The 55,936-nt window shown below is 68.3% G+C and carries 53 protein-coding genes and 1 pseudogene (1 of these 54 cut by a window edge); 27 read left to right on the top strand and 27 right to left on the bottom strand.

Annotated elements, in window-relative coordinates:
• From Q664_RS06330 to sppA, 9 genes are all read right to left on the bottom strand, one after another.
• A protein-coding gene (locus Q664_RS06330; protein ID WP_326938672.1) for an AgmX/PglI C-terminal domain-containing protein crosses the window boundary here: on the bottom strand, positions 1 to 190 show its start. The gene continues 296 nt to the left of window position 1, outside the view; the window shows 190 of its 486 coding nt (coding positions 1-190); its start codon is at positions 188 to 190; its stop codon lies beyond the left edge, outside the window.
• 14 nt (positions 191 to 204) lie between these two features.
• Positions 205 to 1,347 (bottom strand): acyl-CoA dehydrogenase, encoded by a 1,143-nt coding sequence (locus Q664_RS06325; protein WP_043390914.1) that lies wholly within the window; start codon positions 1,345 to 1,347, stop codon positions 205 to 207.
• 118 nt (positions 1,348 to 1,465) lie between these two features.
• Positions 1,466 to 2,242, bottom strand: coding sequence for an enoyl-CoA hydratase/isomerase family protein (locus Q664_RS06320; RefSeq protein ID WP_043390912.1), 777 nt, complete (start codon positions 2,240 to 2,242; stop codon positions 1,466 to 1,468).
• A gap of 172 nt (positions 2,243 to 2,414) precedes the next feature.
• Positions 2,415 to 3,263 (bottom strand): 3-hydroxyacyl-CoA dehydrogenase family protein, encoded by an 849-nt coding sequence (locus Q664_RS06315; protein ID WP_043390910.1) that lies wholly within the window; start codon positions 3,261 to 3,263, stop codon positions 2,415 to 2,417.
• Between the two features lie 63 nt (positions 3,264 to 3,326).
• Positions 3,327 to 3,731: a hypothetical protein gene (locus Q664_RS06310; RefSeq protein ID WP_043390909.1), complete on the bottom strand. Its 405-nt coding sequence runs from the start codon at positions 3,729 to 3,731 to the stop codon at positions 3,327 to 3,329.
• Positions 3,732 to 3,735: 4 nt separating this feature from the next.
• Entirely contained in the window at positions 3,736 to 4,215 is a 480-nt protein-coding gene (locus Q664_RS06305; protein ID WP_043390907.1) for a hypothetical protein, read from the bottom strand.
• A 28-nt stretch (positions 4,216 to 4,243) separates the two neighbouring features.
• Positions 4,244 to 5,326, bottom strand: coding sequence for an Mrp/NBP35 family ATP-binding protein (locus tag Q664_RS06300; protein ID WP_043390905.1), 1,083 nt, complete (start codon positions 5,324 to 5,326; stop codon positions 4,244 to 4,246).
• A gap of 127 nt (positions 5,327 to 5,453) precedes the next feature.
• Positions 5,454 to 6,626 (bottom strand): TFIIB-type zinc ribbon-containing protein, encoded by a 1,173-nt coding sequence (locus Q664_RS62600; protein WP_160174350.1) that lies wholly within the window; start codon positions 6,624 to 6,626, stop codon positions 5,454 to 5,456.
• 13 nt (positions 6,627 to 6,639) lie between these two features.
• Positions 6,640 to 8,355: a signal peptide peptidase SppA gene (gene sppA, locus Q664_RS06290; RefSeq protein ID WP_043390903.1), complete on the bottom strand. Its 1,716-nt coding sequence runs from the start codon at positions 8,353 to 8,355 to the stop codon at positions 6,640 to 6,642.
• Positions 8,356 to 8,436: 81 nt separating this feature from the next.
• Here sppA and Q664_RS06285 point away from each other — a divergent pair, with 81 nt between their 5' ends.
• The 4 genes from Q664_RS06285 to Q664_RS06270 all read left to right on the top strand — a co-directional run bounded on the left by Q664_RS06285 (position 8,437) and on the right by Q664_RS06270 (position 11,439).
• On the top strand, positions 8,437 to 8,793 hold the full coding sequence (locus Q664_RS06285; RefSeq protein ID WP_200883665.1) for a hypothetical protein: 357 nt from the start codon (positions 8,437 to 8,439) through the stop codon (positions 8,791 to 8,793).
• Positions 8,794 to 8,997: 204 nt separating this feature from the next.
• Positions 8,998 to 9,843 (top strand): hypothetical protein, encoded by an 846-nt coding sequence (locus Q664_RS06280; RefSeq protein WP_052517741.1) that lies wholly within the window; start codon positions 8,998 to 9,000, stop codon positions 9,841 to 9,843.
• Positions 9,844 to 9,959: 116 nt separating this feature from the next.
• The gene (locus tag Q664_RS06275) at positions 9,960 to 11,129 is read left to right on the top strand and encodes a fatty acid desaturase family protein (protein ID WP_084609559.1); all 1,170 of its coding nucleotides are present in this window, start codon (positions 9,960 to 9,962) and stop codon (positions 11,127 to 11,129) included.
• Positions 11,130 to 11,139: 10 nt separating this feature from the next.
• Positions 11,140 to 11,439 carry a hypothetical protein gene (locus Q664_RS06270; protein ID WP_043390900.1) on the top strand — a complete coding sequence of 100 codons (300 nt, stop codon included), beginning with the start codon at positions 11,140 to 11,142 and terminating at the stop codon, positions 11,437 to 11,439.
• Positions 11,440 to 11,461: 22 nt separating this feature from the next.
• On the opposite strand, the gene Q664_RS06265 is transcribed toward Q664_RS06270, so the two are convergent.
• Together Q664_RS06265 and Q664_RS06260 are read right to left on the bottom strand one after the other, a co-directional pair.
• On the bottom strand, positions 11,462 to 13,192 hold the full coding sequence (locus tag Q664_RS06265) for a putative ABC exporter domain-containing protein (protein ID WP_043390898.1): 1,731 nt from the start codon (positions 13,190 to 13,192) through the stop codon (positions 11,462 to 11,464).
• Positions 13,189 to 13,974, bottom strand: coding sequence for an ABC transporter ATP-binding protein (locus Q664_RS06260; RefSeq protein ID WP_043390894.1), 786 nt, complete (start codon positions 13,972 to 13,974; stop codon positions 13,189 to 13,191). Before Q664_RS06260 ends, Q664_RS06265 begins: the two co-directional genes overlap by 4 nt.
• Before the next feature lie 92 nt (positions 13,975 to 14,066).
• On the opposite strand from Q664_RS06260, the gene Q664_RS06255 reads away from it, so the two are divergent.
• From Q664_RS06255 to Q664_RS06200, 12 genes are all read left to right on the top strand, one after another.
• The gene (locus tag Q664_RS06255; RefSeq protein ID WP_043390892.1) at positions 14,067 to 15,503 is read left to right on the top strand and encodes a GuaB1 family IMP dehydrogenase-related protein; all 1,437 of its coding nucleotides are present in this window, start codon (positions 14,067 to 14,069) and stop codon (positions 15,501 to 15,503) included.
• 180 nt (positions 15,504 to 15,683) lie between these two features.
• The gene (locus tag Q664_RS06250) at positions 15,684 to 16,481 is read left to right on the top strand and encodes a TadE/TadG family type IV pilus assembly protein (protein ID WP_043390890.1); all 798 of its coding nucleotides are present in this window, start codon (positions 15,684 to 15,686) and stop codon (positions 16,479 to 16,481) included.
• The gene (locus Q664_RS06245; protein WP_043390888.1) at positions 16,463 to 17,986 is read left to right on the top strand and encodes a TadE/TadG family type IV pilus assembly protein; all 1,524 of its coding nucleotides are present in this window, start codon (positions 16,463 to 16,465) and stop codon (positions 17,984 to 17,986) included. The genes Q664_RS06250 and Q664_RS06245 overlap by 19 nt, the downstream gene beginning before the upstream one ends.
• A gap of 5 nt (positions 17,987 to 17,991) precedes the next feature.
• Entirely contained in the window at positions 17,992 to 19,098 is a 1,107-nt protein-coding gene (locus Q664_RS06240) for a hypothetical protein (protein ID WP_043390886.1), read from the top strand.
• Position 19,099: 1 nt separating this feature from the next.
• The gene (locus Q664_RS06235) at positions 19,100 to 19,981 is read left to right on the top strand and encodes a hypothetical protein (RefSeq protein WP_043390883.1); all 882 of its coding nucleotides are present in this window, start codon (positions 19,100 to 19,102) and stop codon (positions 19,979 to 19,981) included.
• The gene (locus Q664_RS06230; protein ID WP_043390881.1) at positions 19,978 to 20,196 is read left to right on the top strand and encodes a hypothetical protein; all 219 of its coding nucleotides are present in this window, start codon (positions 19,978 to 19,980) and stop codon (positions 20,194 to 20,196) included. The genes Q664_RS06235 and Q664_RS06230 overlap by 4 nt, the downstream gene beginning before the upstream one ends.
• A 5-nt stretch (positions 20,197 to 20,201) precedes the next feature.
• Positions 20,202 to 20,381: a hypothetical protein gene (locus tag Q664_RS06225; RefSeq protein ID WP_043390958.1), complete on the top strand. Its 180-nt coding sequence runs from the start codon at positions 20,202 to 20,204 to the stop codon at positions 20,379 to 20,381.
• Positions 20,382 to 20,388: 7 nt separating this feature from the next.
• Positions 20,389 to 21,315, top strand: a complete 927-nt coding sequence (locus tag Q664_RS06220) for a hypothetical protein (protein WP_043390880.1) — start codon at positions 20,389 to 20,391, stop codon at positions 21,313 to 21,315.
• A 182-nt stretch (positions 21,316 to 21,497) separates the two neighbouring features.
• Positions 21,498 to 21,848 carry an HU family DNA-binding protein gene (locus Q664_RS06215; RefSeq protein WP_043390878.1) on the top strand — a complete coding sequence of 117 codons (351 nt, stop codon included), beginning with the start codon at positions 21,498 to 21,500 and terminating at the stop codon, positions 21,846 to 21,848.
• Between the two features lie 215 nt (positions 21,849 to 22,063).
• Positions 22,064 to 22,663, top strand: a complete 600-nt coding sequence (locus Q664_RS06210; protein WP_200883667.1) for an Isoquinoline 1-oxidoreductase subunit — start codon at positions 22,064 to 22,066, stop codon at positions 22,661 to 22,663.
• On the top strand, positions 22,660 to 23,121 hold the full coding sequence (locus tag Q664_RS06205) for a (2Fe-2S)-binding protein (RefSeq protein ID WP_043390954.1): 462 nt from the start codon (positions 22,660 to 22,662) through the stop codon (positions 23,119 to 23,121). The genes Q664_RS06210 and Q664_RS06205 overlap by 4 nt, the downstream gene beginning before the upstream one ends.
• Before the next feature lie 10 nt (positions 23,122 to 23,131).
• Positions 23,132 to 25,432: a xanthine dehydrogenase family protein molybdopterin-binding subunit gene (locus Q664_RS06200; RefSeq protein WP_043390873.1), complete on the top strand. Its 2,301-nt coding sequence runs from the start codon at positions 23,132 to 23,134 to the stop codon at positions 25,430 to 25,432.
• 88 nt (positions 25,433 to 25,520) lie between these two features.
• Here the strand turns inward: Q664_RS06200 and Q664_RS06195 are convergent, their stop codons facing one another.
• From Q664_RS06195 to Q664_RS06170, 6 genes are all read right to left on the bottom strand, one after another.
• Positions 25,521 to 28,661, bottom strand: a complete 3,141-nt coding sequence (locus tag Q664_RS06195) for an efflux RND transporter permease subunit (protein ID WP_052517740.1) — start codon at positions 28,659 to 28,661, stop codon at positions 25,521 to 25,523.
• Positions 28,658 to 29,773, bottom strand: a complete 1,116-nt coding sequence (locus Q664_RS06190; RefSeq protein WP_084609558.1) for an efflux RND transporter periplasmic adaptor subunit — start codon at positions 29,771 to 29,773, stop codon at positions 28,658 to 28,660. The genes Q664_RS06195 and Q664_RS06190 overlap by 4 nt, the downstream gene beginning before the upstream one ends.
• A gap of 15 nt (positions 29,774 to 29,788) precedes the next feature.
• Positions 29,789 to 30,259: a MarR family winged helix-turn-helix transcriptional regulator gene (locus Q664_RS06185; RefSeq protein ID WP_043390869.1), complete on the bottom strand. Its 471-nt coding sequence runs from the start codon at positions 30,257 to 30,259 to the stop codon at positions 29,789 to 29,791.
• 98 nt (positions 30,260 to 30,357) lie between these two features.
• Entirely contained in the window at positions 30,358 to 31,014 is a 657-nt protein-coding gene (locus tag Q664_RS06180; protein ID WP_043390868.1) for a potassium channel family protein, read from the bottom strand.
• 12 nt (positions 31,015 to 31,026) lie between these two features.
• The gene (locus Q664_RS06175) at positions 31,027 to 32,442 is read right to left on the bottom strand and encodes a TrkH family potassium uptake protein (protein WP_063934666.1); all 1,416 of its coding nucleotides are present in this window, start codon (positions 32,440 to 32,442) and stop codon (positions 31,027 to 31,029) included.
• A 218-nt stretch (positions 32,443 to 32,660) separates the two neighbouring features.
• Positions 32,661 to 33,323 (bottom strand): hypothetical protein, encoded by a 663-nt coding sequence (locus Q664_RS06170; RefSeq protein ID WP_043390866.1) that lies wholly within the window; start codon positions 33,321 to 33,323, stop codon positions 32,661 to 32,663.
• A gap of 387 nt (positions 33,324 to 33,710) precedes the next feature.
• Between Q664_RS06170 and Q664_RS06165 the strand changes: the two genes are divergently transcribed.
• The gene (locus tag Q664_RS06165; RefSeq protein ID WP_043390863.1) at positions 33,711 to 34,166 is read left to right on the top strand and encodes a hypothetical protein; all 456 of its coding nucleotides are present in this window, start codon (positions 33,711 to 33,713) and stop codon (positions 34,164 to 34,166) included.
• 199 nt (positions 34,167 to 34,365) lie between these two features.
• Here the strand turns inward: Q664_RS06165 and Q664_RS62070 are convergent, their stop codons facing one another.
• Positions 34,366 to 34,494, bottom strand: coding sequence for a hypothetical protein (locus tag Q664_RS62070; protein ID WP_268811377.1), 129 nt, complete (start codon positions 34,492 to 34,494; stop codon positions 34,366 to 34,368).
• Between the two features lie 91 nt (positions 34,495 to 34,585).
• Between Q664_RS62070 and Q664_RS06155 the strand changes: the two genes are divergently transcribed.
• Positions 34,586 to 35,800: a methyltransferase gene (locus Q664_RS06155; RefSeq protein WP_043390861.1), complete on the top strand. Its 1,215-nt coding sequence runs from the start codon at positions 34,586 to 34,588 to the stop codon at positions 35,798 to 35,800.
• A gap of 34 nt (positions 35,801 to 35,834) precedes the next feature.
• On the opposite strand, the gene Q664_RS06150 is transcribed toward Q664_RS06155, so the two are convergent.
• Entirely contained in the window at positions 35,835 to 36,410 is a 576-nt protein-coding gene (locus Q664_RS06150) for a DUF4256 domain-containing protein (protein ID WP_043390859.1), read from the bottom strand.
• A 157-nt stretch (positions 36,411 to 36,567) separates the two neighbouring features.
• Complete coding sequence (locus Q664_RS62065) at positions 36,568 to 36,696, bottom strand: hypothetical protein (protein ID WP_268811376.1); 129 nt, start codon at positions 36,694 to 36,696, stop codon at positions 36,568 to 36,570.
• A gap of 90 nt (positions 36,697 to 36,786) precedes the next feature.
• Here Q664_RS62065 and Q664_RS51660 point away from each other — a divergent pair, with 90 nt between their 5' ends.
• Positions 36,787 to 38,664 (top strand): two-component system sensor histidine kinase NtrB, encoded by a 1,878-nt coding sequence (locus Q664_RS51660; protein ID WP_052517739.1) that lies wholly within the window; start codon positions 36,787 to 36,789, stop codon positions 38,662 to 38,664.
• Between the two features lie 21 nt (positions 38,665 to 38,685).
• On the opposite strand, the gene Q664_RS06140 is transcribed toward Q664_RS51660, so the two are convergent.
• Positions 38,686 to 39,954 carry a PQQ-dependent sugar dehydrogenase gene (locus Q664_RS06140; RefSeq protein ID WP_043390857.1) on the bottom strand — a complete coding sequence of 423 codons (1,269 nt, stop codon included), beginning with the start codon at positions 39,952 to 39,954 and terminating at the stop codon, positions 38,686 to 38,688.
• A gap of 189 nt (positions 39,955 to 40,143) precedes the next feature.
• On the bottom strand, positions 40,144 to 40,722 hold the full coding sequence (locus Q664_RS06135; protein ID WP_043390856.1) for a hypothetical protein: 579 nt from the start codon (positions 40,720 to 40,722) through the stop codon (positions 40,144 to 40,146).
• Between the two features lie 382 nt (positions 40,723 to 41,104).
• Here Q664_RS06135 and Q664_RS06130 point away from each other — a divergent pair, with 382 nt between their 5' ends.
• Positions 41,105 to 42,058 (top strand): lysozyme family protein, encoded by a 954-nt coding sequence (locus Q664_RS06130; protein ID WP_043390854.1) that lies wholly within the window; start codon positions 41,105 to 41,107, stop codon positions 42,056 to 42,058.
• A gap of 16 nt (positions 42,059 to 42,074) precedes the next feature.
• A complete protein-coding gene (locus Q664_RS06125; protein WP_043390852.1) occupies positions 42,075 to 43,085 on the top strand; it encodes a hypothetical protein in 1,011 nt (336 codons plus the stop codon).
• Positions 43,086 to 43,095: 10 nt separating this feature from the next.
• Here Q664_RS06125 and Q664_RS06120 read toward each other — a convergent pair whose 3' ends face one another.
• Positions 43,096 to 43,854, bottom strand: coding sequence for a hypothetical protein (locus Q664_RS06120; RefSeq protein WP_043390850.1), 759 nt, complete (start codon positions 43,852 to 43,854; stop codon positions 43,096 to 43,098).
• Between the two features lie 188 nt (positions 43,855 to 44,042).
• Between Q664_RS06120 and Q664_RS06115 the strand changes: the two genes are divergently transcribed.
• The 5 genes and pseudogenes from Q664_RS06115 to Q664_RS54575 all read left to right on the top strand — a co-directional run bounded on the left by Q664_RS06115 (position 44,043) and on the right by Q664_RS54575 (position 50,056).
• Entirely contained in the window at positions 44,043 to 45,335 is a 1,293-nt protein-coding gene (locus Q664_RS06115; RefSeq protein WP_043390848.1) for a hypothetical protein, read from the top strand.
• A 27-nt stretch (positions 45,336 to 45,362) separates the two neighbouring features.
• Entirely contained in the window at positions 45,363 to 46,022 is a 660-nt protein-coding gene (locus Q664_RS51655) for a class I SAM-dependent methyltransferase (RefSeq protein ID WP_052517738.1), read from the top strand.
• A 69-nt stretch (positions 46,023 to 46,091) separates the two neighbouring features.
• Positions 46,092 to 48,611 (top strand): fused MFS/spermidine synthase, encoded by a 2,520-nt coding sequence (locus Q664_RS06105; RefSeq protein WP_052517737.1) that lies wholly within the window; start codon positions 46,092 to 46,094, stop codon positions 48,609 to 48,611.
• 660 nt (positions 48,612 to 49,271) lie between these two features.
• Positions 49,272 to 49,583, top strand: a pseudogene (locus Q664_RS54580) (hypothetical protein); the annotation flags it as partial.
• Positions 49,577 to 50,056, top strand: a complete 480-nt coding sequence (locus Q664_RS54575; RefSeq protein ID WP_084609556.1) for a DUF2019 domain-containing protein — start codon at positions 49,577 to 49,579, stop codon at positions 50,054 to 50,056. The pseudogene Q664_RS54580 and the gene Q664_RS54575, both read left to right, overlap by 7 nt.
• 95 nt (positions 50,057 to 50,151) lie before the next feature.
• On the opposite strand, the gene Q664_RS06100 is transcribed toward Q664_RS54575, so the two are convergent.
• Genes Q664_RS06100 through Q664_RS06085 form a run of 4 tightly spaced genes read right to left on the bottom strand, consistent with a single transcriptional unit; the run spans position 50,152 to position 55,051 of the window.
• Positions 50,152 to 51,642: a DUF4340 domain-containing protein gene (locus tag Q664_RS06100; RefSeq protein ID WP_043390846.1), complete on the bottom strand. Its 1,491-nt coding sequence runs from the start codon at positions 51,640 to 51,642 to the stop codon at positions 50,152 to 50,154.
• 20 nt (positions 51,643 to 51,662) lie between these two features.
• Positions 51,663 to 53,297, bottom strand: coding sequence for a GldG family protein (locus Q664_RS06095; protein ID WP_043390844.1), 1,635 nt, complete (start codon positions 53,295 to 53,297; stop codon positions 51,663 to 51,665).
• A gap of 8 nt (positions 53,298 to 53,305) precedes the next feature.
• Positions 53,306 to 54,025 (bottom strand): ABC transporter permease subunit, encoded by a 720-nt coding sequence (locus Q664_RS06090; RefSeq protein ID WP_043390842.1) that lies wholly within the window; start codon positions 54,023 to 54,025, stop codon positions 53,306 to 53,308.
• A gap of 36 nt (positions 54,026 to 54,061) precedes the next feature.
• Positions 54,062 to 55,051, bottom strand: coding sequence for an ATP-binding cassette domain-containing protein (locus tag Q664_RS06085; protein ID WP_052517736.1), 990 nt, complete (start codon positions 55,049 to 55,051; stop codon positions 54,062 to 54,064).
• Positions 55,052 to 55,282: 231 nt separating this feature from the next.
• Here Q664_RS06085 and Q664_RS06080 point away from each other — a divergent pair.
• Positions 55,283 to 55,936 (top strand): DUF5995 family protein (locus tag Q664_RS06080; protein WP_052517735.1); only part of this gene is annotated, 654 nt, incomplete at its 3' end.

Here is a 55,936-nt window from a genome sequence, read left to right as displayed (position 1 = left end):
GGGTGAAGGGCATCCGGCTGATGTCCGGAGGCGGAGGCCGTACCGGCTCCGCCTTCTTCTTCTCCTGTGCGGGGGCAGCCGCCTCGGGAGCAAGGTCCTTGGCGGACGCGCCCTTCTTCGCGGGCGAGCCCTGCGCGAACGCCAGGCCCGACCCGAGCACCACCACCATCAACAGGGAACGGTTCATCATGGACGGCTCGACTCCTAGTCCTTCAACAGGTTGGCCGAGATGACGATGCGCTGGATCTCGCTCGTCCCCTCGTAGATTTCCGTGATGCGCGCGTCACGCACGTGGCGCTCGACATCCATCTCCTTGGAGTAACCCATGCCGCCATGGACCTGCAGGGCCTTGTTGGCTACGCGACTGGCCATCTCGCTGGCGTACAGCTTGGCCATGGCGCTCTCGGTCGAGTGGCGAACACCCTTGTCCTTGAGCAGCGCCGCGCGCAGCACGAGCATCCGGGCCGCGTCGATCTCCGTGGCCATGTCGGCGATCATGAACTGGATGGCCTGGTGCTCGCGGATGGACTTGCCGAACGTCTTGCGCTCACCCGAGTAGCGCACCGCCTCCTCGAAGGCCGCGCGGGCGATGCCGAGCGCCTGCGACGCGATGCCGATACGGCCGCCATCCAGCGTGCTCATGGCGACCTTGAAGCCGTCGCCCTCCTTGCCGAGCATGTTCTTCGCCGGCACGCGCATGTCCTCGAAGAACATGCTGCAGGAGTGCGCCGCGCTGATGCCCATCTTCTTGTCCGGCTCGGCGCGGATGAAGCCCGGGGTGTTGGTGGGCACGAGGAAGGCGGTGATGCCCTTGTTGCCCGCCTCCTTGTTCGTCATCGTGAAGAGCACGATGGCGTCGGCCCTGGGGCCGTTGGTGATCCAGTTCTTCGAGCCGTTGATGACGTACTCGTCACCCTTGCGCACCGCCGTGGTCTTCTGCGAGGCCGCGTCGCTGCCCGCCTCGGGCTCGGTGAGGCCGAAGCAGCCCAGCTTCTCGCCCCGGGCGAACGGCGTGAGGAACTCGGCCTTCTGCGCCTCGGTGCCGAACTTCATCACCGGATCGCAGTAGAGCGAGTTGTTCACGCTCATGATGACGCCGGTGGAGGCACAGCCGCGGCTGATCTCCTCCATGGCCACCGCGTAGCAGACGTTGTCCAGGCCCGCGCCGCCATACTGCTCCGGCACCGCCACGCCCAGCAGCGACAGCTCGGCCAGCTTCTTCACCGCGTCGGTGGGCCACTGGTGCGTCTCGTCCCACTTGCGGGCGTTGGGGATCAGCTCGCGCGCGGCGAACTCACGGCACATCCGCTGGATCTCGCGCTGGACGTCGGTCAGCTCGAAGTTCATGGCACTCCTGATGGGGAAAGAAGGGCGCGGAGGTACATATACGGGGCCACGCGCCCGGGAACAGCGATTGCATGAGGGGCGGGCAAGCGTCTGTTGCCGCGCCCATTAGTCTGCCCGATTACTTGCCGGTGAAGCCGGCCGGACGCTTCTCCAGGAAGGCCTTCATGCCCTCCTTCTGGTCCTCCGAGCCGAAGAGCACCGCGAAGCCCTGGCGCTCCAGCTCGTTGGCCGCCCGGAGATCCTGATCCGCGCCGAACTCGATGACGCGCTTGGCCTGCGAGATGGCCAGCGGGCCGTTCTTGAGCATCTTCCCCGCCACCGCCTTGCAGTGGGCCAGGAGCTGATCCGCCGGGAGGACGTCGAGCACCAGGCCGATCTCCTTGGCCTTGGCCGCGTCCAGGCGCTCACCCGTGAAGACGAGCTCCTTCGCGCGCATCTTGCCCACCACGCGGGTGAGCCGCTGCGTGCCGCCAAAGCCCGGGATGACGCCGAGGCTCACCTCGGGCAGGCCCAGCTTCGCCTTCTCCGAGGCGTAGATGAGATCGCACGCCAGGGCCAGCTCGCACCCGCCACCGAGCGCGAAACCGTTCACCGCGGCGATGGTGGGGATGGGGAGCTGCTCGAGCGTCTGGAAGGCCCGGTGGCCCAGGGCGGCGAACTCGCGCGCCTGCGCCGCGCTGATGGACGCCATCTCCGCGATGTCCGCGCCGGCCACGAAGGCCTTGTCGCCGCCGCCCGTGATGATGAGCGCGCGGACCGTGGCGGGCAGGGAGTTGAGCGCGGACTCGAGCTCCTGGAGCGTCTTGCTGTTGAGGGCGTTGAGCGCCTTGGGACGATCGATGGTGAGGATCGCGATCGCGTCCTCGGTCTCCAGCCGGATGTTCTCGTAGGCCATGTGGGGATCCTCAGGGTGGGAAGACAGTGACAGGCACCCTCACCCCGACCCTCTCCCGGAGGGAGAGGGGTGTTTTGGCGAGGGTGTCCGAGGCACCTTTGTCTCGGGTATCGCGCGCCCTTCCCCTCTCCCCTCGGGAGAGGGTCGGGGTGAGGGTGCCTGGGTCTGGGGTTCAGTACTTGTAGAAGCCGCGGCCACTCTTCTTGCCATACCAACCCGCGTCCACGTACTGCCGCAGCAGCGGGCTCGGGCGGTACTTGTCGTCACCCAGGCCCTTGTGGAGCACCTCGGCGATGTAGAGCACCGTGTCCAGGCCGATGAAGTCCGCCAGCTGCAGCGGGCCCATGGGCTGGTTGGTGCCCAGCTTCATCGCCGTGTCGATGTCCTCCGCCGTCCCCAGCCCCTCCTGCAGCGCGAAGCAGGCCTCGTTCAGCATCGGGATGAGGATGCGGTTCACGATGAAGCCCGGGAAGTCCTTGGAGACCACCGTGGTCTTCCCCATCTTCTCCGCCAGCGCCTTGGTCGTCTGGTACGTCGCGTCCGACGTCGCCGCGCCCCGGATCAGCTCCACCAGCTGCATCACCGGCACCGGGTTCATGAAGTGCATGCCGATCACGTTCTCGGGGCGCTTCGTCGCCGCGGCGATGCGCGTGATGGGGATGGACGAGGTGTTCGTGGCCAGGATGCCGCCCGGCTTCACCACGCCGTCCAGCTCCACGAAGATGCGGCGCTTGAGGTCCTCGTTCTCCGTCACCGCCTCGACGGCGAAGTCCACGTCCTTCACCTCGGTGGCGCTCGTGGCGGTGGCCAGGTTCGCGGTCGCCGCCTCGAGCCGGGCCGCGTCCAGCTTGCCCTTCTCCACCAGCTTCTTCAGGCCCGCCTTGATGCGCTCGGCACCCTTGGCCAGGCCCTCCTTCGAGACGTCCACCAGGGTGACCCTCAGGCCAGCCTGCAGCGCCACCTGGGCGATGCCCGACCCCATCTGCCCTGCCCCGACGACGATGATGTGCTCCGATGCCATTGGGAGACCCCTTGCTCGGTAAACGAGGAACCGGGCGCGCTATAGCCCCCGCTCCCCCACCGGTCAACGGATCCCGGGGAGCCGCAGTCCCCTCTCGGCACGCGTGTCCTCGTCCTGAAGTGTCAGGCGCTCCACGAGAGGGGGCCGGGATGGTCCACTTTCACCCCGAGCGAACACCCACACCTCGTACGTCCCCGAGGGGAGCTCCACCACCAGGGTGACCATGCCCGGCGGGCCGGATTGGAAGGAGCGCGTCTCACGCTTCACCAGCTCGCCGTCCGCGTTCTTCACCTGGAGGTCGAGCGCCCGGATCTCACTCCAGCCCGGGCCCTCCAGCCGCCACGCCAGCTCGCGCTCGGGGGCGTCCACGCCCTTCCACAGCCACAGGCCCAGCACCACCAGCAACAGGAAGGGCAACCGCCTCAGCAGCGGGTGTTGCTTCCAGTTCCGCCGCTCGCCGCCCTCCACGCCCTCACTCCTTCTTCGTCGCGGTCTTCTTGCCGCCGCGGCGCGTGTTCAGCTCGGTCACCGTCACCTTGGCTCGGCCCGGCGTGCCCGGCTCGCCCTGCTCCTGCTCCTCGTGAGGCACCAGGCGGATCTGCGCCTTCACCTCGATGGTCATCCCCGACACCACCTTGAGCAGCTCGTCGCGCAGCTTCTCCGACTGGAGGAAGCGACGCAGCTCCTCGGAGACGACCCGGCCCACCTCGTCCTTCGTCTTCTCCGCCTGCCCGAGGATGTAGCCGAGCACCTCCTTGGGAAGCTTCAGCTGGCCGGCCAGCGAGCGGATGCCCTCCTCCGTCATGAAGAGGGCACCCAGTCCCGCCACCGCCACCTTGCGCACGAACTCGGGCACGAAGCCCGCTCGAGAACCCTCTTCCCGCTCCGGCTCGTCTCCGAGCAACGGGTCGAAGTCGTCGGTCTCGTCTTCGGGGGCCTTGCCGGGCGCCATAGGGGTCCTCGGGGTTTACGGGGGGTGACTAGCGTATCACCGGCAGCTTCACCGCCACCCGCATGTTCTCGGTGGACACGCGGCCCGCGATGTTGCGCGCCATCGCCATGAAGGCCTGGGCCTCGGCGCTCTCCGGCGCGCCGATCACCACCGGCACGCCCGCGTCACCCGCCTCGCGGATCTTCAGCTCCAGGGGAATCTCCCCCAAGAAAGGGATGCCGAACATCTCCGCCGCCTTGTGCCCGCCACCCCGGTTGAAGATGGGCGTGGCCTTCGAGCAGTGCGGACACACGAACTGGCTCATGTTCTCCACGATGCCCAGCACCGGGATGTGCACCTTGTCGAACATGAACTTGGCGCGCACCACGTCCGCCAGCGCCACGTCCTGCGGCGTCGTCACCAGCACCGCGCCCGACGCCTTCACTGACTGCGACAGCGACAGCGCCACGTCACCCGTGCCCGGCGGCAGATCCAGCACCAGGTAGTCCAACTCGCCCCAGCTCACGTCGCGCACCAGCTGCATCAGCGCCCCGTGCAGCATGGGCCCGCGCCAGATGACCGCTTGCTCAGCCTCCACCAGGAAGCCGATCGACATCACCTTCAGCCCGTGTTTCTCCAGCGGCGGCAGTGTCTTGCCATCCGGGCTCACCGGCTTCTCGGTGATGCCCGTCATCAGGGGCACCGAGGGGCCATAGAAGTCCGCATCCAGCAGGCCCACCTTCGCGCCCTCGCGCGCCAGCGCCGCCGCCAGGTTCACCGCCACCGTGCTCTTGCCCACGCCGCCCTTGCCGGCGCCCACGAGGATCACGTTCTTCACCTGCGGGAGGATCGCCTGGCCCTGCGCCATGCCCTGCGGCGCCGAGCGCACCTGCGCGCCCCACTCGATGTCGAACGTCTTCAGCCCCGGCACCTGCTTGAGCGCCGCCTCGGCGTCCGCCTGGATCTTCCCCTTCATGGGGCAGGCCGGCGTGGTCAGCTCGATCTTGAGCTTCGCCTTGTCCCCGTCCACGCGGACGTCCTTCACCATCCCGGCCTTCACGAGGTCGATGTGCAGCTCGGGATCCATCACCTTCGACATCGCCGCGAGGATGTCGCGCTCGGAAACGCTCATCTGGAGTACCTGAATCCTTTGGAATCCGGGGGGTTGGGGGACCCTCCACGGAAGGGCGCGGAAATAGCCAGCGGACCCCCCGGTGTCAACCTCCTCTAATCTGTCGTTCCCCTGGTTGCACCGCTTCTCATTCGATCGCGGCCACCCGGTACTCGCCTGCCTCCCGGACCAGCCGCACCGCCCGCTCCGTCCCCACCGGGAACTCCGCCCCCGACGCCGTCACCCGCACGTCCCCCTCCAAGGCGAGCCGCGCCCGGCGCACCCGCTCGGCCGACAGGGGCTCGCGCTTGAAGTCCTCGCGCAGACGCTCGGGGGTGTAGCGGGCACGCAGGGGATCGCTCAGCAGCGACCAGGCCTTGTTCCAGTTGCCCGCCTCCACCGCGTCCAGGAATCCCTTCAAGGCCGCCCGCGGTGCGTCCTCGGGCTTCTCCTCGACGACCCGCCAGCCCTCCTTCTCCTGGATCAACGTGAGGGCCGGGGCTCGCGCCTGGAGCCGGGGGAGGGCCTCGCGCACCTCCTTCGCGCGGGCCTGACGGACCGCGGCGTCCCCATAGTGCTCCAGGAACGCGGGCCGGGCCTCCGGGGGGACGCTCGTCAGCGCGGAGGCGTCCGCCAGCCGGTTCTCCTCCAATGCCTGGGCGTAGGACGCCGCCACCTCCGAGGGTCCCGGCGTGTGGGCACAGCCCGTGACCACCCCGGAGACGGCCAGGGACCACATGGACAGCGTTCCCAGGACCCTGCGCAACGGGCCTCCCGGTGTGCCCTTCTTCATCGCCGCCCCCGAGACGGAGCCCGGCGGCCGGCATGCTCCGCAATACACATCCCCATCGTACGCATAGGCCTCCGAGACCTGGAGCCCGACCCCGCAGCGCGAGCACTCCATGGCCGCCGCAGCCGTAGCAGAAGCTCGCGCCTGAGGCACCATCACGTCTCCCAGGGCCTCGAAGGCGCCCGCGTCCAACCAGACTCCTTCGCACGAGGGACACACGTCCACGGGGCTGGCGCTCGTCACCACCCGCCGCAGGCGCCCGGTGCAGACCGGACACCGCACGGGCTCGCTCCGGCACGTGGGGCAGACCGCCTCCGCCCGGCCCACCGGGTGCCCCGACTTCCGGCACCTCGAGAAGGTCTGCCCCTTCATGGCCAGGAAACTCCTCGCCGAGGGTCGAGCCGGGAAGCGCTCCAGCTCGCCCCGATCGAACCACAGGCCGTGACAGCCCGGGCAGGTGTCGATTTCCACATGGGAGACGCGCAAGGGCCGCAGCGGCTGGTTCTCACAGAGGGGACAGGGGCGCGCCATGCGGGCCGGGAGGTTACTCGAAACGCTCCCCTCCCTTGAACCCCAGCAGGCTCCACGCCGTTGGACAGAAGGCATAAACCCCCGCCCACGCGTTCCCCAGCAACAGCTTCAACAGCGAGAAGCCCCGTTCCCCTCCCCCATACAACTGGAGCTCGAAGCGCCCCGCCGGCACCTTCGCCAGGTCCATCGCGTGGCGGCACGCCTCCTCGAAGCCTCCCAGCTTGTCCACCAGCCCCAACCCCAGCGCCCGCGTGCCGCTGTACACCCGCCCCTCGCCCAGCGCGTGGATCTCCTCCTTCGTCCGGCCCCGCGCCTTCGCCACGTGCTCGAGGAAGGCCTGGTACGTCTCCTCCATCTCGAGCTCCATCAAGCCCCGCTCGTGCTCGGTGAAGCCCCGCGCGCTCGAGTACATGCCCGCCGTCTCTCCCCGGGTGATGAGCGTGCGGTGCACCCCCAGCTTCTCCATCAGCTCCGAGGTGTCGAACTTCCCCGCGAACACGCCGATGGAACCCACCACCGCGTGCGGCGTGGCCCAGAGCTCCCGGGCGCCCAGCGCGGCCATGTAGCCGCCGCTCGCCGCCACCTGATCCATGAAGGCGATGACCGGCTTCTTCTTCGCCACCCGCTGCACCGCCTCCAGGATGAGCTCCGAGGCCACCGCCGAGCCTCCCGGGCTCGCCACGTACAGCACCACCGCCTTCACCCTCCGGTTCCGCCCCGCCGCGCGCAGCGCCTTCACCACCGTGTCCGAGCCCGCCGCCCGCCCCGGCGTCCCCTTGCCTGGGACGATCATCCCCGACACGGGCACCACCCCCAGCCGCGGCTTCGGACGCAGCGGACGCCACCGCACCGGAGGCCACGGCAGCCGCGCCCGGTACATCGGCATCGGCTCCACGCCCTCGTCGTCCTCGTCCTCGTCGTCCTTCTTGCCCTCGGGCTTGCCCAAGAGCCGCGCGGGCAGATCCGCCTCGTCACACATCCCGTCGATGAGGCCCGCCGCCGCCGCGCGCTTCGGGCTGTAGGGGCCCGCGTCGATCCACGCCCTCACCTCCTCCGGCGTGCGCCGCCGCCCCCGGGCCACGCTGTCCACCAGGTCCACGTACCGCTCGTCCAGGAATGACTCGAGCGTCTGCCGCTGGATGTCCGAGACGTGCGCGTGCGTGTAGAGCTCCGGCGCCGTCTTGTAGGCGCCCCGCCGGAAGAAGTGCGCCTTGATGCCGAGCCGGCCCAGGCCCTCGCCCAGCGCGGTGGCCTCCGCGGCGAAGCCCATCAGATCCAACCGGCCCGCCGGGGACAGCAGCACCTCGTCCGCCGCGCACATCACCTGGTAGCCCACGTTGCCCACCCCCACCGCCCACGCCACCACCCGCTTGCCCGCCGCCCGGAAGTCCCCGAGCAGCTTCACCAACGCCTCCTGCTTGGCCGGCGGCACCTCCAGGTCCTCCAGTATCAGGAGGATGCCCTTCACCTTCGGGTCCTTCGCCAGCAGCGCCAGGGCCTCTCGGAAGGACTCCAACGAGGTCACCGTGGCCGGCTCGGGACGGCCCTGCCCTCCCAGGCTCGGGGGCAGGCGGGAACGCCGGGTCCGCTCCCGGTAGGAGGGCTCCCCCGCCAGCCGGAAGCGCACATAGGCCGGCCGGCTCCGAGCCCCCAGCAGGCGGAACGGGAGGCCCAGGAGGACCCTCAACAGCACCAGCAGGTTGATCAGGGGGATGACGAGGAAGCGCACGGGTCTGGCGCCTAACGGACCGCCTGGGGGGAAGCAAGCCCTGTTCTATGCACATGTAAGGTCGTGGTAGGCTGCGCCGCCATGCGCCTCCCCCTCTTCTCGCGTCTGCTGGTCGTCCTCGTGCTCGTCACTGGCGGCGCCGCCCTCGCCCAGCGGCGGCAGCTCCAGAGCTTCCAAGGCGATGAAATGACCCAGGAGGAGCGCGATGCCGCCCGCGCCCGTCCCAAGTACAACATCAACTCCTACAACCGGGACATCCAGATCAAGGAAGAGCCCATTCCCTGGAAGGCCATCGGCCTGGGTGTCATCGCGATGCTGGTGACCGCGCCCTTCGCCTATCGCGCGTACAAGGGCACCACCAAGGAGATCGCCGACGCCAACACGTTCGGCGTCGCCAGCTCCCGGGTGGGCGAGGCCTCCGAGGAAGAGCAGTCGTAACACCGGGCAAGGGCCGCGCATGGGCCGAGGCGCACCGCCCTCCACCTGTCACCCTGAAGGCGGAACTCGCTGTCAGGTGTTCGACTCGGCCGGGCCGGAGTGTGCTCTGGAGCGCACGCACCGGCCCTTGGGGGTGGGTGTCCTCCCTGGCAGGAGCTGCTGATCGTGCCGAGCCTTGGTTGGTTGCTCTCTCATGGAGGCACCATGGGCACCCGGTCCGCGATTCTCGCTTCACCCACTCCTGGAGCTCCCGGAGCCCTGGCTCCGAGCACGACGCCCGAGATCATCACCGGGAGGTGGACACCGCCCTTCCTGCTCGCGGGTCTCGTGAGCGCGGGCCTCGGGGTGCTGCGGAACCTGTGGTTGGCCGTGAAGTGCTTCGCGCGGGGGCTGGGTGGGCTCCTCACGGGCAGATTCTCCACGGGCGGTCACGAGCTGCTCCGAGGGGTGTTGAAGCTCGTCCAGATTCCCCTGGACGTCCTGCTGAGCCTGGGGGGCCGGGTGCTGAGCGGCATCCAGACGCTCCTCTTCCTCGAGCCCGCGGGCAGCCGGCTCACGCCGAGACAGATCGCCGAGCTGCGCAAGGTGTTCGGGGACGGCATCGACTACGAGCGGGTCCGCCTCAAGGTGGGCCGTCTCGGGCTGCTCTCGTTGGCCGGCCGCCCCTTCGTGCTCGGCCATACCCTCTACGTGCCCCGGGACATCCCCCGGAAGGACGCCGCCGCGCTCCAGCTCCCCATGCACCTGCTCATCCAGGAGATGGGCCACGTCTGGCAGTACCAGGCGGGGGGGACCGACTACGTCTGCGAGACGCTCTGGGGCCGGTGGTTCGGCGAGGGCTCGGACTGGCGCGCGGCACTGGACGCGGGCCGGAGCTGGGGTGAGCTGGACCCGGAGCAGCAGGTGCGGCTCCTCAAGGTGGCCTACGCCCGCTCCGGCTACTTCGAGGCCCCCCACCAGCGGTTCGTCGACGAGGACACGGGCGTGGACTACACCGGGCAGCTCGCGAGAGCCCTCGAGCAGCTCCGGACGAGGAAGGGAGCGCCCTGACGGCTCGTCTCCCCGCCCGGATTCCGGGCGAACCCATGAGGTTGTTGCTTCAGCTCCGTACCCTGCGATGCTAGGCGTCCCCACCGGGCACGTCGCACCAGGAGCCAGCAGACCTCATGAATACGGCAGTCGCCATGCGCGTGGAGGAACCTCCGCGCTCCGCCTTCCCAGGCCTCGACATCGATGAAGAGGCCTTCGCGCGTGACCTGCAGACCCTTCGCACGGAGATGGAATCCTCCCTCGGGCCCGAGGACCTCGCGCACTTCCGGAAGATCGAGCGCTGGGGCCGGGTGTGCTCGGCGCTCGGCTATGCGACTGCCTGGCTGGCGCCCAATCCCCTCTCGGCGCTGCTCATCGCGCAGGGCAACACGGCGCGCTGGACGATGATGGCGCACCACGTGACGCACCGGGGTTACGACCGGGTGCCCGGCATGCCCGAGCACCGCACCGGTCGCGCGTTCGCCTCGGGGTGGCGCCGCTTCCTGGACTGGCCGGATTGGATCCACCCCGACGCGTGGCGGCACGAGCACAACGCGCTGCACCACGGGCGCACGGGCGAGACGGCGGATCCGGACCTGGTGGAGGAGAACACCGGGTTCCTTCGGGACTCCAGCATGCCGATGCTGGCGAAGTACGCGGTCGTGGCCTTCTTCGCCTGCACGTGGAAGCTGACGTACTACGCGCCCAACACCTTCCTGGAGTGGCGGCGGGCCGAGCGGCGGCGCGCGGGCGAGAAGGACGATGGAAGCAATCTGCGCCTGATCACGGCCTTCAACCCGCTCACCGCGGACGGCCGGGCGTTCTGGTGGACGTGCATCCTGCCTTACGTGGGCCTGCGCTTCGTGCTGCTGCCCGCCCTGTTCGCGCCGCTCGGGATGTGGGCGGTGCTCAGCGTGCTGGCCAACAGCGTGCTCGCCGAGCTGCTCACGAACCTCCAGAGCTTCGTGCTGATCGCGCCCAACCACGCGGGGGATGACCTCTACCGGTTCCACGATCGCGCGAAGAACAACGCGGAGTTCTCCGTGCGGCAGGTGATCGGCTCGGTGAACTACGCCACCGGGAGCGACGTGGTCGACTTCCTCCACGGCTGGCTGAACTACCAGATCGAGCACCACCTCTGGCCCAGCCTGCCCATGAGCAAGTACCAGCAGGTACAGCCCCGGGTGAAGGCGCTCTGCGAGAAGCACGGCGTGCCCTACGTGCAGGAGGGCGTCTTCCGCCGGGTGAAGAAGCTCGTGGACATCATGGTGGGACGCAACTCGATGCGCACGGTGCCGACGCGATAGTGTCTCCGGCATGTCCGGCCCCCGACCGAAGACGTGTGCCGCATGCGGCCGTGGTATCGCCGCCAACGAGGTGTACTACCGCTTCTCGCTCGTGCTGCAGGGTGAGCAGGATGTGCTCGGCCCGTCCGGCGGGGGCAGCTCGGAGGACGAGCTCGCCGCGCTCGTGAAGCAGCTCGAGGAGAGTCAGGAGTCCGCCCAGGAGCTGGAGGAACAGGTGCACTGGGAGCGCAGCGGCGTCGTGTGCTCGGCGTGCCGCTCGGTGGTGGTGCGCACGCTGTCCGCGCCCCCGGAGGCGGCCGGGCCGCATTGAGGCATCGGCTCCGAAAGCCCCCTCACGCCGCCGTCCCGGTCCCCTCCGTCGACACATCGAGCCGATCGAAGGCGTGGCCCAGGCCCACCACACCGAGCGCCACCTCGGCCACGAGTACCGCCGCCGCGGCGGCTCCCGCGAAGGGCAGTGCCCACACGCCCAGGTCCAGGAGCAGGTTCAGGCCGAAGCCCACCAGGGCCGCCAGCAACACCGCGGGCAGCATCCCCACCAGCAGCGCCACCAGGGTGCCCACCAGCGTCAGCAACCGCTGCCCGAGCGCCTCCAGGCCTCGCACCCGCTCGCCCTCGGGCTGCAGCCACGCCGGGAACAGCACCACCGCCGCGTTCTGAACGAACAGCCCCCCGAGCGACACCGCCGGCAGCACGCAGAGCGCCCCCAGTCCCGCCGTGACCCACAGTTCTGTGTACGTGCCTCCCTGCCACACCGCCATCACCATCGCCAACAGGACGAGCCCCACCTGCGTCACCCCGAGCAGCAGCGCTGGCGCGGCGAGCTCCGCCGCCACCACCTGCCTCCCCGTGAGCGGCAACGCCCGGAGCTGCTCCAGCCTCGGCAGGTCCATCCGCAGATCGTACCGCAGGGCGGACGGCCCGAAGACGCACAGCACCCCCGCGAGCCCCGCGCACAGCGGCGCCATGAACAGGCGCACGTTGTCGAGCGCCTCGGACATGCCCCGTCCCGAGGCCACCGCCGCCACCACTCCACCCACCAGCCCCGCGGCGAGCAGCCGCCCCGCCCCGCCCAGCCGCCGCCCGGCGACGAGGTTCTTCCAGAGGATCGCCACCTCCGGCCGGCCCGTGGGCGCGAGCTGGAAGTACGCGGGACGCACACGCAGGAACGTGGCCTGCCCTCCCTCCCGGGAGAGCCGCTCCTGGAGCCGGGCGCGCTCCTCGGCCCGTACCACCGCCGCCTCCTCGAAGGGCACCGCCGCCCTCATCACCCACACGTAGTGCACGGCGAACAGGCCCAGTCCGAGTGGCAGCGTCCTCAGGAAGCTCGCCACGTCCGGCGCGAGCGGCAGGGCCACCAGCAACCGTCCCGGCCACAGGGCTGGCGAGTCCATCAACGAGGCCAGCAACGTCTGGAGCTGCCGGGGGTGGTTCAGCTCCGTGGGCAAGGGGTGCTCGCGCAGCACGGAGAGCGCCGCGATGATCATCAACGTGCTCACGGCGGTGAGCGCACCCCAGCGCAGCGCCGTCCCCGTGCCCCCGTACCGGGCGAGCCGGGTTCGCACGAAGGAGGCCGCCGTCACGTGCAGGTGCACCGTGGACAGCGTCAGCGTGGCGCCCAGGAAGAAGAGGATGGGCTGGCCGGACAGCATGCGGCTTCCGAAGACGGTGGCGACGAAGGCGCCCATGGCCGCGCCCACCAGGCCTCGCGCGAGCTTGTAGTGCAGCAGCCCCCGTCTCGACACGGGCGCGGGGAAGAACTGCTGCACCTCCGTCTCGTTGAAGGACAGCGAGGGCCGGTCCGGACCCAGTGCCCACGCGGAGAGCATGGTGAACAGCATCCCACCCACGAGGAACAACTGGCTCACGAGCTGCGCCCCGGGCGGAGCCACGCCCCCCTGCCCCCGGTAGATCAACGGCCGCACGAACGCGGAGTACAGGTACAGCCCGCCCACCACCGCGCCCACCAGGTACTTCGGCTGGCGCAGGCGCTGCAACTGACGCAGCACCCGGTTGCGCGCCGAGGCCAGCCAGAGGAACGTCACCGCACGCGGAAAGCTCACGGGGCCTCCCGCTCCGGCCGCGGCTCGGGCGGCGCGCTCGTGATCCGGATGAAGAGATCCTCCAGGGACGCCGCCGAGCCGTCCGGCCCGCTGAGCTGCGCGCGGATGTCCGCCAGCGTCCCGAGCGCCACCGCGCGCCCCCCGGCGATGACGAGGATGCGGTGGCACAGCTCCTCCACCAGCGGCAGCAGGTGCGAGGAGAGCACCAGCGCCGTCCCCGCCTCCGCGCGCTGGCGCAGCGAGGCCTTCATGCGGCGGATGGCCAGCGGATCCAGCCCCGTGAGCGGCTCGTCGAGGATGATGAGCCGTGGCGAGTGCAGGAAGCCGCAGGCGATGGACAGCTTCTGCTTCATCCCGCGCGACAGCTCCCCGGGCAGGGCCTTCTCCTTGCCGGCCAGCTCCATCTCGTCCAGCAGCGCCCGCGCCCGCTCCTCCCAGTCCGCCACCCCGTACAGCCGGGCCACGAAGTTCAGGTGCTCCCACACGGTGAGGTACTCGAAGAGGCGCGGCTCGTCCGGGAGGAACGCCAGGGCGTGCTTGGCCCGCACCTGCTCGCTCGCCAGGTCATGCCCGGCCACCCTCACCCGTCCGCGGGTGGGCGGCAGGATGCCCGCCAGGCAGCGCAGCGTGGTCGTCTTCCCCGCCCCGTTGGGTCCCACCAGCCCGAGCACCTCGCCGGGAGCGACCTGGAAGGTCAGCCCCTGCACGGCCCTCACATCGCCGTACGTCTTCTCCAACCCCTCCACATCCAGCACCGGCGCCCACATCCCGGCATCGCTCATGTACGACAAAATACGTGGCTCCCCGGGTGGATTCCAATCCATGGGGCATCCCCTGCCCACGAGCGCTAGGGTAGCCCCTCCTGGAGGATGTGATGCGCTTCCTCGATGACCAGAAGCCCCCCTACGATCTCACCTACAACGACTGCTTCATGGTGCCGGGCCGCTCGGAGGTGGGCTCGCGGCTGGACGTGGACCTGACGCCGGCCGATGGCCTGGGCACCACCCTCCCCCTCGTCGTGTCCAACATGACGGCCGTCTCCGGCAAGCGCATGGCCGAGACGGTGGCGCGCCGCGGGGCCATCGCCGTGCTGCCCCAGGACATCCCGCTCGACATCGTCGAGAGCAACATCGCCTATGTGAAGTCGCGCCACACCGTCTACGAGACGCCCATCACCCTGCGGCCCGGCGACACCATCCAGCAGGCGCTCAACCTCATCCACAAGCGCGCCCACGGCGCCGTCGTCGTCGTCAACGAGCAGGAGGAGCCCGTCGGCATCTTCACCGAGAACGATGCCGCCGGCTTCGACCGCTTCACCCAGTTGCAGCGGGTGATGTCCACCGAGCTCCTCACCATCGACGAGGGCACGCCGCTCGACACCCTCTTCGACCGGCTCTCCAGCCGGCGGCTCACCTCCGCGCCGGTGGTCCGCGGGCGCCGGCTCATCGGCGTGGTGACGCGCAAGGGCGCGCTGCGCTCCACGCTCTACAAGCCGGCGCTGGACGCGAAGGGCAAGCTGCTGATCGCCACGGCCATCGGCATCAACGGCGACGTGAAGGGCAAGGCCGAGGCCCTGCTGCGCGCCGGGACGGATCTGCTCGTCATCGACGTGGCGCACGGCCACCAGCGCCGGATGCTCGAGGCGGTGGAGCTCGTCCGCTCCCTGGCTCCCTCGGTGCCCATCATGGCGGGCAACGTCGTCACCCGCGAGGGGACGCGCGATCTCATCTCGGCCGGCGCGGACCTGGTGAAGGTGGGCGTGGGGCCCGGGGCCATGTGCACCACGCGGATGATGACCGGGGTGGGCCGGCCGCAGTTCTCCGCGGTGCTCGACTGCTCCGAGGAGGCCCGGAAGCTGGGCAAGCAGGCGTGCGCGGACGGCGGGGTGCGGCACCCGCGAGACGTGGCGCTCGCGCTCGCGGCGGGCGCGGCCAACGTGATGATCGGCTCCTGGTTCGCGGGCACCTACGAGAGCCCGGCGGACGTGCTGCGCGACAGCGATGGCCGCTTCTACAAGGAGAACTTCGGCATGGCGTCCCAGCGCGCCGTGAAGGCCCGCACGCGCGGCGAGTCCCTCTTCGAGCGCGCCCGCAAGGAGCTCTTCGAGGAGGGCATCAGCACCTCGCGCATGTACCTGGACCCCGAGCACCCCGGGGTCGAGGACATCATCGATCAGATCATCGCGGGCGTGCGCAGCTCCTGCACCTACGCGGGCGCGCGGACGCTGGAGGAGCTCCACCAGCGGGCCGTGGTGGGCGTCCAGAGCCAGGCCGGCTACGAGGAGGGCCGTCCGGTCCGCACCAGCTGGTAGAATGCCCCTTCCCTTGAGGGGCTCCGCGTTTTCCTATAATTTGATAGGAAGCCGGACGCGGAGTGCGTCCTGAATTCCCTGAATCGGGGCCTGTTGCAGCAGGGGCAACAGGGGGCAACGTGGGGAATCGGTCCACTTGACGTATTTACGGGCAGCGAATGCTCGGGCAGATTCCCGAGCATGCGTGCGTCTCGTGGAAATCCGCACTCGGGCCGGGAGTCAGGACAAGTCGCGGTGGAATCCGCCATTGTCCTACCCCTCTTCGTCTTCCTCATTCTAGGCATCCTGCAGCTGGGGCTGATGCATCAGGCCCGGCTGCTGACGAAGTACGCGGCCTACAAGGCGGTGCGTGCCGGCTCCCTGCACAGCGCGAACATGGAGAAGATGGAGCTCGCGGCCGTGGCCGTGCTGCTGCCCCTCATCAGCAGGGATGTCGGCGGCGGCGAGTACATCCGGAGCATCAACAGCGCCTCGGACTTCGTCACCAAGTGGAACTGGGCCGGGGTGAAGACCAACAAGATGCCGGACGCGAACCTCAAGTTCGCGAAGGTCACCATCTGCGGTCCGACGAAGGACGAGCTGGGCGGCGGCGGCGGCAAGGAAATGGACTTCGACGATCCGGCGAACTCCACGGGCGGCTTCGACGAGTGGGAGCGGGGCCAGCGCACCAAGCTGCGCATCCAGGTGACGTTCAACTACCGGATGCCCATCCCCTTCGCCAACTGGGTCATCCATGGCGCGGCGCGCAACAAGGAAGCGCCCGAGGTGCTGCGCCTGGGCAAGAAGAGCTCGGGCGGCCTGAAGTCACTCGAGAATGGCGGAGCCCCCGGCGGCGGCTCGGATCCCTACGCCTCCGCGGCCTCCCGGGGCCTCTACATCTTTCCCATCCGCGCCACGTACACCATGCGGATGCAGTCCAACTTCTTCCTGAGCAGGAACGCCCTGCCCACGAGCAACCAATGCCAATTCGCCTTCTGAGAAAGTCCCCCCGGCGCCGGCGCGGCCAGGCGCTGGTGCTCGCCGCCCTCTCCTTCCTGGTGCTGGCGCTCATGGTGGCGCTCAGCTTCAACCTCAGCCACGCGCTGCGCGAGAAGGTCAGCCTGCAGCAGCACAGCGACTCCATGGCCTACTCCATGGCCGTGATGGAGGCGCGCGCGCTCAACTACTACGCCGTCAGCAACCGCTCCATCGCCGCCACCTACGTGGCCATGAACAGCATGCACGCCTACATGGCGGCGGCCAGCGTCACCGGCGAGATGATGCGCAAGTCGCAGACCAACTACTACATCATCATGGCCATGGAGTTCGCCCAGTGCGGCTGCTGGTCGTGCTTCAAGCACTGCATCCACGGCCTCCAGGCGCTGAAGATCGCCGGCAAGTACGGCAAGGCCGGCAAGAACTACGACAACAAGGTCAAGAACCTGGACAGGAACTTCACCAATACGATGAAGGGTCTGGACCGGATGGTGGACTTCATCCACGCCTCCCAGGCGATGGTGCACGCGCGCACCATGCAGGCGCTGCGTGACGGCAAGTCCTACGGGCTGAGCAAGCTGACGGAGTACAACGCACCCGGCGCCAGCACGCTGAACGCGTCGGTGGGCGGCATGAACGTCAACGAGTTCAACTGCTCGGTGGACGGCATGCCGGGCTGCACCGGCAGCGTGGGCAACTCGGACGCGAAGACGCGCGCCAAGGTGATGACCGAGGTCGCCATGGCCTCGCGCTCCGACTGGCCCGCCAACCGGGGCCTGATGATGGACTACCCCGCCCACCTCCACCCCAGCTTCCTCAAGGAGCTGGGCAAGGACATCCCCGGCGAGGGCATCAACTCCCCCGTCCCCTTCACCCACAAGGGCACGGCCAAGACGGGCACCGGCTCGGGTTCCGAGGGCAAGTCCATCTCCGCGACCGAGAAGGGCATGATGTACAACCAGTGGAAGCACGGCACGGGTATCCCCCTGAACTACTCGGCGACGGTCACCAGCGAGGGCAACAGTGGCTCGCACTCGCCGGGCGGCGCCCACACCGGCCAGCACCCCTTCGAGGGCGTCAACGCCAAGGCGCTCACCTCGTGCACCGCGGGCGGCAACTGCTTCATGAAGTTCCGCGCCAACGACGACGCCAACCGCGACTTCGGCCAGCCGCGCACCTACAGCTACGTCACCAAGCAGTTCCGCGTGGGCAACAAGCCGAAGGCGCCCTGGGAGCTCAACAGCTCCGGCACCGTCAAGTTCTCCAACGGCGACACGAACGCCACCCTCAAGCTCGCCGCGGACGAGGGCGCGGGGCTCTCCAAGGCCATCGTGTACTACCACCGCCTCGGCGCGGGCGGCTGGCGCGAGCCCCCCAACCTCTTCGCCCCCTACTGGCGTGCCAAGCTCCACCCCTTCACGGCGCAGCAGGCCAGCCAGCTCCTCTCCGCCGCCGGCAACTCCGACGCGGCCCAACTCGTCACCAGTGCCCCGGGGTTGTCGCTATGAGACAGATGATTCCCGCCTACCGCCGCGCGCCCTCCCGCCGCGGCGCCGCCTCCGTGGAGACGGCCATCTGCATGCTGGTCATCATCCCGGTCTTCCTCTACTCGCTCTTCCTGGATGACCTGCTGCGCTACTCCATGGACGTGCAGGAGGCCGCCATCTCCACGGTGTGGGATCTCACCGTGCAGGACTACAGCACCAAGGGTGACCCCGGCACCGTGCAGCGCCACGCGCGTCTGATGTTCTGCGACCACGAGTCCGGCAAGGACCGCTACGATGCCACCACGGGCGGCGGCAAGTACTCGGACTGCGAGGACACGGATCACCACACCGCGGTCGCGGCGCACGTGTGCTGGCTCAACGACGACGCCGAGCAGGTGACGTGCGAGGGCCCCGACAAGTCGGTGGGCGACGTGGGCGCGGATGGCCTCTACAACTCCTACCACAGCGAGTTCACCAACGGCGGCATGTACCGGTGCCGGGCCAGGGCCGTCGTGGAGAACTACCTGCTGCCCAAGAAGTTCCTCCCCGAGTTCTCCGACGACGACGGTGAGGAGCACAACCTCTCCAAGAAGCGCTGGACGGGCGACGTCCACGACAACTCGACCAAGGGCAAGGGCGGCTGGGAGGGGGATGCCTACTACATCAAGGAGCAGCACCTGGCCATCCTCACCGATACCTGGGCCCTCACCGACGCGGTGAACATCCAGCCGGGCGACAAGGACACGGGCAACGCGCTCTACCAGCGTGTGGCCAACGTCTACCAGAACCCCCAGAATCTCGGCTTCACCCAGATGAACGCCCAGGCCTCCAGCTTCTTCTCCACCGCGATGAACAACAACCTGCTCAGCCCGGCGCTGGTCGGCGGACTCGTGGCCCCCTGGCCGGGCAGCCGGGAGATCGGGGGAATTCTCAAGCCGGACGATCCGCGCCAGCCCAACATCTCCATCACGGCGGCCAATGGCGCGCCCACCCAGACGATCGACCAGGGCTCGGATGGCTCGGGCACCTACTTCAACTCCGAGTGGCGCGACTGGGACAAGGATCGCACCCAGAAGACGTACGACAAGCGGGGCGCGTACTACATGGGCTGCAAGAACCCGGAGGAGTGCTGAGGTGGCGGAGCCGCGGTCAGCGGTGCGAGCCCTGGCGCTGCTGTTCTCCGTGGCCATCGCCGGAGGTCTGATCGGCTTCGCCTGGGAACGGTTCTCCTACGTGCGGCCGGTGGATCCCATCGAGGACGTGACGACGGACGACATGCTCAGCGCTCCCGCGCCCGAGCCCGGCCGGCCGTCCCGCTCCCCCTGGGAGGAGGGCGTCCTGCAGCGGGCGCTGTCGCACTTCCCGCCCTACCCTCGCGGCACCCGGCCCGAGGTGCTGGCGGCGGACTACCTGGGCGAGCAGTCGCCCATCGCCGTGGCGTGGTTCACCACCCAGGACTCACCGGATCAGGTGCTCGCGCACTACAGCGGCACCCTGGTGGACGCGGGGCTGCCGGCGCTGGGCCACCGCTACAACGAGAACGCGGGGTACGTGGGCTACTGGAGCCCCGCCTCCAAGGAGGTGCACCTGGTGTCGGCGCTGGCGCAGGGCGGCGAGACGACGGTGTTCGTGTCCTCGGGGCAGATGCAGCCCCTGCTGGAGGGCGGGCCCCAGGTGCCGCAGTGGATTCCCATGCACCCGGAGGCCGAGGACGCCTCGGCGCTCAATTTCCAGCTCGAGGGAGCCACGCAGCACACCGTGTCGGCCCGGGTGCCGGAGAGCACCGTGACGGAGGTGGAGGCGTTCTTCCGCGAGGACTTCCAGAAGCGGGGCTGGAGCGTGACCGAGCTCCATGCCCCGGACGAGGTGGGGGCGGAGTTGGAGGTGCGCCGCGGGGCCGTGTTCGGCCTGGTGATGCTGCGCCGCCAGGTGCCCTCCTCGGAAGTAATGGTTCACTTGTCGCTCACCGAGCGGCTGACGGCTCCCCGGCAGGGGAACACGGAGGAAACACCATGACGAAGACCCCCTGGAACAAGGCCCCCTGGGCCCTGCTGGTCACCCTGCTCCTCACGCTCCCGGTCACCGCACACGCCAACAAGTGCGAGAAGGAGTGCAAGAAGGACGCGAAGCAGTGCCAGGACATCTGCAAGAAGTACGCGGGCTCGGGCGAGCAGAAGTGCACGCAGGCCTGTGTGGACGAGGAGAAGGAGTGCACCAAGGAGTGCAAGTGAGCCTCATGCGAAAGAATCTCCTGGCGCGCGCCCGGCGCGGCCAGTCCATGGTGGAGTACGTGGTCGTCTCCGCGGGCTTCCTCGGCTTCGGAGTGCTCGGCTGGCCCTTCCTCACCGATCTGATCAACGCCCTGCACCGCTACTTCCAGTCCATCTACTACGTCATCCAATCGCCCGTACCCTAGGGACTCCATGCGTTCGACACGCGCAGCCTCCCGCTTCCGGCGGCTCTCCCGCGCCACGCTCCTGTGCGTGGCCTTGTCGCTTCCCGCCTCCGCGGCGGAGCCAGACGATCTGCCCGGCGTCACCACGCCCACCCATCAGAAGCTCCGCAAGAAGGCGCCCGAGCTGCAGCGCAAGGTGATGGGCGTGCTGGACGGAATCAAGCAGACGCCCCAGCTGGCCGATCCTCGCGGTGTCAGCGTGCGCTCCGGCCTCGTCATCAAGTCCCATCCCGAGCTGGGGGTGACCTCGGCCGAGGCGACGATCCTGCTCCTGCCCATCCGCAAGAGTGATCGCGACACCGTGGTGGACAAGAAGACCGGGCGCTACCACGGCGTGGGCGAAGGCAACACGATCGAGATCAAGGTGAATGATCTCGAGCGGCTGAAGATCAACACCACGCAGCCCGACGCCATCTTCTACGAGCCACCCCAGGTGGGCTCGCATCAGGGGCTCCCCCTGTACCAGGTCGGCGGCGCCACCCCCATCCTGGTGCTCACCGCCAAGGACCGGCAGCTCTGGCGCCGCATCACCGCCAAGGAGTACCTGGAGCGGGTGATCCGCGAGGGTGGCCCGGATGGAGAGGCGGCCAAGAAGCAGCTCGGCGAGCTGGCCCCGGGCGCGGGAGACAAGCCCGCGTGCGTGCCCACCCGGCGGGGAGAGAGCGTGGGCTCGTGCCAGGACAGTGATCCCACCTACCTCGTCAAGCTGAACACCGGCTACTTCAACACCAAGAAGCCGGACGCCATCCAGCTGGTCACCGTCCGGTTGGGCGCCGCCTCCCATACGAGGCCCAGCGAGAGCTACTTCAAGGAGCATCCGCGGGATCCGCTCACCCAGGCGGCCAAGGCCTACGAGCAGTACGACTGGAAGCAGCTGGCGGCGCTCGTCGAGTAGCGCGGCCTCGTAGCCCCCGGGGGGGATCTCTTCACCGCGATGGAAAAAGGCCGGCCCGAAGGCCGGTTGATCGTCGGCCCGCCAGCGGATCCGTACCGCTGGAGCGTTTGATCCGTTGCCGAATTCTCGCTGAATAGATAAGGGCAGTTGCAGCTTCCTTCCTTTCCACAAGGAGAAACACGATGGCCGCGAAGACGAAGACCGCTACCGCGAAGAAGGCTGGCTCCTCCGACAGGGGCCCGACGAAGTCCGAGCTGCTGGTGTCGATCGCCGAGCAGACCGGGCTGAGCAAGAAGCAGGTGTCCTCCGTGTTCGACGCGCTCAGCGGCGCGATCCAGAAGAGCATGGGCAGCCGCGGTCCCGGCAAGTTCGTGGTGCCGGGCCTGATGAAGATGAAGGTCGTGAAGAAGCCGGCCACCAAGGCGCGCAAGGGCATCAACCCGTTCACCGGTCAGGAGACGGTGTTCAAGGCCAAGCCGGCTCGCAAGGTCGTGAAGATCCAGGCCCTCAAGGCCCTGAAGGACATGCTCTAAGCCGCTGAATCGCTGAAGAGCTCGACGGGGGCCGGGTCCGAGGACTCGGCCCCCGTTTCATTTGCGGGGCAACCCGGGGACTGGTGAACAGGGCGCGCGGCCCTTCTCACAACCCTTCCCTGGCGGATTGACACTTGAAGTACCTTGCGGGCGCTTTGAGAACGACCACGAAGCCGTACGTCCGTCTCTGTGCGTCCGCCCTCGTCCTCCTGGCGATGGGTTGTGGCCGGCGTCAGCCCTCACCGTCGCCGTCCGAGATGCTTCCCCAGGTTGGCCCCTCCGAGCTGCGCGCCCCCGAGGCGTTCGGCGTCATCACGGACAAGACCGATCGCTCTCGCGCGCTGTTCCTGGAGGCCAGCCGGGTGTTCCTCCACCCGCGGTGCGCGAACTGCCATCCCGATGGAAACTCGCCGTACCAGCGGACCGGGTGGCAGCTGCACGATCCGCCCGTGCAGCGCGGACCCGAGGATCGCGGCATCCCCGGCATGGAGTGCACGAGCTGCCACCAGGATCGCAACGCGGAGCTCGCCCGGGTGCCCGGGGCGCCGAACTGGCACGTGGCTCCCCTGTCGATGGCCTGGGTGGGCCGGACGCCCCGCCAGGTGTGCGAGCAGCTGAAGGACCCGGCCCGCAACGGCGGCAAGACGCTGGCGCAGATCGTCGAGCACAACGCGCACGATGAGCTGGTGGGCTGGGGCTGGAAGCCCGGAGCGGATCGCGAGCCGGCACCGGGAACGCAGGAGCGTTTCGGCGCCATCGTGGCGGCATGGGTGGAAACGGGCGCGGAGTGCCCGAGCGAGGAGGCACGGCCATGAGCATTCGAGTCCGCATCAATGGCGTCGAGAAGGAGCTCGACGTCGATCCCGAGATGCCGCTGCTCTGGGCGCTGCGGGACGTGCTCGGCCTCACGGGCACGAAGTATGGCTGCGGCCAGGCGCTGTGCGGCGCGTGCACCGTGCACCTCGATGGCCAGACGGTGCGAGCCTGTGTGACGCCCATCCGCCGCGCGGACGGACACTCGGTGACCACCATCGAGGGACTGTCGCCGGACGGCAACCACCCGCTGCAGCGCGCCTGGGTGGACCTGGGCGTTCCGCAGTGCGGGTTCTGCCAGGCGGGGCAGCTCATGTGCGCGGCGGCCCTGCTCGAGAAGAAGCCGAAGCCCACCGACGCCGAGATCGATCATTCGCTGGCGGGCAACCTGTGCCGGTGTGGCACGTACACGCGCATCCGCGCGGCCGTGAAGAAGGCCGCGGGAATGTCCGGGGAATAGGGAGGACGCGATGAGCAACCGGCACACGTTGATTGCCCGGCGGACCTTCCTGGCCGGGATGAACCTCGCCGTGGGCGGACTCGCCGTCGGCTTCTTCTCCAGCGACAGCCTCGCGGACGAGCCCACCGGGAAGCGCTCCGGGCCCCGGCCGCCGACGAGCTCCCAGGCCGAGGAGTCCTCCGCCCCGGGGCTGAACCCGAACGTCTTCGTGCACGTGGCGCCCGACGGACTGGTGACGATCGTCTGCCACCGCTCGGAGATGGGCCAGGGCATCCGCAGCTCGCTGCCCGTGCTGATCGCCGACGAGCTCGGCGCGGAGATGGCGCGGGTGAAGATCGTCCAGGCGGACGGAGATCCGGCCTACGGCGATCAGAACACGGACGGCTCCAACAGCGTCCGCGGCATCTACGAGGACATGCGCCGGGTGGGAGCCACCGCGCGCACCATGCTGGTGGCGGCCGCGGCGAAGCGCTGGAAGGTGTCCCCGGACACCTGCGAGGCCAGCGGCCACGTCGTGCTCCACCGCCCGAGCCAGCGCGAGCTGGGCTTCGGAGAGCTGGCGCTCGAGGCGGGCAAGCTGGCGGTGCCCAAGCCGGCGGACGTCAAGCTCCGGCCGAAGAACGAGCTGCGCAACGTGGGCAAGCCGCTGCCGCTGCTCGACGGGCCGGCCTACGTGAACGGGAGCGCGGTGTTCGGCGCCGACATCCGGCTGCCGGGCATGCTGACGGCGGTGATCGCCCGGCCGTCGATCGTCGGGGCCAGGGTGGTGAAGTACGATGCCAGCCGCGCGCTCGCGGTCCCCGGGGTGAAGCGCGTCATCGAGCTTCCGGCGCCGAAGGCCCCGTACGCGTTCCAGACCTGGGGAGGCATCGCCGTCCTCGCGGAGAACACCTGGGCGGCGATGAAGGGCCGCGCCGCGCTGGAGATCATCTGGGACGAGGGCGAGAACGCGACATACGACTCGGAGCAGTACCGCAAGACGCTGAGTGCGTCCGTGGCGTCGCCGGGCACGGTGCTGCGCAGCGTGGGAGACGCCGAGGCGGCGCTGAGCAAGGCGGCGCGGGTGCTCGAGGCCGAGTACCACGTGCCGCACCTGTCGCACGCGCCGATGGAGCCGCCAGTGGCGGTGGCACGGGTCGAGGGAGGCACGTGTGAGATCTGGGCGCCCACGCAGCACCCGCAGGCGGCGCGCGGGACGGCGGCCCAGGTGCTGGGACTGCCCCCCGAGAAGGTCACGGTGCACGTGACGTTCCTGGGCGGCGGCTTCGGGCGCAAGTCCAAGGCGGACTTCATCTCCGAGGTGGTGCTGCTGGCGAAGGAGGCGGGCGTGCCGGTGCGCGTGCAGTGGACGCGCGAGGACGACATCCGCAACGACTACTACCACTCCGTGAGCGCGCAGCGCCTGACGGCGGGCCTGGACGAGAACGGCAAGGTGGTGGCCTGGAGGCACCGCACCGCGTTTCCGCCGATCGGCTCGACCTTCGGGCCCGTGAACCGGCCGTCCCTGGGGGACTTGCAGCAGGGCGTGTTGGACCTGGGAATCGGGGTGCCCAACATCCGCGCGGAGGCGTGCGAGGCCAATGCCCACGTGCGCATCGGCTGGCTGCGGTCCGTGTACAACATCTTCCACGCGTTCTCGGTCAACTCGTTCATCGACGAGATCGCCCACGCCCGGGGCGAGGATCCGCGGGACGTGCTGCTGGAGGTGCTCGGGCCGCCGCGGGTGATGAAGACGGTGCGGGAGCTGGGCATCGAGAAGCTCTCCAACTACGGCCAGCCGCTGGAGAAGCACCCCGTGAACGTGGCCCGCCTGCGGGGCGTCATCGAGCGGGTGACCGAGCTGTCTCGGTGGAGCGACCGGAAGAAGGAAGGCCGGGCGCTGGGCCTGGCGGCGCACCGGAGCTTCCTGTCCTACGTGGCGGTGGTCGCGTCGGTGGTGCGCAATCCGGACGGCAAGATCGCGGTCGACGAGGCGTGGATCGTGGTGGATGCCGGCACGGTGATCAATCCGGACCGGGTGAAGGCCCAGATGGAGGGCTCGATCATCTTCGGCACGAGCATCGCGCTGTACAGCGGCATCACGATGAAGGGAGGCGCGGTCGAGCAGTCGAACTTCCGCGACTACCGGCTGGCGCGCATCGGCGAGGCGCCGCGCAAGATCCACGTGGAGATCGTTCCCAGCGAGGAGGCACCGGGAGGCATTGGCGAGCCGGGTGTGCCGCCTGTGGCGCCGGCCATCGCGAACGCCGTCTTCGCGCTCACGGGAACGCGCGTGCGCGAGCTGCCGATCTCGAAGGCGCTCAAGACCTGAGCGCCGGGCCCCCTGCCCTTCCCTTCCCCGACGGGTTCGAATCCCGTCGGGGACAACATGGGAAGCCCAGCAATCTCAAGCTGGGCCGCTACCCCACCGTGGAGGCCGGACGCCTCAGCTCCTCCTCCTCCACGGGCGGAACCACCGCCACCGGCCCCGCCTTGCGCGCCCGGCGGCGATCCACCCAGCCCGCCAGCGACACGTACGCCACCGGGATGACCAGCAGCGTCAGCAGCGTGGACACCGTCATGCCGCCGATGACTCCGCGGGCCATCGGCGCCCACATCTCCGCGCCGTCTCCCAGCTCGAAGGCCAACGGCACCATGCCCAGCACCGTGGTGAGCGTCGTCATCAGGATGGGCCGCAGCCGGCTCCGCCCCGCCTCCATCGCGGCCAGCACCAGGTCCCGCCCCTCCAGCCGCCGCGTCTTCAGCACGTCGATGAGCACGATGCCGTTGTTCACCACCACGCCCGCCAGCAGGATGATGCCGATGAGCGCCGTCACCTGCATCGTCGTCCCGCTCACCACCAGCGCCAGCACCACGCCCGACACCGCCAGCGGCACCGAGAACAGGATGACGAAGGGCTCCAGCAGCGACTCGAACTGGCTGGCCATCACCATGTAGACGAGCACCACCGCCACCACGAAGGCCAGGCCCAGCGCCAGGAAGGAGTCCATCAGGTCCTCCGCCGTGCCCGCCACCACCGTGGTGATGCCGGGCTCCTCTCCCGCCGCGGCGAGGGTCTCGTTCACCCGCTGGATGAGCGTGCCGAGCGCCACCCCCTTGGCGGACGTCAGATTGATGGTGGCCAGGCGCCGCTGGTTCTCCCGCGCGATGGCCGTGGGCCCCAGCGCCTGCTGGATGTCCGCCACCGTCTGCAGCGGCACCGTCACCCCCAGCGGCGTCGACACCGGCAGCGCCCTCAACCGGCTCAGGTCCTCGCGCACCTCCCGCGGCGCCCGCACGAAGACGCGGTACTCGTCACCGTCCTCGCGGAACATGGTGGCCGTCGTCCCCAGGAAGTACGTGGACACCGTGGACGCCACCTCCGCCGGAGCCAGCCCCAACAGACGGATCTGCTCCCGGTCCAGCTCCACCTTCAGCTCCGGCTGGCCCTGCTCCATCGAGAACGTCACGTTCGCCGTCTCGGGCATCGTCTCCAGCCGGCTCTTCAGCCGCGCGCCGTAGGCCCGCACCTTCAGCAGCTCGTCTCCGAACACCTTCACCACCACGTCGCCCCCCGCTCCCGCCAGGCCCTGCTGCTGCGGCAGCACCTCCAGCCCCGCCAGCCCCTTGAAGTGGGCCTTCAGCGCCTCCTCTATCTCCTGCTGGCCACGCTCGCGCTCGGAGCGCGGCGGCAGGCGCACCTGCACCGTGCCCGAGTACGAGCTCTGCCCGAAGAGCGCCGCGAAGCCCTCGCCCCCGCCGAACTGGGAGACGACCACCTCCGCCTCCGGCACCTGCTCGTGGACGATGGCCTCCACCTGCTTGAACAGCTCGTCCGTGGTCCACAACGACGTGCCGGGGTTGGCCTTCACCGAGAAGCGCAGCTCGCCGTTGTCCGTCTTGGGCATGAAGTCCACGCCCAGCAGCGGCGTGAGCCCCATGGTGGCCAGGAAGACGAGCAGCGTGCCCCCCAGCACCTTGCCCCGGTGCCGCAGCGCCTTGCCCAGCACCAGCGCATAGCGCTCGGAGAGTGGATCCAACCACGTGGTGAGCCGGGCCATCCACCGCTCCAGCCGGTTCTGCCCCGCGTTCATCGCCATCAGGCTGGCCATCAACGGCACCAGCGTGAGCGCCACCAGCAGCGAGGCCAGCAGCGAGATGCAGATGGTGAGGCTCATGTCCCGGAAGAGCTGGCCGGCCAGCCCGGGCACGAAGAGGATGGGCGCGAACACCGCCACCGTCGTCAGCGTCGAGGCGGCGATGGGCATGGCCATCTCCCGCGTCCCGTCGATGGCCGCCTCCTTCGGGCCCTTTCCGCGGCCCAGGTGCGTGAAGATGTTCTCCAGCACCACGATGGAGTTGTCCACCAGCATGCCCACCGCCAGCGCCAGGCCCGCCATGGAGATGATGTTCATCGTCACCCCCTGGAAGTCCATCACCGCGAAGGTGGCCAGCAGCGACAGCGGGATGCTCACCAGCACGATGCTGCTGGTGCGCCAGCTGCGCAGGAAGGCCAGCAGCACCGCCGCCGTCAGCAGGATGGACAGCACCGCGCTGTCCGAGAGGTTGGAGAGCGCCCGGGTGATGGGCAGGCCCTGATCGAACACCCGCACCAGCGTGACGCCCTCGGGCATCCGCTTCTGCAGGACGTCCAGCTCCTTGATGATCCGCCGCGCCACCTGCACCGTGTTGGCGTCCGACTGCTTGCGCACGGCCATCATCACCGCGTGCCGGCCGTCCGCCCGCACCACCGACGTCTCCTCCTCGAACGTGTCCACCACGTCCGCCACGTCGCGCAGGTACACCCGCTGCCCGCCCTTCTGCCCCACCACCACCTCCCGCACCTGCTCCACCTTCTGGAACTCGGCGTTGGTGGAGATGTTCAGCTCCTGCCGCCCCTGCCGCAGCGTGCCGCCCGGAATCATCACGTTGGCGCCTCGCAGCGACGCCACCACCTGCTGCGCTGAAATCCCGTACGCCTCCAGCCACTCGGGCTTGAGCCGCACCTGGATCTCCCGCTTCGTCCCGCCAATCACCTCCGCGGAGGCCACCCCTTCGATGCGCGCCAGGTAGGGCTCCACCATGTCCTCGGCCAGCTTACGCACCGAGTGCGGCGTGCCCGGCGCGTTCACCGTGAGGAACACCACCGGCTGCAGCGCGGGATCGAAAGCGAACGTCAGCGAGCGCGTGATGTCGTCGGGCAGCACGTCCTGCGCGAAGATCTCCAGGTTCTTGCGGACGTCCTGCTCGGCCGTCTGCATGTTGGTGCCCCAGGCGAACTTCACCATCACCAGCGAGGTGCCCTGCTGGCTGGTGGAGTTGACCTCGTCCACGTTCTCCACCGACGCCATCGCCGCCTCGATGGGGCGCGTGACGAGCTGCTCGATGGAGTCCGGGCCCGCCCCCGGGTACTGGGTGATGATGGCCACCAGGGGGAACTCGATGTCCGGCAGCATGTCCAGCTTCAGCCGGCTGAAGGTGAACACCCCGAGGATGGTCAGACAGAGGAACACCATCACCCCGGTGACGGGGCGGCGGACCGACAGTTCGGTGAGGTTCACTTGCCCGGCTCCTTCTTCTGGGCCCCGGCCAGCGTGATGGGATTGCCATCCCGCAGCAGGTGCACTCCCTGCACGATGAGCTGCTCTCCGGCGGCCAGGCCCTCGCGGATCTCCAGCCGGTCCTCCTGACGCACGCCCACGCGCACCTGCCGGCGCGTGGCCTTCTGCCCATCACTCACGAAGGCCGTGGCCAGCCCCGTGCGCTCCGTCTCGCCCTCCAGCAGCACCGCCTCGGCCGGCACCAGCACCACACCCTCGCGGCGGCCCAGCTCGATGGAGGCGCGGATGGCCGAGCCGGCGACGAGCTGGCCCTCCTTGTTGTCCAGGTGCACCTCCACCAGCCCGGTGCGCGTCACCCGGTCCACCACCGGCCCCTTGAGCGACACCTTGCCCTCCACCTCCTGCCCGGGCCGCGCCAGGGGAGACACCCGCACCGGCATGCCCTCGCGCACCTGGAGGAAGTCACGCTCCGGCACGCGCAGCACCGCCTTGAGGCGCTCGGCCTTCACCACCGTCACCACGGGCGAGCCCGCTCCCGCCAGGTCTCCCTCGCGCAGGTGCACCGCGGCCACCACGCCGGAGATGGGGCTGCGGATGGAGGTGCGGCTGCGCTGCGCCGAGGCCTGTCCCACCGCGGCCTCCGCCTGGCGCACCTGCGCATCCACCCCGCGGAACTGCGCCTCGAGCGCCTCCAGCTGGGCCTTGGACACCGAGCCCGCCGCCACCAGCTCCCGGGTGCGCTTGAGGTTGTCCTCCACCGCGTCGCGGTTGGCCCGCGCCGCCTCCAGCCCCGCCTGCGCCTGGTTGAAGCCCTCCGACTGCAAGTCCCCGTGCAGCGTGGCCAGCAGCTCTCCCTGCTTCACCCGCACGCCCTCCTGCACCGCCAGGCGGAGGATGCGCTCGGGCACCACCGGCGACACGCGCACCTCCTCCATGCCCTGCAGCTCGCCCACCAGCGTCACCGCCTCCACCACCCTCCCCTTCTCCACCGGGGCGACGCTCACCGGACGCACCACCAGCTCCACCGCCTTGGCCGCCTCGGGCGCGGGCTTTCCGCACGCCGCCAGCGCCAGCAGCGCCATGCACGCTGTCTTCCTCAGATTGCTCCTCATTGCGTCCTCCACATGTCAGGGGCTCTCGGCGGCCGGGGGCACGGACATCCGGCCCACCAGCTTCTCGAAAATGCGCAGCAGCGCCGTGCGATCCCCGGCGTCCAGCAGCGATAGGAAGTTGCCCAGGCTCTCGTGCGCCTGGTCATGGATGCCGTCCGCGGTCTTCTTCCCCCGCGGCGTCAGCCGCACATGCACGACGCGGCGATCCGCGGGATCTCTCTCGCGCTGGGCGTACCCCTCGCGCTCCAGCCGGTCCACGATGCCGGTGATGGTCTTCTCCGTGACGCCCACCCGCCGCGCCAGCTCCCCCATGGAGAGCGGACCGTCCAGGCCCAGCCACAACACCCCGTGCAGTTGGGGCGGCGTGAGCTCCAGCGTCTCGGTGAGCTGGGCGAGCGGATCCCTCAACGAGTTGCGCCGGCCCACCGCCACCAGCAGCTCCATCATCCGATGCGCCGCGTCATCCAATTCCGAGATATTCCGCATTCGCGAATATCATTTAGCAGGAAGCATTGGCCGCCGACAAACGGACCTGGGGCACGAGGCTTCCCGCCCAGGAAGAGGGCGGGCCGGCTTCTGCCTGCCTACCGCAGATCCGCCACGCGCTCGAGGGCCTCGGGATCTCCGGCGACGAGCAGGGCATCCGAGGGCGTGAGGGGCCGATCCGGATCGGGCACGGGAATCATGCTGTCCTGGAGGACGTCGTGGATGGCGACCACGTGGACGCGGTAACGCTGGGGCAGGGACAGCTCGCGCAGCGTCTTGCCGTGCCAGCGATCCGGCACGGGCATCTCCTGGATGCCGAACTGGTTGCCGAGCTGCACGTACTGCAGGAGCCGACCGCTGGTGAGCCGTGAGGCGAGGCCCAGGGCCGTCTCGCGCTCGGGGAAGACGCTCTCGGTGGCGCCCAGCGCGTCGGCGATGCGTGCGTGGTCATCCGAGCGGACCTTGACGTAGATGCTCTGGATGCCCACGTCGCGCACGGCCAGCAGGGCGAGGATGCTGGCGGCCAGGTTCTCGCCGGTGGAGATCACGGCGGCATCGGCGCCGCGGGCGCCCACCTGCTCGAGCACCTCGCGCTTGGTGGCGTCGGCCACCACGGCCCGGGACACCCGGTGCCCGAAGGCGTCGATGACGTCGGGCCGTGGATCAATGGCGATGACGTCGTGGCCGAGCTTGTGCAGCCGCTCCGCGATGATGGATCCGAAGTTGCCCAGGCCGATCACGATGATGCGCTTCATGGCGTGCGACTCCTATCCAACGATGAGGTCCTCGTGGGCGGGCCGCACGGAGCGCCGGAGGTAGCCGGCGCTGTGCAGCGACAGCGCGGCGAAGAAGGCGAGCGGCCCCAGGCGCCCCACGTACATGAGGACGATGACGAGCAACTTGCCGAACCCGCTCAGCAAGGGGCTCAGGTCCATGGTCAGCCCGACGGTGCAGAAGGCACTCACCACCTCGAAGAAGAGGGGCAGGAAGGCCTGGCGGGCCTCCTGGGGGGTGGCCCCGCGCGTCTCGCTGAGGCTCAGCAGGAAGATGGCGGCCGTCATCACCACGAAGGCCACGAGCGCGAGACTGACGGTGCGCTCGGTGGTGCCCGTGGGCAGCGCGCGCCCGTGCAGCTCGGCGAACCGCCGGCCCCGCATGCGGGCCAGCGCGAGCGTCACCAGAACGGCCAGCGTCGTCGTCTTCAGGCCACCAGCGGTCGAGCCCGGTGAGCCTCCAATCACCATGAGCAGGATGGTGAGGAAGGCGGTCGAGTTGGCCACCTGGGCGTAGGAGACGGTGTTGAAGCCGGCGGTGCGCGCGGTGACGGACAGGAACCAGGCATTGGACAGCTTGTCCACCAGTCCGAGGGGGCCGAGCACCCCCCGCCACTCGAAGAGCGCGAAGAGGAGGGTGCCGCCCACCAGGAGTATCGCCGTCACCCACAGGGCCGCGAAGGTGTGCACGGACATCCGCTGCCGCCCGCGCAGGTGACGGCCGCGCCACCAGCGCAACGTCTCCTCACCGCTGAGGAAGCCCAGGCCGCCCAGGATGATGAGCACGGAGATGATGAGCAGCACGAGGGGCTGGTCCGCCATGCCGATCAGCGAGTCGCTGAAGGTGGAGAAGCCCGCGTTGCAGAAGGCGCTCACCGAGTGGAAGACGGCGTGCCAGGCGGCCTCGCTCGCGCCGAAGCGGGGGAGCCACACCAGCCACAGGGCGAAGGCGCCCAGGGTCTCGGCCAGCAGGGTGAAGCGGGTGACGGCCCACGCCAGGTTCGTCACGTTCTGCCGCTGGGCGTAGTCGATGGGGGCTCCGACGATGACCTCGCTGCGCAGCGACAGCCGCCGCCCGACGGCGCCGATGACCAGGGTGGTGAGGGTGATGAGCCCGATGCCACCCAGTTGGATGAAGAGGAGGATCCATAGCTGGCCCCATCGGGTGAACCAGGTGGCGGTGTCCACCACGGTGAGCCCGGTGACGCACGTGGCGCTCGTCATGGTGAAGAGCGCGTCGAGGAAGCCGAGCGGCTCGCGGCGGTACATGCCGGGCAGCAGCATGAGGCCGGCGGTGCCCAGGGTGATGAGGATCGCGAAGCTCAGGGCGAGCAGCGCCGACGGAGACACCCCGTGCCAGCGGTGGCGCAGGAAGACGAGCAATCTGGTGGGAGCGGTTCGTGGGGGCACCAGGGGGCGAGCATATCCTGATGGTGGCTTCACCGTCCGGGCAACAGCGCGTCCTGCTTGAGTTTTCCTATCGCCCTGCCCACGGGTTCGAATCCCGTCGGGGACCAGGTCCTGAATCGGCTGGAGGACGTATCCATGCGTTTCCGAGCGTGCATCGCCTCAAGGACATCCACCCGAGCACGAGCACGTGGAGCGGTCCCGGGCCCTTGGTGAACGCTTCAGAAGCTCACGCCCGTCTGGATTTGCGGCGAGAAGCTCACCGTGGCGCTGCTCCCGGGTTCCCCGAAGACGAAGAACGGCAGATCCAACTCGGCGAACCACTTGAACTTCCCCAAGGGGAAGAGGCCGACGTTCACGAGGGGAATCAACCCCAGGTTGAAGGGAACACCCTCGCCGATCTGCACGCCGGCGCGAAGGCCGGTCGCGAAGGAGCCGCAGTTGTAGACGACGCCGGGATCCACCAGGAAGGACGTGCTGGCCCTGGCCGAAGTCCCGCCATCGGCGAACTGCCAGGTCGTGTAACCGACGCCCTCGAGATCAATCGCCCAGCGCTCATCCAGCTTGATGGTGACGCCGGACGCGATACCCATCTGGAGGAAGTCCGCGCCAATCGCGGTGGTGCCACCCGTGGCGATCTTCACGATGGGCACGGCGAGCCCCACGTGACCTCCGAGGCGTGGCCAGGTGGACGAGTCCTCCGCGCCTGATGGCGTGGAAGAACCGCCCGTCCCTTCGTCCGCGTGGCCGTACAGCCCGGTCCGTGTCTCGCCTTCCTCGGCCGGTGGGCTCGCGAAGGACAGACCGGGAACGATGGCCGCCACCACGAGCAGCAGGGAACTCCAGTGAGAGACAGAATGGGAACACAGCCCGGAAATGCGCATCGTTCTTCTCCAGGGTCAGAGGTGGAGCTGCATCCTCGACGGAGCTCGGCGTTCGCGATGGGCCCGTGAGTGTCTACCCGGATGCCGGACTCGGGCGAAACATGCGAACACCGAGGTGCTCGTGCCATGCATCCGCCGGGTAGGGCCTTGTGGCGTGTGCGACACTGTGTGATCTCCAAAATCCCTTCAGGATTGGAGGGGACTCGAAGTGCCCGGATTCACTCGCGATTCAGAGAAAGGCGTGTGCCGTCGCGGACTTGGGGCCCCCCTCCTCCACGGGTTCGAATCCCGTCGGGGACCACCTGGAAAGCCCGGCAATCTCAACGGCGTCTTTTGCTATGAACCCACGAGGGGGACGGATGGGCGTCCCGTCGCGATGGGGGTTGCATGAAGAGCATCATCGGCTGGGCGCTGGCCGCCTTCGGCGTCATTGGCTTCGGCGCGGAGATCGACAACCTGCTCAACGGCACGGCGGACCACACGGTCACGGGGTTCATCATCGCCGCCCTCTTCGTGCTCGGAGGCCTGTCCCTCATCCGCTCCGCGCGGCGCGCGAAGCTGCCGCCCGAGCTGAGGGAGGCGCCCGTCGTGGTGCGTCCCGCCCTGGGTGCGCGCGACATCGAGCGGGCCGTGCTCGCCTGCGCGCAGCAGCACGGGGGCCGCGTCACCATCGCCGAGGTGGCGGCGGGCAGTCAGCTCTCGTTCACCGAAGCCAAGGAAGTGCTCGAGGAGCTCTCCCGCGCGGGCGCCTGCACCGTGGACGTCACCGAGAACGGTGCGTTCATCTACGAGTTCAACGGCTTGATGCCCCGCGAGCCCGCCCGCACGGCCCTCGACCGCTGAGCTCCATAACACCAACCACATCTACGCTCGCGGCACCGACAACGCCGTCTGGGTCAAGGGCTGGGCCAACAACACCTGGGGTGATTGGGTCTCCATCGGCGGCTCCATGCCGGACTGACGACCCGGCGAACACCGCGCAGCAGGCCCCTCCGCCTCCCGCTCCAGTCAAACCGGGAGGCGGAGTCGTTTTCGGCGGCCGCTACTTCGCGCCCTGGAGACCCAGCCCGCTGACGGGGACGGTCTCTACCCGGTTGTCGAACCCGGCGATGATCGGCCGAGCCTTGGCGATGGCCTCCCGCACCGCGGGCAACGACACGATGATTGCCACGCGCTGTAAACGAATAGGACGCATGGGGGGAGCCGTTGAGGGATAGTACGTATAGGAGGCCTGGTGCCCCGGGTGGCGTCGTACATCAAGGATGAACCTTCAACATCGGCTGGAAGCGCTCACCGACCTGCTCAGACCGTGGTCCGGGATCTGGTCACGTTCCATCCTCCAGAATTGGCCGGAATCCGGAGCCGCTCATCCCGAATCCTGGCTGCCCTACGCTGAATCCCTCGACGAAGAGGGCGAAAGAATGCTGGATGCTGGGGAGCTTCCAGGTGAGCCGCCCCGGTCACTGCAGTCGCTCGTGCTCGAGCTTCGTGAGCTGACAGCGCTGTCCTGGCATGAAGGCATTCAACGCCTGACGACCTCGGACGCGCAGGGACTCAACGCCAAGAAGGTCCATGAGATCGAGCGGGTCCTCGCCCTGCTCGCGCCGAGAACGAGGACGATTCGCCAGGCGGTCGACATCGGTGGCGGCATGGGGCATCTCGCGCGTCTCTGTGTCAGGACCTTCGATTGGACCTTCCACAGCATCGATCGTGATGCGGCCTTGCAGGAGAAAGGCCGGGACTGGCTGCGAAGGGCCCGGACCCTGCCCCAAGAAAAGCTGTGTTTCATCCACGCCTCCGTCGAGGACGGGCCGCAGGACGGGATTGATCCGCTCTTTTCCGGTCAGGACCGGGTCTCGATTGGCCTACACACCTGCGGGTCGCTCGCGCTGACGCAGATTCGCAAGAGCCAGGAGGCAGGGCTCCTCCTGAACTTCGGCTGTTGCTACGACCAGATGGATGCCGCACGGGACTACCCTGCCTCCCGCTTCGGGAAGGCCCATGCGCTTCCCCTCACCCGGCGTGCCCTGTTCCTGGCGACCCGTGGGCGACACCACAAGACCGAGGCCGAGTTCGCGCTGATGAAGCGCGTCAACGAGCAACGGTTCGCGCTCGATCTCCTGCTGAGGCGGAAGTTTCCCGAGCTCGGCTTCGTGCGGGCGGGGGATGCACCCAAGGCGCTCTATGCCGGGAGCTTCGCCGTCTATGCGCGTGATCGCCTGGAGCGCCTGCGACTCGATGTCGGCATGACGGAAGCCGAGCTGAATTCCTTCGAATCGTCCGTTCGCCCCGAGGCGAGGCGCATCTTCCTCTGTCATCTGCTGAGGGATCGCTTCGCGAGGGCGCTGGAGCTCGTGATTCTGCTCGATCGCGCGCTCCTCCTCGAGGAGATGGGCTTTCGGGTCGAGCTCCTGCAGGTCTTCGAACCGCGCCTCTCCCCTCGCAACATCGCCCTCATCGCATCAAGGGTGGACTGACCGGCTGCGGTCCCCCAAGGCGCTTCGTGCGAGCTCAGACTCTCAGCGAGCCACGGAACGCCCTGGCGGCATAGTAGGATTGCGCACCGTTGTGATACACGAAGACATGGTCGTAGCGGCAATCGCAAAAGAGGGCGCCGCCGAGCTTTCTGATATCGGGAGGTGTCTTCACCCAGCTCGACGTCTTCGTATCGAACTCTCCAAGCTCCTGCAGCTCTCGATATTGCTCTTCCGTCAAGAGTTCGATGCCCATGTCAGAGGCCATATCCATGGCGTTGTTCTCTGGCTTATGTTCCTTCCTTGAATCCATCCCTTCACGGTCGTAACAAACACTTCTGCGGCCTTTGGGAGTCTCCTCCGAACAATCATAGAAAAGGTATTCGCCCGTCTTTTTATCGTGACCAACGACGTCCGGTTCGCCGCCAGTTCTTTCCATTTCGTTGAGCGACCACAGCTTTTCAGCACTGGCTTCCAGCCTTGCTTGTACCTTGGCCCACTCAAGCCCCTTGTGGCGGCTCATGTTCTTCTCGAAACGGGCTTTCAATGCCTTGAGCAGCGCTTCACGCTGTTCGCGCGACAACTCTCTTTTATTGTCATTGGCTTTCTTCATGACATCAGCATGGCCTCCGCCGAATGGGAGTGTCAAGCGCATATTCGGCCCAAATGCCTTGCTTTGATTTGCCTGCGATGTCTTGCAATCGATTGCCTCGGCTCCACCCCTCGTCCCGCAGGGGTGGCCGGTGCACACCTTGCCCTGCTGGAAGTCCTCAGGATGACTTGCGCGCGGACTTCTTGCGAGCCGCCGTCTTCTTGCCCGCGGCCTTCTTCTTGCTCAACCTAGGCCCGCGCACCCGCGTGCGAAAGGTGGCAGCCTGCCTGCTGTCGAATATCGCCACTCAGCCCGCTTCCCCTCAACGGGACGTCCATCCTTCCTATACTCCTCCGGGCAGGCGGCGGATGTCGGCCCCCTGCTCGCGTGCCCGGCCATGGAACCCCTTCCTTCTCCCCCGCCCCCCGCCTTTCGCTCCTGGCTCCTGGAACGGCTGGACTCCCTGCTCTCGGAGTCCCTGCGCCAGGGGTCGCCCACGGATCTCGTCCGCTACCGGCTCGTGGTGGGCGCCGCCTGCTTCTTCGTCGTGTTCAACCTGCTCTACACGGTGGCGGCCGTCTCGTCGGGCCTGCCCCCCTACCCCAGCCTCGCCGCCAGCCTGATCTACGCCAGCGTCCTGCTGCTCACGCGCCGCTCGGCCACCATCGAGCCGCCCACGGCTCTGCTGTTGATGGCCTTGTCGCTCGTGCTCATCACCGCCGCCTTCGTGGGCCATGCTCCCTTCGTCAGCACCCACGCCGTCTGCACCTTGGGCCCCATCATCGCCGTGTACCTGTCCGGCGCTCGCGTGGGGCTGTTCATCACCCTGCTCCTGATCGGAGCCCTCTGCCTGGGCTACCCGCTCTACGTCACCTTCTCCCAACCCGCCATCCCGCCTCCCTCCCCCTATCTGATGTGGTTCGGGCACATCTTCGCCGCCCTGGCCCTGGTGGGAGCCTGGGGCGTGGGCTCGCTGCACAACGCCGCGCGCGACTCCGCCCAGGGCTCGCTCGAGCGGGCGCTGAAGGCGCTCCAACTGAGTGAGAACAAGCTCAGCACCCTCGTGGAGAGCACGGAGGATCCGGTGCTCTCCCTGGACAGGAAGGGCCTCCTGCTGACCGCCAACTCCGCGGCGAGGCAGATGCACCTCGAGCGGTTCGGCCAGGAGCCCGTGGTGGGTCGGCCCTTCTGGATGGAGCCGGAGCGCCGGCAGCGCTGGGCCCCTCACGTGGCCAGGGTGCACGCCGGCCAGCGCGAGCGGTTCGAGGAGGAGTTCGAGGTGCGGGGCGCACGCCACCTCATGGACATCAGCCTCAGCCCCCTGCGGGATGGGGACGGAAAAGTCGTGGGGCTGACGCTCTTCGCGCGGGACATCACCCCCCGCCGACAGGCCGAGGCCCGGCTGGGAGAGATGCACCGGACGCTGATGGACGTGTCCCGGCAGGCGGGCATGGCGGAGATCGCCACCGGCGTGCTCCACAACGTGGGCAACACCCTCAACAGCGTGAACGTCTCCACCAGCCTCGTCATGGATCGGCTGCGCCTGTCGCGTGTCTCCAGCCTGACCCGGGCCGCCCAGCTCCTGCGCGAGCACACCGTGGACCTGTCCACCTTCTTCACCCGGGATCCGCGGGGCCAGCAGTTCCCGGCCTTCCTCCTGGCCCTGTCCGAGCAGATGGAGGAGGAGCGCGACACCCTGCTCCAGGAGATGCGCTCCCTGAGCGAGGGCGTGGAGCACATCAAGTCCATTGTCAGCATGCAGCAGCGGCATGCGAGCTCCGCGGGCGTGAGGGAGCAGGTGGCCATGCCCGCCCTCATCGACGAGGCGCTGCGACTGCACGCCGCGTCCTTCGAGCAACAGGGCATCCGCGTCGAGCGCGACTACGCCCCGGTGCCGCTGCTCTCCGTGGATCGGCACAAGCTGCTGCAGATCCTCGTCAACCTGCTGAGCAACGCGCGCCATGCGTTGATGGACAGCCCGCGCGAGGACAAGCGGCTGAGCATCGGCATCCGGCCGGCGCCCGACGGAGAGCGGGTGCTCATCGAGGTGAAGGACAACGGCGTGGGCATCGCCCCGGAGAACCTGTCGCGCCTGTTCACGCAGGGCTTCACCACCAAGAGGACAGGCCATGGCTTCGGCCTGCACATCAGCGCCCTGGCCGCCGGGGAGTTGCACGGGCGGCTCACCTGCGACAGCCCCGGCCCCGGCCAGGGCGCCACCTTCACCCTCGAGCTGCCGCTGGTGGAGGGGCCTGGGCCAGGGCCGGTGAAATGAGCCGCCCGCGCCGTGGCCGGTTCAGCGCGGGGTGAGCTTGAGCAGCTTGCCGTTGGTCGCGTCGGTGAGCAGGTAGAGCGCTCCCTCGGGGCCCTGCACCACCTCGCGGACGCGCACGCCCAGGTCCGTGAGCAGCCGCTCCTCGCCCACCACGCGGTCATTCCTCATCATCAGCCGCACCAGCGCCTGGCTGGACAGGCCTCCGATGAAGACGTTGTCGCGCCACTCGGGGAAGAGCTCCCCGGTGTAGATGGTCATCCCCGAGGGCGAAATGACCGGATCCCAGTAGTACACGGGCTGCTCCATGCCCGGGCCCTGCGTGCTCTCGTGAATGGGCGCGCCCGAGTACTCCTCGCCATAGCCGATGGTGGGCCAGCCGTAGTCCTTGCCCGCCTCGGGGCGGTTGAGCTCGTCTCCTCCGCGCGGCCCCATCTCCACCGTCCACAGCCGGTTCTGGCGATCGAGCGCCGCCGACAGGATGTTGCGGTGCCCCACCGACCAGATCTCCGGCTTTGCGCCCTCGGTGTTCACGTACGGGTTGTCATCGGGCACCGAGCCGTCGGGGTTGATGCGGACGACCTTGCCGAAGTGGCTCTTCACATCGCGCGCCTGCACCCGGCCCTCGAGGATGGAGCGCTCGCCGAGCGTGACGAACAGCTTGCCGTCGGGGGTGAACACCAGCCGTCCCCCCGCGTGCAGGGTCGACTCGAGCGTGGGCATCATGCGGAAGATGACCTGCACGCTCTCCACACGCGGCTGCTCACCCTCCACGAGCTTCGCGCGTGCCACCGCCAGGCCATTGCCGCCCGAGCGCGGCTCGTAATAGGTCCAGTAGATGAGGCCGCTCTGGGCGTAGTCGGGCCCCACCTCCACGTCGAGCAGACCGCCCTGGTTACGGCCATCCACGCGCGGCAGACCCGCGACGGCGGGAGACTTCACGCCCTGGGGCGTGACGATGTAGAGCGAGCCGGTGGGCTTCTCCGTCACCAGCATGCGCTGATCGGGGAGGAAGGCGATGGCCCAGGGATTCCTGAAGCCCGAGGCGATCTCGGTGACCTGAAAGGCCGTCTTCGTCTGGATGGCCGGAACGCGCGTCTGACCGGGGAAGGCCGGTTCGAACTCGGGCACGTTGGGAGGGCCCTGAGTCACGGGCGGGCCGCTGGGAAGGGGTTCCTCGGGGGTCTGGGGTTCCCCGGGAGTCTGCGGCGTATCGACCGGGGGGTTGGGGGTCTTGCCGCTACAGCCCGACAGGACGGCGGCGAGGAGGATGGTCATCGACAAGGTTCGCATGGAACGCTCTCCAGGACAGAAGCGTGGGGGGGTCCTTGGAGGTCAAATAACCAAAGAGGGGAGAGACTCACCATCAAAACGAGCTGGCGGGTATCCGCCAGCGTGCTGACGCTCCTGTCGAGTGTCCATCGCTGCCCGGGGGTGATCCCCCCGGACACGCTCAATGGCATCCAGCCCGCGCGCTCAGCTTCACGCGTTGATGTTGAGGAAGGGGTCGAAGTAGAAGTACTCGACGCTCTTCCCATCCCTCGTCAGCGCGTACACCAACCCGTACTGGAACAGACCGCTCACGAGGCTGCTCCCGTTGAACGTCACGTACGGGACGTAGGTCCGCGTGACGCTCGCCTGGACGTCGTCCGAGATATAGGGATTGTTGGCCCAGTACGGCCAGTTACCGGGGGACTGCGCCCACTGCGGATCCTCGGCGAGGTACTGGATGAAATCAGGCGAGGGACCCGGGTCCATGTCGAAGTTGGGGACGTCGATGGGCCGCTGCGCGGGGTCCTTCATGGTGCTGGGGTTGAGGCTCTCCCCCTTGAACGTATGCGCGATGATGCCGCAGGGCGCGATCTTCACGGTCTGGGAATGATTCGCTTCCTCCGTGTAGATGAGGACCTTCTCCCCGCCCTTGACGGGCACCTGGTACTCCGGGTTCTGCGGGCTACCGTTCAGGATGAACGGGGGATGGCCCACGGCGACCGGAGCGCTGATGGAGGACCCGCCCTTGGGAAGCTTCGTGGAATCGATCAGGAAAGTGATGGTGGCCATGTGCTCACAGCTCCTTCTTGCGAATGCAGGTGGAGTGACTGGGATTCGAGACCGCTGATGCTCGTTTTCGTTGAACCCAGACATCGGGTTCATGGCGAGGAGTTCGTCCCGCCTGGCGTGGCTCAAAGCAACCGATATGCCAGGGGGGCGTCAGTCCGCGCTCCCTCTGGAGCTCGCATTGAAGCCGCGGCGGCGGCACCCGATTGACGCGTCAGCCCCGGTCATTGACGCGTCAGCCACCACCGGGACGCGTCACCTGGGACGAATCCGGGCTCGGCTCACTGCCAGGACCGTGGCCTTCATCTCGGATGACGGTCGACATGGACCCACACGGTGAGTATGATACCCACCCATACTCACTCCCGTCCCCAGAAGGTGGTCCATGGGCATTGATTCCGTCGGCGGTTCGTCTTCTCGCTCTTCCTCGAACTCCGTCTCCTCGACCTCGACCTCCAGCAAGGCGGCAGCGGACGCCGTCACCGCGAATGCCGTCACCGCGAAGGCCGTCTCCACGCAGCCCTCGGTGAACTTCGATCGGAGCACGTTCGAGCCCGCCAGGAACCTCGCGGGGATGCCCAACCTCATGTCGCCCACGTCGATCAACAACGCGGGGCTCACCACGGCGCCCTTCGATGCGGCCAAGGCCTTCACGGAGATGCCCGAGCTGCTCCAGGCCACCCCGCTGAGCCCCACGCCGCAGACCTTCGTCGACGACTTCACCGTCCCGGAGGGGCAACTGACGTTCGATGCCGAGGGGCTCGAGACGCGGGGTGCCTACTTCAGCCGCGAGGCCCACTGGCCGGGAGGCGCCTCTGGAGCCACCATCGGCCGCGGCTACGACATGAAGCATCGCTCGGCGGAGACCGTCATCTCCGACCTGACCGCCGCGGGCGTGCCCCAGGCCGATGCCGAGCTCCTCGCCCAGGGCGCGGGCCTGAGCGGCCAGGAGGCCGCTGACTTCGTCGCCCGCGAGGACGTCAAGGCCATCGAGATCACCCCCCTGGCGCAGAAGAACCTGTTCAGCACGGTGTACGACCATTACGAGTCGGAGGTGCAGCGCATCTCCAACAAGCCCGACACGGTCGCGAAGTACGGCAGCGTCGACTGGGACAACCTGGACCCCGCCATCAAGGACGTCGCCGTGGACCTCATCTACCGGGGCGATTACACGCCCGCCACCCGCAAGGAGATTCAACCCCTCATGGTCGCCAATGATCTCCAGGGGCTGCGCGACCTGCTCGCCGACGAGACCCGGATGACCGGCGACTGGGGCGTCCCGCAGGATCGCTTCGAGCGGCGCAGGGACTACCTGGATGCGGCGCTGAACGCCCAGTAGACCCCCGGAGCCGACCGTGAGAGCGCTGCCCCTTGCCGCCCTGGCGTTGGCCGGGGCCCTGCTCACCCACTGCCGGCATGGCGCCGCGACGGAGGGAGCCCCAGCCGCCTCCCCACCGGTGGAGCCGCTCGAGCTGCCCGCGCCGCGAGGCCTCCAGGACGGCCGGCTGGAGCAGCTCCGGGTCTCCGCCAACGGCACCCTGCTCTTCACCCGGTGGGCGCTACCCGATGCGGTCTTCGACTACCGCGTGGTGCACCTGCCGGAGGGAGCGGAGGTGTGGAGTTGGCGGGGCAGCTTGCGCAATGACCTGTGGCTGCTGGCGCTGAGCCCGGACGGAACGGCGGGCTTCGTCTTCCTGCCACTGGGCCCGGAGGCTCCCTTCGTCATCTTCCGCGTCTCGGGAGCACCCATCGCGATGACGGAGGTGGAGTTCACTGGAGGCGCCTGGGCCAGCGGCAGCGGCTGGTTCGGCGGCTCCTCCGGCGCGTACAACGCCGACGGCTCGCTCCGTGGAGGGCCGGTTCCGGACTGGCAGAAAGTGCGGGACGAGCTGTTCATGGCGGGAACCCGGCCCGGCACCTTGCGGTACGTGCATGCCGGGGACGTGATGGAGTGGGACGGCCGCTCTCCCCCTGGAGTGGCCGGTCCCTGGCGGTGTGCCTCCGGGGTGCAGCAGCACCGGCTGTCATCCAAGGAGCCCGCGCGGTTCTCCCCGGATGGCCGTTACATCGCCTGGGCTCTCTCCTCCTCGGGCGCGCTCACCGTCTGCGATGGGGAGAGTGGCCAGGAGTTCGAGGTGGCCCCCAGCGCATCTCCCGCCGCATGGACGGACGACAAACACCTGTGGTGGCTCGACGACGGAGCGCTCACCGGCATGAACGTGCTCACACGCGAGCGCATGCCGCGCATCCCACTGCCCGATGGCGCCAGGGCCGTCACGCTGGCGGCCTCGACGCAGCCTCCCGCCCTGTTCGCCGGCACCAGCACGGGAAGATTGTTCCGCATCCCCGTGCCGCCAGGCGGGTGACGACCTCCGGCTACTCGACGACGAACGAGGTGCGGTCCACACCGGTGTTGCCGGTGTTCGGATCGTACGCGGTGACGATGATTTCGTAGGCCCCCTTCTCCTGGACGGAAAGCTGGCCCTCATAGGCGCTCGTCTTGCCCGCGTAGGAGAGGAGCACGCTGGTCACGGGCTTGCCGTCGCGCTTCACCACGGCCCGGAGCTCGTACTTGCTGGAGTCCCAGAGCCCCCCCGGCTCGGTGGGGCAGCCGCACATCAATACGAGGTTGGCGCGGATGGGGACGTTGCGAGGCTTGCCCTCGAGCCTGATGAACTCGTGGGCCCTGGGTTCGAGCACGTCCACCACGAATCCCGGCAGCTCCAGGATGATGCCGTCGCCAGTGAGGTGCTTGCCCGGAATCACCCAGACCTGGGTGGAGCTGGTGATGCGGGCCTGCCGCTGGGCTTCGGGGCCGGACACCTCCACCGTGACCAGCCTGGGCTCGTCGAGCGCGAGCGTTGCCTCGAACTTCGCGCTCTTCTCGTCGGCGAGCTGCGTGCCACGGGAGTAGGGCTGCTTCATCAGCCGCTGGGTGTCGCCCGTGGTGCCGGAGGTGACGCCCCGGGCGAGCAGTTGACCGGTTTCGGCATCGCGGAGCACCACCTGGGCGCCCCCCATCGAGGTACCGACGAACTTGCCGTCACGGGCCCGGGCCCGCACCACCACGCGGGTTTCCTCCGCGAGTGCCGGGGTGGAGAGCAGCAGAAGCGTCAACACGGACAGAATGCGCATGATTTTCTCCCTGCGTGTGGATGACCTGGCGGGTCGCGGCCAGCGTCATCCGGTCCCGCATGATTGTTCCCCCATGACCATTGCTGGACGCCACATGAAGATCGATCAGCTGCTGTTGACCCCGGGTAGCGCGGCGCTCCAAAGTGGGTTCCACGCTGTCGACCAGTGGCAAAGCGAGAGGAGATGGCGTGGGAAGTATCCTGGCGATCCTGGCCGCGGTGCCGTACTTCGGGAGCCGACCCCTGGTGGCTTCCTCCGTCGCCGTTCTGCTCATGGCACTCGGCTCATTCGAGGCGGGCGCGGGTGGCCGGGACGCCGCGCCCTATTCCACGTTCCTGGCGAAAGTGGTGATTGCAACCCTCTTCGCCGTCTCGTTGGTGCAGCGTTTCGCGTGGGACCACGTCGAAGCGGTGTGGCCGCGCTCGAGCTCGTGGCGCTGGCGCGCCGCCGTCGCGACAGCCACGGTGTCCGGGATGGTTTTCGCGGGCTACCGGGTGGGGGCTTTCGCCTCCTCGGCCGAGCGTCCCACCTCGGAGCTCATCCTCGGAGGCCTGGTGGTGGGCGCGATGGGCGCGCTGACACTCGCGTTCGCGCGGGCGCGCACGCGGATCCGCCAGGGGCTGGAAGCCATCCCGGGCGCGGATGAACTGGGCGTCCTCCTGGTGCTGGATGCGGGAGAGATGCTCTTCGTCATGGGTGGGATTGCGCTGTGCGCCTTCGCACCGACGGCCGCGACCATCGCCGTGCTGCCGATCATCGGGCTGGTCACCTGGGCCTGGCGCATCCTCCGTGCGCGGGAGGAGTCGGAGCGTATCGCGTGCCCTGCCTGTGCCACGTCGACACATCGCGCGGCGCTGAGCTGCCCAGGTTGTGGTGCGCCGCGCGATCCGAGTGCACTGGATATGATTGGCCGCACCACGCGCGCACCGGCCGCGGACACGCAGGCCCACGTCTTCGCGCTGCTCGCCCGCTGCCGCTGCCGTGCCTGTGCCGAGCCACTCGAAGCGGGCGGGCCCGATGCGTGCTGTGCGCGGTGCGGCGCCAGGGCCTTTCCCGCTCCGGACGACATCCGGATGTTCTTGCGGGCGGCGGATCGCGCGTTGCTGCGGATTCTGCTCCCGCTCGCGCTCATCGGCGCGGTGCCGATCATCGGGCTGGTGGCGGGGTTGTGCGTGCTGCGTCTCTCCAGCGCCAACGCGGTGGCCGCGCACGGGCGATGGAAGCACCGGCTCGTGGCACGCGCCGTTCGCGCCGGCTTGTTGCTGGCCTTCTCGCTGTTGCAGCTGGTTCCCTTCGTGGGCGCCGGGGTGGTGCCACTCATCGCCGTGGCGTCGCACCTGTCGAACCGAAGGCCGCTCCAGCGCGCGGCGGCGTCGGCGGTCGTCGCGGCACCGGTGGAATCCCTCCCTCCTGCCCCGACAGAGGCGCACGCATCTGGGGTTGACACTTCACTCCCGGTGCCAGAGCGGGGCTCGACGTGACGCCAGAGGTCCGGTACGTTGGTACCCGTGGAAGAAACGCACCGCGAGAGCGCCGAGTGGATTCGCTCCCTGCTCTTGAACGCGCAGTCCACCCCGGCCGTGTTCCGCACGGCCTTGATGAGCGTTCCTCCCTCCGAGCGGGATGCCTGGCTCGACCAGGTCCTGGGGCTCGACTCGTTTCCCGATGATGGCCCCGAGCTTCCGCCAGGCTGCGTTCCCTACCTCCCCTGCCCTGTCGATGCGCTCCTTCGAATCGTGGAGTGCGCGGAGGTGCAGGCGTCCGACGTGTTCGTCGACGTGGGCTCGGGCGTGGGGCGGGCCGCCGCGCTGGTGCACCTCCTGACCGGGGCCTCGGCGATTGGCATCGAGATCCAGCCCGAGCTCGTCCACGCCTCACGTGACCTCGCCACGCGCCTGAGCGCGTTGCGCTTCTCGCCGGTCCAGGGCGATGCGGCGGTGCTCACCGGCCGCATCACCATCGGGTCGATCTTCTTCCTGTACTGCCCCTTCAGTGGCGATCGGCTCGAGAAGGTTCTGGACGCCCTCGAGTCCATCGCGCGCACGCGGCCGATTCGCGTCTGTTGCGTGGATCTGCCCCTGCCGCCCCGTTCGTGGCTCACGTTCGTGGCTTCCCCCTCCGGGAACCTCACGGTCTACCGCAGCACCCTGCTCGACACGGGGTGCTGAGAAGAGCGACGGAAGTACCCGTAATGCGGCATTGGTTCGCCCCGTGGCGCACGCTACAGTCGCGGCGGCATGAAGGCGACCTCGCGCTTGCAGTTGTTCTCGCTCTACACCTTCTCGGGCATCGCCGGACTCATCTATGAGGTCGCGCTCCACCGGGAGTTCGCTCGCGTCTTCGGTGTGACGGCGTTCGCGTCCGCCACGGTGCTCGCCGCCTACATGGGCGGCATCGCCTTGGGTGCGCGGCTGTTCGGCGCGCTCGCGGATCGGGTGGCCCGTCCGCTGCGCCTCTATGGTGTGCTCGAGCTCGGCATCGCCGTGTACGCGCTCCTCACCCCGGCGCTGACGGGGGTGCTCTCCAGCGTGTTCGTGCGGATGGCCAGCGGCGCGGACCCTCACGCGACCGGGCTGATCGTGCTCCGCCTCGTCCTGGCGCTGCTGTTCGCACTGCCCCCCACCCTTCTGATGGGCGGCACGCTTCCCGCCATGGCGCGCGCGGTCTCGAAGCTCGTCGGCGCGGCGGAGGTGGCACGGGCGACGACGACGCTCTACACCTTGAACCTCCTGGGCGCGTTTCTCGGCTCGCTGTCGGCGACGTATCTCCTGCTGCCGAACCTCGGGCTGTCGAAGACCTTGTGGCTCGGCGCCGCCTTCAGCGCGCTCGCGGGAGCGCTCGCCGTTCTCTTGCGCGACGGGCCCGAGGCGCCGCCTCAGGCGCAGGAGGCCTCGGAACCACCGATCGCGAACCGGGTGCTCCTGGCGGCGGCGGCCTGGTCGGGGTTCTCGGTGTTCGCGTACGAGGTCGTCTGGACGCAGCTCAACGGCCTGGTCATCGGAAGCAGCGCCTACGCCTTCGGCATGATGCTGTCCCTGTTCCTGCTCGGACTGATGCTGGGGTCGGCGATCATCTCCCGGATGAAGCTGCGCTCGGTCGAGTGGAGTCACATCGGCTACGTGCAGCTCTCGGTGTCGGTGGCCGTCCTGGCGACGCTCCCGGTGTGGGACAAGATTCCAGGGGTCTTCTCGGCGGTGGGCCCCCACGTGACGACCTTCGCCGGACGCGAGCTGGTGCGTTTCCTGGCCGCCGCCCTCGTCCTGCTCCCTCCGGCGTTGCTGTTGGGAATCTTCTTTCCCCTGCTCTTGCGCGTCGCCGCCGCCAATCGGGACCTCGGACATGCGGTGGGTGGGATGACGGCGCTCAACACCGCGGGCGCCGTTCTCGGCTCATTGGTGACGGGGTTCGGCGTGTTGCCGTTCCTCGGGAGCAGGGGCACGCTGCTCCTCCTGATCTCCGCGGGCTGCGTCATCGCGTTGTTCTGCTTCCGTGGCCGTCCGAGACTCATGGCGGCGACGGTGGCGGTGATGGTGGTTGGGTTCGCGCTTCCCGGCTGGGACATGTTGCGGCTCACGTCCGGAGAAAACGTCTACTTCCTCTCGCAGTACTTCCAGGGGGGCAAGCTGCTGTACGCCGCCGAGAGCGTTCAATCGGGAATGACGACCGTGGTGCAATACAGCGAGGCCCCCCCGCGCAAGGTGCTCCTCAGCAACGGCAAGTTCCAGGGCAACAACGGCGGCGAGATGGTGGCGCAGGTCCGGTTCTCGCAGATTCCGTTGCTGTTCGAGGACAGCTTCGAGCGGGCCCTGCTCATTGGCGTGGGCACTGGCACCTCGGTCGCCGTGCTCGCCGCATCACCCTTCCAGCATATCGATGCCGCCGAGCTGTCTCCGGACATCCTGCGCGCCGCCCGTGAGCACTTCCGGGAGGTGAACAAGGGAACCCTCGATTCGCCGCGCGTTCAGGTTCATTACGCCGACGGGCGGAACATGCTGATGCTCAGTCAGCAGCAGTATGACCTGATCACCATCGAGGTCTCCAGCATCTGGATCGCCGGCGAAGCGGACCTCTACAACCGCGAGTTCTACGCGTTGGTGAAGGACCGTCTGAAGCCGAAGGGGTTGCTCCAGCAGTGGGTGCAGCTGCATCACATGACCCCTCGAGACCTGGCGGTCATCCTCCAGACCGTCCGCCAGGAGCTGCCGCACGTCGCGCTCTTCTATGGCGGGCGGCAAGGACAGATCATCGCCTCGCGCGAGCCCATCGTGATCGATTACGCACGCGTTCGCGCGTTGTCGGACAGGCTTCGGGGGACCTTCGCCGCGAACAACATCCCGGCCGGCGATTTCATGATGCTCGCCGGCGAGGCCTTGCTCAGCGAGCAGGGCGTCGAGGCGTACATCCAGCGGTATCTGGACTCGGGGCGGCCCTCGGGGTTCGTCTCGACGGACGACAACCTCTACCTCGAGTACGCCACGCCTCGCGGCAATGTCTTCCCCCTGTCACAGCAGCGAGAGCTGCTGCAGGCGATCCGCTCCGTGGGACAATCGGAGATTCCCGTTCGGGGCGCGGACGGGCCCGGAGAAGCAGCGCATGTCCGCGGCGCCCGCCTGACCGGCCAACGGGATCTCAAAGCGGCGATCTCGGCACTCGCCGAGGCGGTCTCCGCGGGTGCGAGCCACGCCGAGCCGCTTCGCGCCGACCTCGAACGCCTGCTCATCAAGACGGGGCAACTCCAGGGCACCCCGGCGCCTTGAAGCCGTAACTACCTGGTTGGAAGTCCATGGTGGCCGGCCTCGCCGGAGCCTTCGCTCGGCGGGAACGTCACCTTGGGGAGCGCGCGAGTTCAGGCTTCCACCTCGGGCGGTTCGCCCGGAGAGGTGCTGCAATGTCTAGACATACTGTCGATACTCGCCCCGTGGACACACGGTGGCCCCTGCGCGCGGGTGCGCTGGCCCTGGCGGCGCTGATGCTGGTTACAGCGTGCGCCACGGGGGCCCCCATGGGTGGAGGGTTGGCGACTTCCCGCTTCCGTCCACCCGTGCCGCACGACTCGTTCGAATCGTGGGCTCTGGAAGCTGAAGCCGAGGACGGGAGCCAGGAGGTAGAAGCTTTCTTTGCCAAGCTACCCACGGACTTCGTGCCGGTGCAGGTGAGCGACGCCGAGCTTTCGGCAGCCATGACAACGCTTTGGCTCAACATGCCGCTTCGGGTGGCTGCGTCTCGCCCCCCGTTGTATGTCGGCCGTAGGCTGGCGTTGGCTGCCGCGCCCTTGTGTGGCGAAGCATGGCAATCAGACCTGGCCAAATCCTATGGGCATTTTTGCGAGCGGTGCGGCACTCCAGGGGATTGCCTGACGCTGTTTGAAGATGGGCCCCTCATTCAGGATGACGACAAGCGAAGCCTCGCGCTCGCCCTGGCGGTCGTTTGGTGGCTTCAAGTCAGCCATGGGAACGGCGGGCTCCGGAAAGGAATGGCATCACCTCGTAGAACAGACCAAAGGCAACGTGAAGCGGTTCGGGGATAACGCACTTCAAAACACCGAGAACATCATTGCGCTCGACAAGACTCTTCACACCAATGTGAGCCGCCTCTACTCCTCGATTCGATACGATATTGCCGGCTCATCTACATTGACCGTTCGGGGATGGCTGAGCAGTCAGTCTTACGAGGCGCAGCGGGCGTTTGGATTGCTTGCAATCAAGAACGTACAGAGTGGGATATGGTGAAGAGTCTCGAAAAGCTCGTTGAAGAGTTTGCTCATCACGTACAGGCTCAGAATGAGGAGATTTTCAAGGGAGACGCGAGGGCCGGAAACAAACATGCAAAAAAAGCGCTGGCCGCTTTCATGCAGCTCCGCTCTCACGGAGATGTCGGGCGCGATGCGCTCGCGGTGTTGTTCTCACATCCTCGCATGGACGTGCGGGTAATGGCCGCCGTGTTCCTGCTTCGCCATCGGACGGCAGAGGCAAAAGCAGTCTTGGAAAAGGCAGCAAAAGGGCAAGGGTTGGTTCCGTTCGGAGCTTCCGAAGCCTTGAAGCGATGGGAAGAGGGCACTTGGGCCCTGGACCCTGCCGAGGATGGAGCAGGGCCCTCAGAAGAACCCCGCACCGCACCGCCAACCCAGCGCAGCCGGCCACGAACGGAGCGCGCCGCTGTCGATAGACGGAGAGGCAGCAAGCGGGACAAGCCCGGCGGATGAGCTTGAGCCGCACGGGTAACTGCCAGGTGGCGGTGGATCCTGCACCCAATCGGACCAGTTGCTCATCCTCGCGGCCAGAGCCTCCCCGGGAGGGCTCAGGGGTGTCCGGTGTTCGCGCGCAGCTGTGCCTCCAACTGCCGCCTCACCTCGGGCGGGAGCGACTCGAGGCCCTGGAGCTGCCCGCCCCCGGCGAAGTTCGGCTGCGGGTGGCGCTTGAAGAACTCGACGCCCTGGGCCAACCGGTTCCGCACGCCCTCCCCCACGGCGTAGGTGAGCGAGTCGAGCGTCGTCCGGGCGTACAGCTCCTTCGTGCCGTTCGCCGCTCCCGGCGCCTCCCTACCCAGCCGCAGCGTCTGCACGAGCCCGCCGTCCACGGTCACCTCCACGAGCGTGGCCGGTGAAGCGAGCCCCGCCTGTGCGTCCGTGACCTGGCCCTCGACGAGGCGGTTTCCGCGCAGGCTCCGCAGCCAGGCGAGCTGTGCGTCCACCTGCGAGGGTTCGAACTCGAAGCCGTCCGGGAGCTTCGTGGGCTCGGTGAGCTTCCAACTCGCGCCCTCCTTCACCGCCACGGTCGTCCTGCCACCGGCCTGGACCTTCAGCTTCGTCACCTTCAGGGGCTCGAAACCGAAGAGGCTCGTGTCCCGGAAGTCCACCAGGCGCTTGCGCAGCTGCGACGCGGTGTACTGAGGGAGCTGGTACACCTGCGCGTCTCCCTCGACCCGGGCCGCGACGGTGGCCGATCCCTCCTTCGCCTCGGGCTGCCGGCCCAGGTGCACCACCACCTTCTTGCCGTCCTCGAGCTGAGCCTCCACGCTGTCGTGCGCCTCGCCGAGCCCCGTGGCCGCGTCCGCCGCGGCCTCTCCCTCCAGGAAGTCCTGCGCGGTCAGGCTCGCCAGTTGCTGAGCGAGCTGCTCGGCTGCCTGCGAGCTGAACCGGAAACCCGCGGGCGTCTGTGTCCCCTCCGCGAGGCCCCACCCGTCCGGGGTCTTCTTCAGGGTCACGCTCTCCCCGTCCTTCGAGCGGAGGACGAGCTGGGAGAGCTTCTCCGCCTCGAGCGTCACGAGCTGACGCCTGCGCCAGTCCTCGAGCTCCTTGCGCACGGTCCAGTCCAGCCGGCCCCGGTGCGCGAAGACGTCGTTGCTGCCCGCCTCGCGCAGGTACACGCCGCCGTTCCGGGCGCCCTTGCCGAGCACCAGCTCCACGGCCGTACCGCCGCCCTGGCTGACCTCGAGCTTCAGCCCCTTCGCATCATCCAGCTCGTACTCCGCGAGCCGCTCGGCGCGGTCGGTGACGAAGTCCGGGTTCTTCACCTCTCCGAGCGCCTCGACCACGGCGGTCACCAGGCGCTCATCCGCCGGGTACTTCGTGTCCGGCTTGCCCGGGTCCACCACGGTCCAGCCTTCCCCCTCCTTGCGGAGGGTGACATTGCGAGCCCCCGAGAGCTCGAGCGCCGTGACCTGGGCCTTGTCCAGCTTCGGCAGCTCCAGCTTGCGGACTCCCACGCTGACGTTCCGCTCCCGGGTGGCGAGCACCAGCACGAGCAGCACGGCGAACGCGCCAAGGGCGATGAGGGTTCCTTTCTTCATGGCTCTTCCTCAGCTCCGCTTCAAACGGTGACAGTGGCCCGACGCGACTCCCGCATCCGCCAGCGGACGAGCCCGAAGACGGCGAGCGCGAGGGGAATCCCGAAGGCATTGCCAAACTTCACGGTGTTGCGCGTGGTGGCGCTCAGCTCCGGCTGGAGGGGCGCCTCGGCCATGCCGCGGGTGCGCATCGCCAGGAGCGCGGGATCCAGCAGCAGCCAGTCCGCCACGTTCAGGAGCAGCGCCTGGTTGGGCCGGCCCATGAAGTCGTCCCACAGTGCCGCCGAGCCGCCCGCCACGATGACCCGCGGCTCGCCCTTGCTCTCCGCGAGCACGGGCGTCCCGTTGGAGGTGCTCGTCTGAGCCTCCGCCGCGAAGTGGCTCTTGAGCTTCCCGCTCACCTGCACCATGAGCGGGTGCGGACCGTCTGGCGTGATGGTCTCCTCGCGCCAGTCGCGCCGCGGATCGATGTTGTAGGGCTTGTTCTCCAGCCAGCTCTTGCGCGAGGACTTCGCGAGCACCGTGGCCTGGGCGCCCTCGGGCGCGGTGGCGGTGACGGCCGTGCTGAATGGCAGGGAGACGCCGGCGAGGCCCTGGGTGATGGGGCTGTCGCCCTCGAAGCGCTCGATCAACGGGATGAAGGGGTACGGCACCGGCATCGAGACGACCATGAAGGCGCGGCGCTCCTGGACGCTCAGCTGGGCCGACTCGACATCCGCCACCAGCTTGTCCCCGAGCTTGATGCCCCACGTCTCCAGCAGGGGCCCGAGCCCATGCGTGGCCTCGCTCGGCGCGAAGGTCTTCAGGTCCACCTGGAGGGCGTCGAGGAAGAACGCCACGCTCTTGCCCTCCATCACGAACTGGTCGATGGCCTTCAGCTCGTTGTTCTGGAACGCCGTCTTCGGGCCGATGACGAGCAGCGCGTCCACGTCCGCGTCCACGCGCTCCTTGCCGGACAGGTCCACCGGGCGGACCTCGTACAGCTGGCTGAGCAGCGTTTGCAGCCGGGTGAGCTTCTCGTGCAGCGAGGGTGCGTCGTGTCCCTGCACCACCCCGAGCACCGGCGTCTTCGGGCGCGTCAGCTTGCGCACCAGCGTGGTGAGATCGTACTCGAGCGTCCGGATGTCCTGGACGACAGGGATGACCTCCTTCTTCTCCTGATGCTTGATGACGATGCCCATGTAGGCGCGCTTCGTCTGCATCTGGTCATCCTCGATGACGCGGATCTCCACGGGCTGGACGCCGTCCTGCGCCAGCTCGCGCTCCACGGAGGTCGGCTCCCGGAAGACGCGGCCGAAGATGTCACGCTTCGTCTCGCGCTTCGTCTCCTGGTCCTCGGCCGTCTCCTGGCTCATGGGGTCCAGGAACTCGAAGGAGAGCCGGCCCTTGGAGGCGGCGCGGAACTCCTCGAGCAGGTCACGCACGTAGCGCGCGTTGCCCGAGTACGGAGGCGGGAGATCCTCGGTGAAGTACGCCGTGACGGTGACGGGATCCTCGAGCCCCGCCAGGGTGTCCTTGGAGACCTGGGCCAGCGTATAGAGCCCGTCTCGGGTCGCATCGAAGCGGCCGAACGTGCGCACGGCCAGGATGTTGATCAGCACCAGGCAGCCGACGATCGCCGCCAGGAAGATGTTCGCATTGGAGGAACCGGGTTTCATCGTCAACCTCACTGACGGACGTTGCCCAGGGTGCGCGTGGTCAGCGCCAGCCCCACGGCCGTGAGCGACAGGTAGAAGAGGAGATCGCGCGTATCCAGCACGCCCCGCGCGATGTTCGTGAAGTGGTAGTCGGCCGAGAGGTACTGGAGCAGCTCACCGATCGACTCCGGCAACACCATCGCGAACTTGTCGATGAAGTAGAAGGCGAAGCACAGCAACAGCCCGATGATGAAGCCGACGATCTGGTTGCGACTGAGGGCGCTCGCCCAGAGCCCCAGCGCCAGGAAGCTGGAGGCCATGAGCAGCAGCCCCAGGTAGCCCATCACCACGGGCCCCCAGTCGAACCGGGCGCCCTCGGCGGTGAGGCTCGCCACGGTGAGCGGATAGGGCAGCGTCCACAGCAGGCCCACCGCGACCATGCCCAGCGCCGCGACGAACTTGCCCGCCACCAGCTCCCAGTCCCTCATGGGCATGCTGAGGAGCAGCTCCAACGTGCCGCTCTTGCGCTCCTCGGCCAGCAGCCGCATCGTCACCGCCGGAGCGAAGACGACGAACAGCACCGGGGCGATGCCGAAGAACGCCCGCAGCGAGGCCTGCCCGGCGACGAAGACGGTACTGAAATACAACCACCCCGCCACGACCAGGAACACGCCGATGACGATGTACGCGACGGGAGAGTTGAAGAAACTCCTGAACTCACGCCTGGCGACGGCCAGTGTCGTTCCCATTCTCTACCTCGTGATGTCGATTGTCTGGGATGGGGCTCAGGCCGCCAACGGCGGCACCTGAGGCTCCCGAGGGCCACGCGGACCCTCGCCACCCGTGAGCTTGCGGAACGTCTCTTCCAGACTGACGTGCTGCCGCTTCACCTCGAGCAGACAGAGGTCATGGCGCACGGCGGCCTCGAAGAGCGAGCGGCGGATGTCCTCGGCGCCGTAGCGCAGCCGGAAGCCCAGCGTTCCGCTCCCCTCCCCCTCGGTCTGCTCCACGCCCGTGACACCGGCCACGCCCGCCAGCGTCGAGCGGATCGCCTCCGGATGCAGCGAAGCCCCCGTCCGCGACGCGAGCACGACGGTGACCGTGCCACCCTCGCGCTCCCCCAGCCGCTCCGGCGCGTCGTCCGCGACCAGCCGCCCATCGTTGATGATGAGCACCCGGCTGCACGTGCTCTGCACCTCGCTGAGGATGTGCGTGCTGAGGATGACCGTCTTTTCCTTCCCCAGCTCCTTGATGAGGCTCCGGATCTCCACGATCTGGTTGGGATCCAGGCCCGTGGTCGGCTCGTCCAGGATGAGCAGATCCGGGTCGTGCACGATGGCCTGTGCCAGGCCCACGCGCTGCCGGTAACCCTTCGAGAGCTGGTGGATGTCCTTGCCCAGCACCGCGCGAAGACCACAGCGCTCCACGGCACTGCGTATCCGCTCGGCGCGTCTGGCCTTGGGGATGCCCCGCACCTCGGCGACGAAGTCCAGGAAGTCCCGGACCATCATCTCCTCGTAGAGGGGATTGTTCTCCGGCAGGTACCCGATCAATCGCCGGGACGCGACCGGATCGACAGTGACGTCGATGCCATTGACACTCGCCGTGCCGGAGGTCGGCGTGACAAAACCGGCGAGTATCTTCATCGTGGTGGATTTGCCGGCCCCATTGGGCCCGAGGAACCCCACCACCTGTCCTCGGGGGACTTCGAAGCTGACCCCACGCAGCGCCTGCGTGGCTCCGTAGCTCTTGGTCAGTCCTTCGATCCGGATCATTGGTTGAGTCACGGCCTCACCCCATGAAACGAACGGTTTTGTTCCAAACGCCGTCTGCACTTAAGACAGCGAGCGGCCCTGTCAACCCGACCTCGTGCGGATTTATTTCCTCCCTCCGGGTGATCGTGGATTTCACAAAAAGTGAAATCCGGAAGCGACTCGAGGCGCTAGGCTCACGGAGCTGCCCTGGGGTCCCCACCCCGGGGATGAGCCCTGCCCTGGAGCCCTGACATGCCGACGTTCATCCCCACCCCCGCCCAGAACATCAATGGGGTCATCTCCCAGCTCGAGACCATCATCGATGAGTGCGTCGCCACCGGGGATCGCCTCGGCTACTTCGCGGCGCTCTACAACCGCGTGACCCTGGCCGTGCGCGACGGCATCCAGAAGAACCAGTTCGACGACGGGCAGCGCATGGAGCGGCTCGATGTGACCTTCGCCAATCGCTATCTGACGGCCTATGCCCAGTTCCGCACGGGCGAGCTGCCCAGCCGCTCCTGGCTCCACGCCTTCACCGCCGCGTCCAATCCCAATCTCATCGTCCTCCAGCACCTGCTGCTCGGGATGAATGCCCACATCACCCTGGATCTCGGCGTCGCCGCCGCACGCACCTGTCCCGGCTCCGAGCTGGCCCCGCTCAAGGGAGACTTCGACAAGATCAACACCGTGCTCGCCACGCTCACGCCCATCGTGGAGAAGGAGCTGCAGAGCGAGTCATTCGTCTTCGACATCCTCACTCACCTGGCGCCGGAGCTCGAGCTCAAGCTGGTGGGCTTCTCCATGGATGAGGCGCGCGACAACGCGTGGAAGCTCGCGCAGTCCCTCGCGCCCCTGTCTCCGCAGCAGCAGGTGCCCCTCATGGCGACCCGGGATGGGGACGCCACG

The sequence above is a fragment of the Archangium violaceum Cb vi76 genome (assembly GCF_000733295.1).
Lineage (GTDB): Bacteria > Myxococcota > Myxococcia > Myxococcales > Myxococcaceae > Archangium > Archangium violaceum.
This window is presented reverse-complemented; position numbering and strand designations above follow the sequence as displayed.

Excerpts from the sequence above, each read along its gene's own strand:
- Q664_RS06170 (WP_043390866.1), bottom strand. The coding sequence starts at position 33,323 with ATGCGCATTTCCGGGCTGTGTTCCCATTCTGTCTCTCACTGGAGTTCC.
- Q664_RS06150 (WP_043390859.1), bottom strand. The coding sequence starts at position 36,410 with ATGAAGAAAGCCAATGACAATAAAAGAGAGTTGTCGCGCGAACAGCGT.
- Q664_RS06315 (WP_043390910.1), bottom strand. The coding sequence starts at position 3,263 with ATGGCATCGGAGCACATCATCGTCGTCGGGGCAGGGCAGATGGGGTCG.
- Q664_RS06155 (WP_043390861.1), top strand. The coding sequence starts at position 34,586 with ATGAACCTTCAACATCGGCTGGAAGCGCTCACCGACCTGCTCAGACCG.
- Q664_RS06325 (WP_043390914.1), bottom strand. The coding sequence starts at position 1,347 with ATGAACTTCGAGCTGACCGACGTCCAGCGCGAGATCCAGCGGATGTGC.
- Q664_RS62600 (WP_160174350.1), bottom strand. The coding sequence starts at position 6,626 with ATGGCGCGCCCCTGTCCCCTCTGTGAGAACCAGCCGCTGCGGCCCTTG.
- Q664_RS06240 (WP_043390886.1), top strand. The coding sequence starts at position 17,992 with ATGATTCCCGCCTACCGCCGCGCGCCCTCCCGCCGCGGCGCCGCCTCC.
- Q664_RS06140 (WP_043390857.1), bottom strand. The coding sequence starts at position 39,954 with ATGCGAACCTTGTCGATGACCATCCTCCTCGCCGCCGTCCTGTCGGGC.
- Q664_RS06255 (WP_043390892.1), top strand. The coding sequence starts at position 14,067 with ATGCGCTTCCTCGATGACCAGAAGCCCCCCTACGATCTCACCTACAAC.
- Q664_RS06090 (WP_043390842.1), bottom strand. The coding sequence starts at position 54,025 with ATGGGAACGACACTGGCCGTCGCCAGGCGTGAGTTCAGGAGTTTCTTC.
- Q664_RS06205 (WP_043390954.1), top strand. The coding sequence starts at position 22,660 with ATGAGCATTCGAGTCCGCATCAATGGCGTCGAGAAGGAGCTCGACGTC.
- Q664_RS06085 (WP_052517736.1), bottom strand. The coding sequence starts at position 55,051 with ATGATCCGGATCGAAGGACTGACCAAGAGCTACGGAGCCACGCAGGCG.
- Q664_RS06185 (WP_043390869.1), bottom strand. The coding sequence starts at position 30,259 with ATGCGGAATATCTCGGAATTGGATGACGCGGCGCATCGGATGATGGAG.
- Q664_RS06200 (WP_043390873.1), top strand. The coding sequence starts at position 23,132 with ATGAGCAACCGGCACACGTTGATTGCCCGGCGGACCTTCCTGGCCGGG.
- Q664_RS06280 (WP_052517741.1), top strand. The coding sequence starts at position 8,998 with ATGGGCACCCGGTCCGCGATTCTCGCTTCACCCACTCCTGGAGCTCCC.
- Q664_RS06230 (WP_043390881.1), top strand. The coding sequence starts at position 19,978 with ATGACGAAGACCCCCTGGAACAAGGCCCCCTGGGCCCTGCTGGTCACC.
- Q664_RS06165 (WP_043390863.1), top strand. The coding sequence starts at position 33,711 with ATGAAGAGCATCATCGGCTGGGCGCTGGCCGCCTTCGGCGTCATTGGC.
- Q664_RS06135 (WP_043390856.1), bottom strand. The coding sequence starts at position 40,722 with ATGGCCACCATCACTTTCCTGATCGATTCCACGAAGCTTCCCAAGGGC.
- Q664_RS06120 (WP_043390850.1), bottom strand. The coding sequence starts at position 43,854 with ATGCGCATTCTGTCCGTGTTGACGCTTCTGCTGCTCTCCACCCCGGCA.
- Q664_RS06130 (WP_043390854.1), top strand. The coding sequence starts at position 41,105 with ATGGGCATTGATTCCGTCGGCGGTTCGTCTTCTCGCTCTTCCTCGAAC.
- Q664_RS06270 (WP_043390900.1), top strand. The coding sequence starts at position 11,140 with ATGTCCGGCCCCCGACCGAAGACGTGTGCCGCATGCGGCCGTGGTATC.
- Q664_RS51660 (WP_052517739.1), top strand. The coding sequence starts at position 36,787 with ATGGAACCCCTTCCTTCTCCCCCGCCCCCCGCCTTTCGCTCCTGGCTC.
- Q664_RS06215 (WP_043390878.1), top strand. The coding sequence starts at position 21,498 with ATGGCCGCGAAGACGAAGACCGCTACCGCGAAGAAGGCTGGCTCCTCC.
- Q664_RS06220 (WP_043390880.1), top strand. The coding sequence starts at position 20,389 with ATGCGTTCGACACGCGCAGCCTCCCGCTTCCGGCGGCTCTCCCGCGCC.
- Q664_RS06305 (WP_043390907.1), bottom strand. The coding sequence starts at position 4,215 with ATGGCGCCCGGCAAGGCCCCCGAAGACGAGACCGACGACTTCGACCCG.
- Q664_RS06180 (WP_043390868.1), bottom strand. The coding sequence starts at position 31,014 with ATGAAGCGCATCATCGTGATCGGCCTGGGCAACTTCGGATCCATCATC.
- Q664_RS06260 (WP_043390894.1), bottom strand. The coding sequence starts at position 13,974 with ATGAGCGATGCCGGGATGTGGGCGCCGGTGCTGGATGTGGAGGGGTTG.
- Q664_RS06190 (WP_084609558.1), bottom strand. The coding sequence starts at position 29,773 with ATGAGGAGCAATCTGAGGAAGACAGCGTGCATGGCGCTGCTGGCGCTG.
- Q664_RS06105 (WP_052517737.1), top strand. The coding sequence starts at position 46,092 with ATGAAGGCGACCTCGCGCTTGCAGTTGTTCTCGCTCTACACCTTCTCG.
- Q664_RS06245 (WP_043390888.1), top strand. The coding sequence starts at position 16,463 with ATGCCAATTCGCCTTCTGAGAAAGTCCCCCCGGCGCCGGCGCGGCCAG.
- Q664_RS06300 (WP_043390905.1), bottom strand. The coding sequence starts at position 5,326 with ATGAGCGTTTCCGAGCGCGACATCCTCGCGGCGATGTCGAAGGTGATG.
- Q664_RS06285 (WP_200883665.1), top strand. The coding sequence starts at position 8,437 with ATGCGCCTCCCCCTCTTCTCGCGTCTGCTGGTCGTCCTCGTGCTCGTC.
- Q664_RS06275 (WP_084609559.1), top strand. The coding sequence starts at position 9,960 with ATGAATACGGCAGTCGCCATGCGCGTGGAGGAACCTCCGCGCTCCGCC.
- Q664_RS54575 (WP_084609556.1), top strand. The coding sequence starts at position 49,577 with ATGGTGAAGAGTCTCGAAAAGCTCGTTGAAGAGTTTGCTCATCACGTA.
- Q664_RS06320 (WP_043390912.1), bottom strand. The coding sequence starts at position 2,242 with ATGGCCTACGAGAACATCCGGCTGGAGACCGAGGACGCGATCGCGATC.
- Q664_RS06250 (WP_043390890.1), top strand. The coding sequence starts at position 15,684 with ATGCGTGCGTCTCGTGGAAATCCGCACTCGGGCCGGGAGTCAGGACAA.
- Q664_RS06095 (WP_043390844.1), bottom strand. The coding sequence starts at position 53,297 with ATGAAACCCGGTTCCTCCAATGCGAACATCTTCCTGGCGGCGATCGTC.
- Q664_RS06210 (WP_200883667.1), top strand. The coding sequence starts at position 22,064 with ATGGGTTGTGGCCGGCGTCAGCCCTCACCGTCGCCGTCCGAGATGCTT.
- Q664_RS06225 (WP_043390958.1), top strand. The coding sequence starts at position 20,202 with ATGCGAAAGAATCTCCTGGCGCGCGCCCGGCGCGGCCAGTCCATGGTG.
- Q664_RS06100 (WP_043390846.1), bottom strand. The coding sequence starts at position 51,642 with ATGAAGAAAGGAACCCTCATCGCCCTTGGCGCGTTCGCCGTGCTGCTC.